This window comes from Flavobacterium sp. GW821-FHT11G01 (assembly GCF_058808175.1).
The window spans coordinates 57,672-115,342 of record NZ_JBXARK010000006.1 but is presented as its reverse complement, the minus strand read 5'-3'; the positions used below and the strand labels follow the sequence as shown (position 1 = coordinate 115,342).

At 33.1% G+C, this 57,671-nt stretch carries 53 protein-coding genes and 1 tRNA gene (2 of these 54 cut by a window edge); 12 read left to right on the top strand and 42 right to left on the bottom strand.

From position 1 onward, the window contains the following. Together AC1RRN_RS12550 and AC1RRN_RS12545 are read left to right on the top strand one after the other, a co-directional pair. Positions 1 to 54 carry the 3' portion of an MlaE family ABC transporter permease gene (locus tag AC1RRN_RS12550; RefSeq protein ID WP_072974880.1) on the top strand. The gene continues 693 nt to the left of window position 1, outside the view, so only the last 54 of its 747 coding nucleotides appear in the window; the start codon falls outside the window, past its left edge; it ends in the stop codon at positions 52 to 54. Then, a complete protein-coding gene (locus AC1RRN_RS12545) occupies positions 54 to 815 on the top strand; it encodes an ABC transporter ATP-binding protein (protein ID WP_492967632.1) in 762 nt (253 codons plus the stop codon). The genes AC1RRN_RS12550 and AC1RRN_RS12545 overlap by 1 nt, the downstream gene beginning before the upstream one ends. Before the next feature lie 87 nt (positions 816 to 902). Here AC1RRN_RS12545 and AC1RRN_RS12540 read toward each other — a convergent pair whose 3' ends face one another. From AC1RRN_RS12540 to AC1RRN_RS12480, 13 genes are all read right to left on the bottom strand, one after another. Next, positions 903 to 1,628, bottom strand: a complete 726-nt coding sequence (locus tag AC1RRN_RS12540; protein WP_492967631.1) for a peptidase associated/transthyretin-like domain-containing protein — start codon at positions 1,626 to 1,628, stop codon at positions 903 to 905. Positions 1,629 to 1,771: 143 nt separating this feature from the next. Next, the gene (locus tag AC1RRN_RS12535) at positions 1,772 to 2,374 is read right to left on the bottom strand and encodes a SprT-like domain-containing protein (protein ID WP_492967630.1); all 603 of its coding nucleotides are present in this window, start codon (positions 2,372 to 2,374) and stop codon (positions 1,772 to 1,774) included. A 12-nt stretch (positions 2,375 to 2,386) separates the two neighbouring features. Next, positions 2,387 to 3,064, bottom strand: coding sequence for an SDR family NAD(P)-dependent oxidoreductase (locus AC1RRN_RS12530; RefSeq protein WP_492967629.1), 678 nt, complete (start codon positions 3,062 to 3,064; stop codon positions 2,387 to 2,389). Positions 3,065 to 3,186: 122 nt separating this feature from the next. Then, positions 3,187 to 4,164, bottom strand: coding sequence for a M20/M25/M40 family metallo-hydrolase (locus AC1RRN_RS12525; RefSeq protein WP_492967628.1), 978 nt, complete (start codon positions 4,162 to 4,164; stop codon positions 3,187 to 3,189). A gap of 26 nt (positions 4,165 to 4,190) precedes the next feature. Continuing rightward, positions 4,191 to 4,850: a hypothetical protein gene (locus AC1RRN_RS12520; RefSeq protein ID WP_492967627.1), complete on the bottom strand. Its 660-nt coding sequence runs from the start codon at positions 4,848 to 4,850 to the stop codon at positions 4,191 to 4,193. A gap of 1 nt (position 4,851) precedes the next feature. After that, on the bottom strand, positions 4,852 to 5,886 hold the full coding sequence (locus AC1RRN_RS12515; RefSeq protein ID WP_492967626.1) for a D-alanine--D-alanine ligase: 1,035 nt from the start codon (positions 5,884 to 5,886) through the stop codon (positions 4,852 to 4,854). A gap of 11 nt (positions 5,887 to 5,897) precedes the next feature. Continuing rightward, entirely contained in the window at positions 5,898 to 6,608 is a 711-nt protein-coding gene (locus AC1RRN_RS12510; RefSeq protein ID WP_492967625.1) for an NRDE family protein, read from the bottom strand. Then, on the bottom strand, positions 6,596 to 7,084 hold the full coding sequence (locus AC1RRN_RS12505; protein ID WP_492967624.1) for a DinB family protein: 489 nt from the start codon (positions 7,082 to 7,084) through the stop codon (positions 6,596 to 6,598). Before AC1RRN_RS12505 ends, AC1RRN_RS12510 begins: the two co-directional genes overlap by 13 nt. A 2-nt stretch (positions 7,085 to 7,086) precedes the next feature. Beyond that, entirely contained in the window at positions 7,087 to 7,473 is a 387-nt protein-coding gene (locus tag AC1RRN_RS12500; protein WP_492967623.1) for a DoxX family protein, read from the bottom strand. Positions 7,474 to 7,479: 6 nt separating this feature from the next. Continuing rightward, positions 7,480 to 7,938 (bottom strand): YHS domain-containing (seleno)protein, encoded by a 459-nt coding sequence (locus AC1RRN_RS12495; protein WP_492967622.1) that lies wholly within the window; start codon positions 7,936 to 7,938, stop codon positions 7,480 to 7,482. 6 nt (positions 7,939 to 7,944) lie between these two features. Further along, entirely contained in the window at positions 7,945 to 8,541 is a 597-nt protein-coding gene (locus AC1RRN_RS12490; RefSeq protein ID WP_492967621.1) for a peroxiredoxin-like family protein, read from the bottom strand. A gap of 90 nt (positions 8,542 to 8,631) precedes the next feature. Continuing rightward, positions 8,632 to 9,309, bottom strand: coding sequence for a Crp/Fnr family transcriptional regulator (locus AC1RRN_RS12485; RefSeq protein ID WP_492967620.1), 678 nt, complete (start codon positions 9,307 to 9,309; stop codon positions 8,632 to 8,634). Between the two features lie 109 nt (positions 9,310 to 9,418). Next, positions 9,419 to 10,561 (bottom strand): acyl-CoA dehydrogenase, encoded by a 1,143-nt coding sequence (locus AC1RRN_RS12480; protein ID WP_492967619.1) that lies wholly within the window; start codon positions 10,559 to 10,561, stop codon positions 9,419 to 9,421. A gap of 486 nt (positions 10,562 to 11,047) precedes the next feature. Here AC1RRN_RS12480 and AC1RRN_RS12475 point away from each other — a divergent pair, with 486 nt between their 5' ends. The 3 genes from AC1RRN_RS12475 to AC1RRN_RS12465 all read left to right on the top strand — a co-directional run bounded on the left by AC1RRN_RS12475 (position 11,048) and on the right by AC1RRN_RS12465 (position 14,207). Next, positions 11,048 to 11,623 (top strand): chalcone isomerase family protein, encoded by a 576-nt coding sequence (locus AC1RRN_RS12475; protein WP_492967618.1) that lies wholly within the window; start codon positions 11,048 to 11,050, stop codon positions 11,621 to 11,623. Positions 11,624 to 11,765: 142 nt separating this feature from the next. Beyond that, positions 11,766 to 12,992 (top strand): Glu/Leu/Phe/Val dehydrogenase dimerization domain-containing protein, encoded by a 1,227-nt coding sequence (locus AC1RRN_RS12470; protein WP_072974896.1) that lies wholly within the window; start codon positions 11,766 to 11,768, stop codon positions 12,990 to 12,992. Between the two features lie 312 nt (positions 12,993 to 13,304). Then, the gene (locus tag AC1RRN_RS12465) at positions 13,305 to 14,207 is read left to right on the top strand and encodes an energy transducer TonB family protein (protein ID WP_492967617.1); all 903 of its coding nucleotides are present in this window, start codon (positions 13,305 to 13,307) and stop codon (positions 14,205 to 14,207) included. A 423-nt stretch (positions 14,208 to 14,630) separates the two neighbouring features. Here AC1RRN_RS12465 and AC1RRN_RS12460 read toward each other — a convergent pair whose 3' ends face one another. Then, positions 14,631 to 15,026: an ExbD/TolR family protein gene (locus AC1RRN_RS12460; RefSeq protein ID WP_056246122.1), complete on the bottom strand. Its 396-nt coding sequence runs from the start codon at positions 15,024 to 15,026 to the stop codon at positions 14,631 to 14,633. A gap of 3 nt (positions 15,027 to 15,029) precedes the next feature. Beyond that, positions 15,030 to 15,725 (bottom strand): MotA/TolQ/ExbB proton channel family protein, encoded by a 696-nt coding sequence (locus tag AC1RRN_RS12455; protein WP_026983009.1) that lies wholly within the window; start codon positions 15,723 to 15,725, stop codon positions 15,030 to 15,032. A gap of 132 nt (positions 15,726 to 15,857) precedes the next feature. Between AC1RRN_RS12455 and AC1RRN_RS12450 the strand changes: the two genes are divergently transcribed. Both AC1RRN_RS12450 and AC1RRN_RS12445 read left to right on the top strand, forming a co-directional pair. Further along, a complete protein-coding gene (locus AC1RRN_RS12450; protein ID WP_492967616.1) occupies positions 15,858 to 17,084 on the top strand; it encodes a bifunctional folylpolyglutamate synthase/dihydrofolate synthase in 1,227 nt (408 codons plus the stop codon). 179 nt (positions 17,085 to 17,263) lie between these two features. Then, a tRNA-Val gene (locus tag AC1RRN_RS12445) sits at positions 17,264 to 17,341 on the top strand. 168 nt (positions 17,342 to 17,509) lie between these two features. On the opposite strand, the gene AC1RRN_RS12440 is transcribed toward AC1RRN_RS12445, so the two are convergent. From AC1RRN_RS12440 to AC1RRN_RS12410, 7 genes are all read right to left on the bottom strand, one after another. Continuing rightward, entirely contained in the window at positions 17,510 to 17,815 is a 306-nt protein-coding gene (locus AC1RRN_RS12440; protein WP_492967615.1) for a hypothetical protein, read from the bottom strand. 98 nt (positions 17,816 to 17,913) lie between these two features. Next, entirely contained in the window at positions 17,914 to 18,285 is a 372-nt protein-coding gene (locus AC1RRN_RS12435) for a hypothetical protein (RefSeq protein WP_492967614.1), read from the bottom strand. An 85-nt stretch (positions 18,286 to 18,370) separates the two neighbouring features. After that, positions 18,371 to 19,300, bottom strand: a complete 930-nt coding sequence (locus tag AC1RRN_RS12430) for a DUF2268 domain-containing putative Zn-dependent protease (protein WP_492967613.1) — start codon at positions 19,298 to 19,300, stop codon at positions 18,371 to 18,373. A gap of 13 nt (positions 19,301 to 19,313) precedes the next feature. Continuing rightward, complete coding sequence (locus tag AC1RRN_RS12425; protein WP_492967612.1) at positions 19,314 to 19,970, bottom strand: hypothetical protein; 657 nt, start codon at positions 19,968 to 19,970, stop codon at positions 19,314 to 19,316. An 86-nt stretch (positions 19,971 to 20,056) separates the two neighbouring features. Further along, positions 20,057 to 20,680 (bottom strand): hypothetical protein, encoded by a 624-nt coding sequence (locus AC1RRN_RS12420; protein ID WP_492967611.1) that lies wholly within the window; start codon positions 20,678 to 20,680, stop codon positions 20,057 to 20,059. A 356-nt stretch (positions 20,681 to 21,036) separates the two neighbouring features. Then, positions 21,037 to 22,122, bottom strand: coding sequence for a serine hydrolase domain-containing protein (locus AC1RRN_RS12415; RefSeq protein ID WP_492967610.1), 1,086 nt, complete (start codon positions 22,120 to 22,122; stop codon positions 21,037 to 21,039). A 154-nt stretch (positions 22,123 to 22,276) separates the two neighbouring features. Next, complete coding sequence (locus AC1RRN_RS12410; protein WP_492967609.1) at positions 22,277 to 23,413, bottom strand: helix-turn-helix domain-containing protein; 1,137 nt, start codon at positions 23,411 to 23,413, stop codon at positions 22,277 to 22,279. Positions 23,414 to 23,665: 252 nt separating this feature from the next. Between AC1RRN_RS12410 and AC1RRN_RS12405 the strand changes: the two genes are divergently transcribed. Beyond that, entirely contained in the window at positions 23,666 to 24,208 is a 543-nt protein-coding gene (locus tag AC1RRN_RS12405) for a DUF3575 domain-containing protein (RefSeq protein WP_492967608.1), read from the top strand. 70 nt (positions 24,209 to 24,278) lie between these two features. Here AC1RRN_RS12405 and AC1RRN_RS12400 read toward each other — a convergent pair whose 3' ends face one another. The 7 genes from AC1RRN_RS12400 to AC1RRN_RS12370 form a co-directional block, all read right to left on the bottom strand. Next, entirely contained in the window at positions 24,279 to 25,643 is a 1,365-nt protein-coding gene (locus AC1RRN_RS12400; RefSeq protein ID WP_492967607.1) for a glycine-rich domain-containing protein, read from the bottom strand. 52 nt (positions 25,644 to 25,695) lie between these two features. After that, positions 25,696 to 26,115 (bottom strand): VOC family protein, encoded by a 420-nt coding sequence (locus tag AC1RRN_RS12395; protein ID WP_492967606.1) that lies wholly within the window; start codon positions 26,113 to 26,115, stop codon positions 25,696 to 25,698. A gap of 105 nt (positions 26,116 to 26,220) precedes the next feature. After that, positions 26,221 to 26,721 carry an endonuclease V gene (locus AC1RRN_RS12390; RefSeq protein WP_492967605.1) on the bottom strand — a complete coding sequence of 167 codons (501 nt, stop codon included), beginning with the start codon at positions 26,719 to 26,721 and terminating at the stop codon, positions 26,221 to 26,223. A 12-nt stretch (positions 26,722 to 26,733) separates the two neighbouring features. After that, complete coding sequence (locus AC1RRN_RS12385) at positions 26,734 to 27,261, bottom strand: hypothetical protein (protein ID WP_492967604.1); 528 nt, start codon at positions 27,259 to 27,261, stop codon at positions 26,734 to 26,736. 41 nt (positions 27,262 to 27,302) lie between these two features. Next, a complete protein-coding gene (locus AC1RRN_RS12380) occupies positions 27,303 to 28,100 on the bottom strand; it encodes a DUF5684 domain-containing protein (protein WP_492967603.1) in 798 nt (265 codons plus the stop codon). A 75-nt stretch (positions 28,101 to 28,175) separates the two neighbouring features. Beyond that, on the bottom strand, positions 28,176 to 29,510 hold the full coding sequence (locus AC1RRN_RS12375; RefSeq protein WP_492967602.1) for a sensor histidine kinase: 1,335 nt from the start codon (positions 29,508 to 29,510) through the stop codon (positions 28,176 to 28,178). 1 nt (position 29,511) lies between these two features. Next, positions 29,512 to 30,861, bottom strand: a complete 1,350-nt coding sequence (locus tag AC1RRN_RS12370; protein ID WP_492967601.1) for a sigma-54-dependent transcriptional regulator — start codon at positions 30,859 to 30,861, stop codon at positions 29,512 to 29,514. A 479-nt stretch (positions 30,862 to 31,340) separates the two neighbouring features. Between AC1RRN_RS12370 and AC1RRN_RS12365 the strand changes: the two genes are divergently transcribed. The 3 genes from AC1RRN_RS12365 to AC1RRN_RS12355 are packed head-to-tail and all read left to right on the top strand — an operon-like array spanning position 31,341 to position 36,888. Continuing rightward, positions 31,341 to 32,054, top strand: a complete 714-nt coding sequence (locus tag AC1RRN_RS12365) for an ABC transporter ATP-binding protein (protein ID WP_492967599.1) — start codon at positions 31,341 to 31,343, stop codon at positions 32,052 to 32,054. A gap of 3 nt (positions 32,055 to 32,057) precedes the next feature. Further along, on the top strand, positions 32,058 to 34,469 hold the full coding sequence (locus AC1RRN_RS12360; protein WP_492967598.1) for an ABC transporter permease: 2,412 nt from the start codon (positions 32,058 to 32,060) through the stop codon (positions 34,467 to 34,469). Between the two features lies 1 nt (position 34,470). After that, a complete protein-coding gene (locus AC1RRN_RS12355; RefSeq protein ID WP_492967597.1) occupies positions 34,471 to 36,888 on the top strand; it encodes an ABC transporter permease in 2,418 nt (805 codons plus the stop codon). A 76-nt stretch (positions 36,889 to 36,964) separates the two neighbouring features. Here AC1RRN_RS12355 and AC1RRN_RS12350 read toward each other — a convergent pair whose 3' ends face one another. The 5 genes from AC1RRN_RS12350 to AC1RRN_RS12330 form a co-directional block, all read right to left on the bottom strand. Beyond that, on the bottom strand, positions 36,965 to 37,288 hold the full coding sequence (locus AC1RRN_RS12350) for a MazG-like protein (RefSeq protein ID WP_492967596.1): 324 nt from the start codon (positions 37,286 to 37,288) through the stop codon (positions 36,965 to 36,967). 3 nt (positions 37,289 to 37,291) lie between these two features. Then, positions 37,292 to 38,206 carry a helix-turn-helix domain-containing protein gene (locus AC1RRN_RS12345; RefSeq protein WP_492967595.1) on the bottom strand — a complete coding sequence of 305 codons (915 nt, stop codon included), beginning with the start codon at positions 38,204 to 38,206 and terminating at the stop codon, positions 37,292 to 37,294. Further along, positions 38,190 to 38,531: a hypothetical protein gene (locus AC1RRN_RS12340; RefSeq protein WP_492967594.1), complete on the bottom strand. Its 342-nt coding sequence runs from the start codon at positions 38,529 to 38,531 to the stop codon at positions 38,190 to 38,192. The genes AC1RRN_RS12345 and AC1RRN_RS12340 overlap by 17 nt, the downstream gene beginning before the upstream one ends. A gap of 11 nt (positions 38,532 to 38,542) precedes the next feature. Beyond that, positions 38,543 to 39,349 carry an SDR family oxidoreductase gene (locus AC1RRN_RS12335; protein WP_492967593.1) on the bottom strand — a complete coding sequence of 269 codons (807 nt, stop codon included), beginning with the start codon at positions 39,347 to 39,349 and terminating at the stop codon, positions 38,543 to 38,545. Positions 39,350 to 39,548: 199 nt separating this feature from the next. Then, positions 39,549 to 39,911 carry a DUF2200 domain-containing protein gene (locus AC1RRN_RS12330; RefSeq protein ID WP_492967592.1) on the bottom strand — a complete coding sequence of 121 codons (363 nt, stop codon included), beginning with the start codon at positions 39,909 to 39,911 and terminating at the stop codon, positions 39,549 to 39,551. A 158-nt stretch (positions 39,912 to 40,069) separates the two neighbouring features. On the opposite strand from AC1RRN_RS12330, the gene AC1RRN_RS12325 reads away from it, so the two are divergent. After that, positions 40,070 to 41,332 carry an MFS transporter gene (locus AC1RRN_RS12325; protein ID WP_492967591.1) on the top strand — a complete coding sequence of 421 codons (1,263 nt, stop codon included), beginning with the start codon at positions 40,070 to 40,072 and terminating at the stop codon, positions 41,330 to 41,332. Between the two features lie 430 nt (positions 41,333 to 41,762). Here AC1RRN_RS12325 and AC1RRN_RS12320 read toward each other — a convergent pair whose 3' ends face one another. The 8 genes from AC1RRN_RS12320 to AC1RRN_RS12285 form a co-directional block, all read right to left on the bottom strand. Next, positions 41,763 to 42,281 carry a hypothetical protein gene (locus AC1RRN_RS12320; protein ID WP_492967590.1) on the bottom strand — a complete coding sequence of 173 codons (519 nt, stop codon included), beginning with the start codon at positions 42,279 to 42,281 and terminating at the stop codon, positions 41,763 to 41,765. A 138-nt stretch (positions 42,282 to 42,419) separates the two neighbouring features. Then, positions 42,420 to 44,849: a glycoside hydrolase family 2 TIM barrel-domain containing protein gene (locus AC1RRN_RS12315; protein ID WP_492967589.1), complete on the bottom strand. Its 2,430-nt coding sequence runs from the start codon at positions 44,847 to 44,849 to the stop codon at positions 42,420 to 42,422. A 201-nt stretch (positions 44,850 to 45,050) separates the two neighbouring features. Continuing rightward, positions 45,051 to 48,584 carry a malectin domain-containing carbohydrate-binding protein gene (locus AC1RRN_RS12310; protein WP_492967588.1) on the bottom strand — a complete coding sequence of 1,178 codons (3,534 nt, stop codon included), beginning with the start codon at positions 48,582 to 48,584 and terminating at the stop codon, positions 45,051 to 45,053. Positions 48,585 to 48,863: 279 nt separating this feature from the next. Beyond that, the gene (locus AC1RRN_RS12305; RefSeq protein WP_492967587.1) at positions 48,864 to 51,596 is read right to left on the bottom strand and encodes an alpha-d-galacturonidase; all 2,733 of its coding nucleotides are present in this window, start codon (positions 51,594 to 51,596) and stop codon (positions 48,864 to 48,866) included. 291 nt (positions 51,597 to 51,887) lie between these two features. Next, the gene (locus tag AC1RRN_RS12300) at positions 51,888 to 52,784 is read right to left on the bottom strand and encodes a sugar phosphate isomerase/epimerase family protein (RefSeq protein ID WP_492967586.1); all 897 of its coding nucleotides are present in this window, start codon (positions 52,782 to 52,784) and stop codon (positions 51,888 to 51,890) included. A gap of 137 nt (positions 52,785 to 52,921) precedes the next feature. Further along, a complete protein-coding gene (locus AC1RRN_RS12295; RefSeq protein WP_492967585.1) occupies positions 52,922 to 54,070 on the bottom strand; it encodes a sialidase family protein in 1,149 nt (382 codons plus the stop codon). A gap of 135 nt (positions 54,071 to 54,205) precedes the next feature. Further along, positions 54,206 to 56,956: a glycoside hydrolase family 78 protein gene (locus tag AC1RRN_RS12290; RefSeq protein ID WP_492967584.1), complete on the bottom strand. Its 2,751-nt coding sequence runs from the start codon at positions 56,954 to 56,956 to the stop codon at positions 54,206 to 54,208. 164 nt (positions 56,957 to 57,120) lie between these two features. After that, on the bottom strand, positions 57,121 to 57,671 hold the end of the coding sequence (locus AC1RRN_RS12285; RefSeq protein ID WP_492967583.1) for an MGH1-like glycoside hydrolase domain-containing protein. The gene runs 1,012 nt beyond the window's last position; the window shows 551 of its 1,563 coding nt (coding positions 1,013–1,563); its start codon lies beyond the right edge, outside the window; it ends in the stop codon at positions 57,121 to 57,123.

Sequence of the window (57,671 nt, the reverse complement as noted above, 5' to 3'; positions counted from 1 at the left end):
TCTGTTTGTATTATTCTTTTTAATTATATATTAACTCAATTATTATTAGGATAATGATAGAAGTAAAAAACATAGAAAAATCATTTGGTGACAGTAGAGTTTTAAAAGGCGTTTCGACCGTTTTTGAAACTGGAAAAACCAACTTGATTATTGGACAAAGTGGATCCGGAAAAACAGTTTTATTAAAAACTTTGTTAGGAATTCACACACCGGATTCCGGTACAATTGAGTTTGACGGACGCGTTTATTCTGATTTAAATCCGGATGAAAAAAGAGAATTAAGAACGGAGATTGGAATGGTTTTTCAAGGAAGTGCATTATTTGATTCAATGACTGTTGAAGAAAATGTCGCTTTCCCGTTAAGAATGTTTACAAAAGACAATAAAGCCAAAATTAAAGAACGTGTTGACTTTGTTTTAGAAAGAGTAAACTTAGTTGATGCACATAAAAAATTGCCTTCAGAAATCTCTGGAGGAATGCAAAAACGTGTGGCGATTGCACGTGCGATTGTAAATAATCCTAAGTATTTGTTTTGTGATGAACCGAACTCTGGTTTAGACCCAAATACTTCTACTTTGATTGATAATCTGATTAAGGAAATTACTGAAGAATATAATATTACAACAGTAATCAATACCCACGATATGAACTCCGTTATGGAAATTGGAGAAAACATCGTTTTCCTTAAAAAAGGTTTAAAAGCCTGGCAGGGAACTAAAGAAGAAATTTTTAGAACGGACAATAAAGACATTGTCAAATTTGTTTATTCTTCTAATCTGTTTAAAAAAGTAAGAGAAGCTTATTTGAAAGGTTAAAATCGTTTTAAATTTCAATAAAAAAAAATCCAAAATCCAATCTTAAATCAAATTGGAATTTGGATTTTTTTATTGGAATTATTGCTTTTATTGCTTTACATCTTTAAAATCAGCTTCTTGAATTATTATAGTATGATACGTTGCGATCTCAACATTACTAGCCGGAAGTTCATATTTAGCAGTCTGAAAAATTCCATTCTTACGTCTCCCCACAGTAATTGTTTCTTTACTATATTGCTGTATATAAAAAGTCCTATCAAAAGTTCCATTAGCTGTCAAATTATATAAATCAGAATAGTTTGTGAATTCGCTGACAGGTGCCAAAGGAAACGTTTCGACATTATCTATCTTAAAAGTGATATGACATGGATATAGTGAAATCAGATTAATCGAATTAAATTCAAATTGTTTGCCAAGATATTTCATGTCATTTGAACTCTCAGTAATATCAATAATAAGAGGATGCCATGAAACTTGTGGTTCATTTACTTTTGCCTCTTCTCCAATGTATAATGTATAAAAATTACCTTTGCCACTTGTTTTAAAAGTAAAATCATAATTGCCGTTCGTATTCGTATAAGTCGAATCAACCCAGTCTATAAATTCACGATCTTCGTGAGAGACCAAATAACTACCACTATATGTTACCTTATATTCGGCTATTTTAATTTTTAAATTAGAAATCGGTTTATCACGATAATCTGTGAGTTTGCCAAAAACACGGGTTTCAATTCCGGATGAAATTAATACTGCATCTTTTTTACAGCCCATTAGCGCAAACATCAATACAAACAGTAATAGTTTATTTCTCATAAAAATAGTTTTTCTAAAAATACAATAATTTTATAAACATAAGACAATCCGCACATTAAGATTACGTAAATCCAAATTTTAATAAAAAATCCCAAAGTCCAATTTTTCAAGCTTGGAATTTGGGATTTCTTTTTTGGAATTTCTTATTGAATATTGATTAATTCTACCTCAGCATTTGGATTAAAAAGATAGGTTTTACCAGAACTGATTTCGATACATTCAAAACGTTTGGTTCGCACTGCTAGTTTCTTAAATATTTTACCATTTTTGATTCGGAAAACACTTCCGTATGGAATCTCAAAAACGTAATTTTTATCATTCTGCGCATCATATTGTTTTAAAGCCAAAGATAAAGTAGTATCGGTATCACTACTTGCAGAAGGATTCTTAAAATGCCTCGCTAACAACGGAAGTAACTGCCCTGGGAAAATCTCAGGCCGAATAAACGGAACCATCAAACGTTGAAATGTAAATTTCCATTCGTCTCCATGCGGTTTTATGTTTCGTCCAAACTTTTCAAAAGCAACCAAATGCGCAATCTCATGAATTAACGTGATCAAAAACCGATATTTATTTAAACTTGCATTTACTGTTATTTCATGCTTACCAGTATGCCCGCGTCTGTAATCGCCATGACGCGTCTGGCGCTCATTCACGATTTTCAGATGAACCTGATTGGCAACAATCAATTCAAAAACAGGCTTTACGGCATGCTCGGGTATGTATCTTGCAAGTGTTTCGTTCAAAATAATTATTAATTAAGGATTAGTAGACGAAACTTCCAACACCTTTCCATTAAAGTATTTATTTCCGTTAAGAGTAAAATCATAAATATAAGTTGCCATTCCTTCTGCTGAAATTGGTGCCTGATATCCCGGAAAAGCTTCGTTTAACATTTCTGTCTGAACAGAGCCTAAAGCCAGAACATTGAATGAGATTCCTTTTTCTTTATATTCTTCTGCTAATAATTCGGTTAACGTAATAACAGCACCTTTGCTTGAACTATAAGCAGCTAAACCTGCAAATTTCAAACTTCCTCTCACACCACCAATTGAACTAATCGTTACTACATGGCTTCCTTTTTGAAGATAAGGCAAACAGATTCGGGTAAGATTGGCAACAGCAAAAACATTCACTTTATAAATACTTTCAAAATCAGCTTGTGTTGTTTCTGCGAAAGGCTTCAATAATAAGGCACCTGCATTATGCACAACTGCATCTATTCTTTTCCATGATGAAGAAAGAAAATGATCAACTTCATTTAAAGCACTTTCATCAGACAAATCAACTGAAAGACAAGTAATATTTTGATGCGCTAAAAGCGTCTGGGGTATTTTTCTGGAAATCGCCAAAACCTGATGTCCGGCATTCGCAAACTGCAATGCCAATTCGTATCCAATTCCTCTGCTTGTTCCGGTAACGATAATATTTTTCATATGGAGATACTATTTCTTTTTTAATGGAATATAGAATCGCCATTCTTTGTCCAGTTTTTTAATTTGGAATCATGGCGATTTAATGAAGCAAAAATAAGCAAATCCAATAAAAAGGAAGATTATTATTTCATTGTAATTTCTTCTGTTGGCGTTGACGCAATTTTGGTCACAGCGGGCAATAATTCCTGTATAAAAGAAGTCATATGCGGAATATTCATTACTTTGAATTCATCTGAAACATGGTGATAAAAATCGAAGTTCTCAAAATCAAAAGTGCTTATCGACTGGCAAGGTTTTTTGAATGCCTCGTAAAACGAATAATTATCAGATCTGTAAAACAACTTATATTCAGCTTCTTTTGGCAAAAAACCAATTGTCTTTTTACCCGTATATTCATTTATTTTATCTGCCATATTCGATTTATCAAAACCCGTAATATAAGCCAAATAATCGCGTTTCATTGGCACACCAACCATTTCAATATTCAATTGGGTATATAAATTAAAATTATCTTTTTGAAGTTTTGGAACCAAACTTTTAGAACCTAAAAGCCCTTTTTCTTCTCCGGCAAAAAACACAAAAAGAATACTGCGTTTGTTCGATTTTGTCTCTGCAAAATATTTCGCCATTTCTGCAACAACCGTTACACCCGAAGCGTCATCATTTGCTCCGTTATTAATTACATCATCCTGCTTTTTTTTCTCCAGTCCAATATGATCGTAATGCGCACTTAACACAACAAATTCCTTTTTTAAAATCGGATCTGTTCCTTCTAAAACTCCGACGATATTGTATGCCGGCGATTTAAAATTGGTCAATGTATCACGATACGTTTTAAAATAAGGTTTTATATTATTCTTCTTAAAAAAATCTTCTAAAAAAACAGCTGCTTTTTCAATTCCTTTTGTTCCGGTTTCACGACCTTCTAATTCATCTGAAGAAAGATATTTTAAGAAATCTGAAACTTCAGTTTCCTGCACTTTATAAGAAATCTCTAAAGGTTTTGAATCTGATTGAGATGATTTTTCGGGTGTTGCAGAAGGATTTGATTTACAACTTAATAAAACCAACGGAAAAAGTAGAAAGTAAAGTTTTTTCATAACTGAAGTATTTAGACTTCAGAAAACTACATTTCTAAAGCCGCAGCAGGTTTAAAATATTTTTTATACACTTTAAATACCTGAATACTTCCTAAAACAATAAAAAATAGCGGAATAAAAACAGGCATCACGTACTTTGAAAACTGATTTGTTTTTTGAAAAATAGCCTGTAATACTAAAATCAGACTCAACATTCCTAAAAAAATCCCAATCAAAGTTCCTGCAATATAATAATATTTTAACTTTCTTTCGATGGTAATATACTTTCCGTTAAGCAAATATAAATTCCAACTTGTCCAAAAAGGCAATTGTAAAAAATTAAATCCATTTAAAACGACGCCGATTATAAAAGGAGAATACAATAAATAATCTCGTAAATTAGAATTTGATTTTGCCGTATGATTAAAATTTGAATAAAAAACAAAAGCCAAAACAAACATAAATCCAACCGAAAACAAATCTATTATCTTCATTAATTTATTGTTTTTTACAAGTTGTTTTGCAAAAAGTAAAGTGAAATAAATAACAAACGTCTCTACAAAAATGATTCCGAATAAAAAGAAAATCAGATTATGAAGACCGGATTTTGAGTAAATTTCTAAACCGGCCAGATTCAAATATCCCAGTGGAATTGATCCCAAAAAACTCACCACAAATCCGACTGATATGTTTTTTAACCTTTTCATTTTAAAAATTCATTATCTTATTATTTTGTGCCAAATGCAATCTGTATTCCCGCATTCCCACTTTATAATCTAAATAGGGCACTCCCATTTTATGATTTTCAACGCTTATTTCATACATATAAGTAATATGTCTCGCCAGTTCCTTCCAGGCAAACCAAACTGAATGTTTGGGATCGTAAATATGTGTGGGCTCGCTCGCCGCACCATTGAGTTCGACGATTTGAAAATTCTCTCCACGTTCTAATTCTTCAAAAGTGTTGTACATAATATCAAAACGTCCAAAATAGAATTCCGGAATTTGAATGGCGATTTCATTCATCATTGCGGTTAATTTAGTCGTAATCATATCACTTCCGTCAAGAAATTTTGCACCACGAGAATGATTCCCAAACGGAACCAAATTTATCGTTTCTCCTTTATGTAAAATGTGATACAACTGATCTCCATATTCTTCTTTTAAAACATCAAACTGTAATTCAAATCTGGGAGTTTGTTTGATTAAAGTTTCAATTGTCGATTTACCGTCACCTTTAACAATTAAAAATTCTTTCGAAACTATTCCGGTAATTTTTCCCTTTTTTTGAAGTGGATGGCGTACGTAAAAAATACCAACTTCATTTTGAAACGGAATCAAATCCTGTATAAGAAAATCGAAATTTGCTTTTTCAGCATATTCTTTTAGTTCTAAAACTGTTTTGATTTTTTTCACGCCTGATCCTCTCAAACCAATATCCGGTTTTGCGATTAAAGGAAAATAGATTTCTTTTTCTACAACCAAATCCACGATTTTCTTTAAATCAGTATTTTCCCGAATTAAAATAGTTTTTGGATAATATTTTTTGGGAAGCAAATCATAAATCTGCTTCTTACTTTCCATCATAAATCCGCCATTTTTTATTTTTGGATTTGATGCGTTAAAGAAGAAAATGGATCTTGCTTTGATGGCATAATAAGCCCAAAGAAAATAAATAGGAAAATACAAAACCTGAAATGGCCAATATTCCCAATTGCTGATTTTATGGATAAATAATTTCATTGGTACAATTTTTAAATACTAATAAAAGAGGACAAAAATTCTTGTGTTTTAATCAAGTCATAATACCGTAAAACACATTTATTTTTATCAATTACTGCTTGCGTTATACTTAATGTTTTCAATACATTTTCCCTATTGATCACTAAACCATTTTCTGAATCGCCGCGTTCAGTATTCCGATGAAAATCGAGCATTTCTGAAGCTGAAATTTCTTTTTTATATTTCATAAAATCAAAAAACCAATTTGATCTTTTCTGTCTGATTTCCTTCGGATATAAGGTAACAGATGACCAAATATGATTTTCATTTGCATCTAATAGCGTTTTCTCTTTAGCAAAACCATCCCAGATTAGTTCATATAATTCATCCTGCTGATACAAAACCAAAGTAAATGATTCGATATCTTCGAGATTAATCTGATTCCAAAAATCCTTTGGCGATTCACTTGAAATAATATCCAAAGCAATTAATCCTCTGCTTTTTCTGTAAAAAAGTTCTGGTACGTGTTTAATTTTTCCACCATTCAAAAGCACTAAAACAGTTCTGTTTTCATCAATTACAAACCAGGTTCCTCCTGCTTTTGCATCTTTTGGATACATAATGTTTTTACCATTTTGGCAATAATTTTTAGGCGCAACAGCACTCGGACGAATCACTTTTTCATCGCGATTTGAGGTAATAATTATACCTTCATGACTATTTACAAAACTTACTGTACACATTGTTTTCTATATTCAATAGTGGAACGCGCTACGCCAAAATTTTCATCAACCAAAATATTCTCGAATTGTAGCACAGCCACTTTTATCAGAGCCTGATGATGAATACAATGTTCCAGATTATAAAGCAATTCTCTATAATAATTACTTTGAATTCTAATATTGAGTCCGTCAATGACTTGTTCGAGATAAATTATTTTGTTCTCGCTATTCAAACCCATTTTTATGGCAACAATACATTGTTTGGCAAATTCGGTTTCGGTTTGAATCTGGTTGTTTCGTTCGCGATTGTCGTAATTTAAAATTCCTAAATCATAACTATTTTCAAGACATTGAAACATCTCCAAAATATGGCGGGTGTGTTCCCCAATTGTGGCATTACTTAATGCCTGACAGGATTTTGAATAATCCTGGTCAGACAATTGATCTAATAGATAAATTAGTTCATCTAAACTGTGGCGTATTGATTTTAACAACATAACTATTTTAAATTTAGAATATTAAACAATTTATTTTTATCGAAATAAAGCAGTACTAAACAACTTAATAAAGTAATGACGGCCAGGCCAAAAAGCAATCCTCCATCATTTTTAACTTCGATTCCTAAGACAAATAAATGTGATGCAATAGCACCAGTCATTATCCCGACGGCGCCAATAGCGCCGATCCAGGTTGTTCTCGGAATTAAAATTAAAATCGCGACAATCAATTCCGCTATTCCGGAACCAATTCTGCCGTAAGGCTCTATTCCTAAAGTTGAAAATATATAGATACTTTCTTCTGCCCCGCTGAATTTAAAAAACAGCGTTTGCAGTAAAATTCCAGAAGCCACTATTCTGAAAATCCATTTTATAATTTCCTTTTTCATGACTCTTTATTTATACATTTTTTTCCAGTTATTATCTGCCTTAACTTTTAAATTAGCTTCGTCAGGATTCCAGCTTTTTAATGTATTATTAAAATAAGCGTTGTAAAACAAATAGAGTTTTCCATCGATAATTTTAAATGTCTCCGGATTTATTTCTACTTTTTTATTGGCACTTCCCATCGCATAAGCACACCATCCACCATATTGAGGTTCATATTTTGAAGGATTTTTCAAGAACGTTTCTTTATTTCCATTTGAAGAAAATTGATATGTTACACCCTGGTAAGATGTCGAAATCTCTTTCTTCCCTTTAATGGCTTTTCCCTGAGTAAAATATCCAACCGGATCATAACCCAAAATGGCAACTTTATTTTCTAAATTATACTGACTAATTCTTTTTGCATCATTTTGGGCAAATGAAATTCCTGAAATCAAAACCAATACTAATACTACTAACTTTTTCATCTTTATTTATTTTAAATTTTTTAATACTGAAACCAACAATTCTGCTGAAATACGCTGTTTGAAATCTGGTGAAATATATTCGAACAGAATCTCATTCTCCGTGTTTACTACAAAAACAGAAGGTACCGGTAAGAAGTTAGTATTGACTCCATTAGAATTTACGTTAATTACTGATTTATAGTTTTCCGGAGCTTCATAAGCAATTCCGATTGCCTTAATTAATTCTCCTTTTGAATCAGAAAGCAAGGTGTATTTTACTTTATCCTTTTCTTCTGTAATTTTCAAATTTGCAGGAGAATCAGGACTTATGGCAATAATTTGAAATCCCTGATCCAGAATTTGTTTTTCGGCTTCAGCCAAAGCCTGTAAATGCAAATTGCAATACGGACACCATCCACCGCGATAAAAAACTAAAACGCTTTTTTTCTTTTTCAGTAAATCAGAAAGTTGAACATCTGCATTTTCAGATGATTTTAAAATAATGTTTGAAATTTTCTCTCCTATTAATAAAGGAGCAATATCCGTCGCAGATTTGGGAACTGCGTTTTGCGCATTAGCAACCGTAGTAATGGTTACTAAAAAAATAAAAAGTAATTTTTTCATAATTTAAGGTTTTACATCTTTTTGATGATGTAAAACTACTTCACTATGAAAAAACAAAATGTCGGCTAATTTACACTTCGCCTAAAATAATTATAATTTGGTAATATCCTGAATAACAATTTCTTTTCTGTTGTAACTTAAAAGATGGTTCGCTTCCATTTCATTCAGCAATTGCGTGGCGGTTTGCCTTGAAGTACAAATAATCTGGGCAATATCATTTTGGGTTAAATAATTTTCGATTGTCACCGCGTTTCCATTTACAGTTCCTTCTTTCTCAGCCCAGTCTTTTAGAAACTGATACAATCGCGTTTTGGCATCTTTAGAAATCAAATTAGAATAACTGTTTTTAATGCGTTTCATTTTTAAACCCACAAACTTGGTATACGAAAGCGCCAAACTTGGATTTCTCAATAATAAATCTTCAAAATCAGACATTAAAAAACTGCAGATTGCAACATCCTCAGAAAGGACTTTTGCATATTCTTCATTCTTATCATCGGTTTCTAAAGTCAATTCACCAAACAAATCTCCTTTTTGAATAATGTCTTTAATGGTTTCATTGCCATTGTCATCGACAGCAACAATTTTGATATTTCCCTTTTTAAGTAAAAATATACGAGGCACATCTGAAGATGAAAAATAAATAATTTCGCCTTTTGAAGCTTTTTTAAAACCTGTAATAATGCATAATTGTTTAATTTGAGAAAAGCTCAAAGTCCTGAACAACTTATGATCACGCAAATACCAATACTTTAATTCTTCGTACATAAAAACAATTTTCTTTATGTAAAGGTAGCCAAATTAAGAAGCAAACAAAAACCCTTTCAGACAGAGAAGTCTAAAAGGGTTTTGTTCTTTTATTTTTTGTAGAAGAAAATTATCCTGCGATAACTGATCTTGAAATTACGATTTTTTGAATTTCAGAAGTTCCTTCGTAGATCTGAGTAATTTTAGCATCACGCATAAAACGTTCAACGTGATATTCTTTTACGTAACCGTTTCCACCGTGAATCTGAACTGCTTCAACAGCCGTATCCATTGCTACTTGCGAAGCAAATAATTTTGCCATCGCTCCACTTACATCATAGTTTTTATTTTGGTCTTTATCCCAAGCCGCTTTCATACACAAATGACGCGCTGCTTCAATATTAACCGCCATGTCTGCCAATTTGAAAGCAATAGCCTGGTGATTACAGATTTCTGTTCCAAAAGCTTTTCTTTCTTTAGAATATTTCAAAGCCAATTCATAAGCTCCGGAAGCAATTCCTAAAGCCTGAGATGCAATTCCGATTCTTCCTCCTGCTAACGTTTTCATAGCGAATTTAAATCCGAAACCGTCTTCACCAATTCTGTTTTCTTTTGGAACTTTTACATCACTAAACATTAAAGAGTGAGTATCAGAACCACGGATTCCCATTTTTTGTTCTTTTGGTCCAATTGAAAAACCTGGCATATCTTTCGTCATGATCAAAGCATTGATTCCTTTATGCTTTTTCTCAGGATGTGTTTGTGCAATTACCAAATAAACCGAAGCTGTGTTACCATTTGTAATCCAGTTTTTGGTTCCATTTACTAAATAATGGTCCCCCATGTCAATAGCAGTAGTTTTTTGAGAAGTAGCATCACTTCCCGCTTCTGGTTCACTTAAGCAAAATGCACCGTGAATTTCTCCCGAAGCCAAACCTGGTAAATATTTTTGTTTTTGTTCTTCCGTTCCATATTCTTGTAAACCCCAGCAAACTAATGAATTGTTAACCGACATTACTACAGAAGCTGAAGCATCAACTTTAGAAATTTCTTCCATTGCAATTACATATGATATAGCATCAAGTCCGCTTCCACCATATTTCGGATCAACCATCATTCCCATAAATCCTAACTGCCCCATTTTTTTTACTTGCTCGGTCGGAAAAATTTGTTTTTCGTCACGCTCAATAACACCTGGTAACAATTCGTTTTGGGCAAAATCTCTGGCGGCTTGTTGAATCATTAAATGCTCTTCGGTAAGATTGAAATCCATAGTCTTAATTTATTTTATTGTTTTTTAGAAACCAAAATCGAAAAAACTTCGTTAATAGAGATGATTTGGTTTTATGTTTTTTTATTTGTTCTTGCTTTTAATGGCTTCCAAAGATAATTTTTAAAAGTCAAATTAACAATGCGTGCATATAAAATTAATAGATCGGCAACAATTACGATAACGTTTTCGTAATAATTCGGAAATTTTGGTGCAGAAGCATTAATCTTGCAAGTTTTTCTCTAAAATTTAAGAATATAATTGCGCATTAAAACAGCATTACTAAAAAATTTTAGTAAAAAATTGTTCCGAAAAAGATTAAACAATTCTTAAAACGCGTATTTGTACGTAAAACAACTCTTACTAAATTGATTATTAAACTAATACGTTAAAAAAAATAAAAATTTAGAATAAAAAAACATACTAAGGAACAACTAAATATTAATAAATTAACATTATTTTTGCCTAAAAATTATTATATCGACACTTATGAAAAAGATTTTACTTGTACTTACCCTACTTTTAAGTTTACAATTTTCAACTGTTTCTGCGCAAACTCAGTTAGAAGTTAATGGCGTAACAGTTCCTAGAAAAATTGAAATTCAAAGTAAAACAATGCAACTTAACGGAGCTGGCGGAAGATCAAAAATGTGGTTGGAAGTTTATGTTCAGGCTCTGTATTTATCACAACTAAGTCAGGATCCTAAATTCATCATTGATAGTGATACTGAAATGGCAATTAGAATTGAAATTACCTCATCTATGGTTTCTTCAAACAAATTGACAAAAGCAATGAATACCGGTTTTGAAAAATCTGCAGGAAGTAATCTTGAAGAATTAAGACCAAGAATTGAGCAGTTTAAAACACTGTTAAGCGACCCAATTACTGAAAAAGATGTTTTCTTATTATGGTACAATCCATTTGACCAAACAGTAAACGTTATTAAAAATGACGTAGTAAAAGGGAAAATTCCAGGGTTTGATTTCAAAAAAGCATTATTCGGAATCTGGCTTTCTGATAAACCAGTTGACGAAACTTTGAAAAAGCATTTATTAGGAATATAATTTTCTAAACTTCATAAAAATTTAAAGCCGAAAACATAACGTTTTCGGCTTTCTTTTTTTCTTTAAATAAAATTGCTATAAAATACATTATTCGCATTATTCTATTTTATACTTTTACACAAAATAAACATATCACAACAAAATGAAAGATTTATTACAGCAATTTGAAAATAAAGAACCTGAAATTGTTTTTAACTGGAAAGATTCTGAAACAGAAGCAGAAGGTTGGACAGTAATTAATTCACTTCGTGGAGGAGCCGCAGGAGGTGGAACAAGAATGAGAAAAGGCTTGGATATGAACGAAGTTCTTTCTTTGGCTAAAACAATGGAAGTTAAATTTTCAGTTTCCGGTCCTGCAATTGGAGGCGCTAAATCTGGAATTAATTTTGATCCAAACGATCCTCGTAAAAAAGGAGTTTTACAACGTTGGTACAAAGCCGTTTCACCTTTATTAAAAAGTTATTACGGAACGGGTGGTGATTTGAATGTTGATGAAATCCATGAAGTTATCCCAATGACGGAAGAATGTGGTGTCTGGCATCCGCAGGAAGGTGTTTTCAACGGGCATTTTAAACCAACTGAAGCTGACAAAATCAATAGAATTGGTCAATTGCGTCAAGGAGTTATTAAGGTTATCGAAAACCCTAAATTTTCACCAGATGTAACCAGAAAATATACTGTTGCCGATATGATTACAGGTTATGGCGTTGCCGAAGCGGTTCGTCATTTCTACAATACGTATGGTGGTGACATTAAAGGTAAAAAAGCAATCGTTCAGGGATTTGGAAATGTTGGTTCTGCAGCCGCTTTTTATTTAGCTGAAATGGGAGCCAAAGTTATCGGAATTATTGACCGTGATGGTGGATTAATCAATGAAGAAGGTTTTTCTTTTGAAGAAATCAGAACGTTGTTTTTAAATAAAGACGGAAACAAATTAGTTGCTGAGAATATGATTCCGTTTGAAGAAATCAATTCTAAAATATGGACTATTGGTGCTGAAATTTTCACACCTTGCGCCGCTTCAAGATTGGTACAACAAACTCAAATCGACAGTTTAATCGCAAACGGACTAGAAGTAATTTCTTGCGGTGCGAATGTTCCTTTTGCTGACAAAGAAATTTTCTTCGGATCAATTATGGAAGAAGTAGATCATAAAGTAAGTTTGATTCCGGATTTCATTTCAAACTGCGGAATGGCGAGAGTTTTTGCTTATTTTATGGAGAAAAAAGTGCAAATGACAGATGAGGCGATCTTTAATGATACTTCAGAAATTATAAAAAATGCGATTGTAAAAGCCCACGCTTTGAATCCATCAAAAACAAATATTAGTGCAACAGCTTTTGAAATTGCATTGAAACAATTAGTATAATTTTTTTATACTTTCATTCGAAACGGGCTAAATTATTTAGCTCGTTTTTTTTGGCTTAACCGCAAGGTTCGCAAAGATCTACGCAAGGTTCGCAAAGATCTACGCAAGGTTCGCAAAACTTAGCTTTGCGGGCTTTGCTACGAAATTTTCGCCACAGATTTGCACGGATAAAAACGGATTAAAAAACTTTGCGAACTTCGCGTAGATCTTTGCGACCTTTGCGGTTAAATTCGGCACAGCCCTTTCATTCTAAACAATTTTTAGTACTTTTAAACGTTTTTAATAAGATACAATACAAAATTCAGAATCATAATGAGTTCCACTATTTCTTCAGATCAAAAGAAATCATTACTACTCACCACGGCGATATATGCAGTCATTATACTATTGCTGTTTTTTATACGCTTTTGGCCTCCATATAATCCGGAAAACAATGTAGCTCTTGCCGAAGGCGGTGGCGGTGGCGGCGTTACGGTAAATTTTGGCGACAGCGATTTAGGTTCCGGAGCGAATTATAAAAGTGAAGTTTTAAATGTAAAAAACGAAGCAAAAGCGACTCCTGCAAAATCAACTCCAGACGAAGCCATTATAACTCAAGAAAATACAGCAGACGATGTTAATGATGTTGTTATTCCCGTAAAAGAAAAACCAAAAAAACCAACTCCTGTTGAAAAACCGGTTACAAAACCAGTTCCTGAAAAACCAAAAGTTTCTAATTCTACTAATGATGCTTTATCGAGCATTATGAAAGGATCAAACAAGGGCGGAGACGGCGGTGATAAAGTAGCAGGAAACAAAGGAAAAGCAGGCGGAAGTTTAGGTTCTAACGGTTATTACGGTAGCGGAGGTTCTGGTGGCGGAACAGGCGGAGGAAACGGAACCGGAAATGGTATTGGTACCGGAAGCGGTTACGGAGCCGGAAGCGGCGGTGGTTCTGGCGGAGGATCGGGATATTCTCTTGGAAACCGAAAAGCATTATCGAAACCCGCACCAAAATACACTTGTAACGAAGAGGGAAAAGTTGTGGTTGAAGTGACTGTTGATCAAAATGGAAAAACAATAAGTGCGACACCTGGAATAAAAGGAACTACAAATACAGCAAGCTGTTTGTTAGACCAGGCAAGAATAGCAGCAATGAATACAAAATGGGCACCAGATGATAATGCCCCTGTAAAACAAACGGGTAAGATTATTTATAATTTTAGTTTGAATTAGAACGAATTCTCACGAATTTGATTATATAAAAAGGCTTTCTGAAACATTTCAGAAAGCCTTTTGTATTCGCATTTTTGTCATTTCGACGAAGGAGAAATCACATCCAGAGAGCGACGTACTGTGTGTCTATGCTTTATGTGATTTCTCCTTCGTCGAAATGACAAGATCGTGTCACATACTAAGTGAGATTGCTTCGTTCCTTGCAATAACATACTTTAATACTACTTTTCCCTTCCCCTATTCTCTTTCTTCTTGCCTCTTGCCTCTTTATTCTATGTTCTATGCTCTCTCTTTTTTCCGCGTGAGGGATAGAAGGAAGCTACCGCAGTAGCCCGTATAGCCCGACCGCAATAAAAAAATGGGCGAATCAACGTTATGCTGATTGGCCCATTTTTTTATTGTGGTCACGCCCTGATGATAAATCTATTTCGGACTTGTAGCAATTACAAACTTCAAATTGTTCTTCACTCCTATTTGCAATACATCTACCAGATCTTGTACCTGCAGATTAAACGGAATACGAACTACAACTGTCTGATCTTTGTCTGCTCCTATTTTAGACATTAAACTGGTTTCCAGATTTTCGAAATCGACCGGTTCTTTGTCGATGTAGAATTTTTTATCTTCAGTGACAGATAAACTGATTAACTGTTTGTTTGTTTTTTCATTTGATTTCGCTTTTGGCAAAGTCATTTTAATAACATTCGGATTTGCAAGCGTTGAAATAATAAGGAAAAACAACAGCAAGAAAAACATAATATCACTTAAGGATGACGTCGCCACTTCGGCATGAAATCTTCTTTTTCTCTTAATAGACATACCTTATGCTCTTTGAATTATATTGACAAATTCTAAAATCTGTTTCTGAATTTTTAAAGCAAAATCATCAATTTTTCCGTTTAATAAGTGGTACGCACTATAAGCAATAATACCTACAATTAATCCAGAACCTGAACTGATCATTTTTTCATATAAACCTCCTGAAATGTTTCCGATACTAATATTTTCTGTAACTGAAATGCTGTAGAAAATCTTGATAACTCCAGAAATCGTTCCGATGAAACCTAAAGTTGGTGCGATACCGGCAATAAGTCCAAGATGCCCTAAACGTCTTTCCATTTCACCAATTTCAATATCTGCGGCGCGGTCCATGTTGGATTCAATCTCTGCAATTGGTCTTCCGATTACAAGAACACCTTCTTTCAAAATATTTGCTGCAGCTGTATCACTTCTTTCTACAATTGTTCTGGCCAATTCAATATTTCCAGCATTTAGTTTATCACCAACATCCTGCATTAATCGACTGTCAATTTTAGACGCTTTGCTGATATATAAGTAGCGTTCAAAAATGATATAAATCGTGTAAAACAATAAAATAGCGATTGGAATCAGAAAAAAACCTCCTTTTAAGATAAATCCTAAAACTGAGATTTCGGTATTTGGTGCAATTTTTTCGATAACTACGTTAGATGCTGCGTTTGCAATGGTATCTGTTTGTTGTTGAATAAAACTAAACATATATTAATTCTGGTTTTTAATAATTAATTGTAAAAAATATTTGAAATTTGCAATAAAGATAATTTTCGCTGTAAATATAAAACTAAAAAAAACGGAAATTATTTCAATCTACAACTATTTTATCCAAAATAAATGAACTATCAAGAGACCACAAACTGGATGTTTAATCAACTTCCGATGTATCAACTTCAAGGCGCTTCGGCATACAAAGAAGATTTAACCAATATTAAAATACTGGCGGCACATCTTGATAATCCACAAAATCAATTAAAATGTATTCACGTTGCCGGAACCAATGGCAAAGGATCGACTTCGCATATGCTGGCTTCTGTTTTGCAGGAAGCGGGATATAAGGTTGGATTGTATACTTCGCCGCATTTAAAAGATTTTAGAGAACGAATTAAAATTAATGGGGAAGATATTTCTGAAGATTTTGTTATTGAATTTATCGAAAAACACAAAAGCTTTTTTGAAGCCAACGATATGAGTTTCTTCGAAATGTCTGTTGGTTTGGCTTTTGATTATTTTGCTTCTGAAAAAACAGATATTGCGATTATTGAAGTTGGTTTGGGAGGAAGACTAGACGCGACGAATATTATCACACCCTTGGTTTCAGTAATCACTAACATCGATTTAGATCACATGCAGTTTTTAGGAAATACGCTAACAGCAATTGCAGGTGAAAAAGCGGGAATTATAAAACCAAATGTTCCTGTCGTAATTGGAGAATATACGGAGGAAACGGAAGCTGTATTTTTAGCTAAAGCAAAAGAAAACAATGCACCTATTTATTTTGCTGCTGATTTAATTTCCGGCGTTTTTCCGTCTGATTTGTTGGGCGATTACCAGTTTCATAATAAAAAAACGGTTCAACAGGTCGTTGTTGTTTTAAACTCACAAACCGATTTTAAAGTTTCTATTGATAACCTAAAAAAGGGCTTATTAAACACCGTAAAAAATACGGGATTACAAGGAAGATGGCAGCAGCTTGGCGAAAATCCGAAAATTATTTGCGATACGGCACACAATAAACACGGATTGGCAGTTGTGATGAACCAAATCCAAAAAGAGACTTTTGAAAATTTACATATTGTTTTAGGCGTTGTCAATGATAAAGACCTGGATTCTATTTTACCACTCTTTCCTAAAAAAGCGCAATATTATTTTTGCAGACCCAATTCTTCGCGAGGTTTAGCTACTGAAATCTTAAAAGAAACTGCTCAAAAATATGATTTAAGTGGAGAAAAATACGATTCGGTTGAAATTGCTTTTGCTGCTGCGAGGAAAAATGCATCAGAAAATGATTTTATTTATGTTGGAGGAAGCACTTTTGTCGTAGCAGAATTACCATTGCAATAACGAAAAGCATATTTATATTAAAAAGTTCAAAAAATCTACTTTTATAATAAATTCAATGCCAGTGAGATATAAGTTTTATTAAAAAAAGTTCAAATATTTCACGGATTTTCTTTGCAGAACTCGAAAACTAGCGTATATTTGCACTCGCAATCACGAAATGACAGCAACCTAGTAAAATAGGGCGATTAGCTCAGCTGGTTCAGAGCACCTCGTTTACACCGAGGGGGTCGGGGGTTCGAACCCCTCATCGCCCACCAAAAACTCCTTAAGAAATTAAGGAGTTTTTTTATGCTTATTTTTTCTCTGGAATTATGCTGCATCACAATTGTTACGAGTGCGAATTACAAATCCACGCAAGCAGTTCAAATTCGTTGTAGTATACGTTAGTACTTGGTCTCTTTAATCTCCAATCAAATACATTTACTTCAATTTGGTCTAACTATTGTAAATAAATTTACGTAATGCCAACCTGTGTATCCATATTTAAAGTTAGCCGCCAATAAACCTAAAGACAGGTTAACGATAATATATACAATTGAACGCTTAAGATTAAACGATTTATTTTTCATTAAAATCCATATTGCAGTAAAAGTAAAAAGCAATACACAAATATTTATATAGTGCGCTATTTGTGGACCTGTAATAATTGAAAAAAAGAAATTGAAAAATATAACAATAGATGATAAAATGGTCAGCAAAATTATATTTTGAGAATCCTGTTGATTTTTCATTTTTTTATATTTTTTTAGCAATATTATTATTCTTCATTTTATGTCACTTGCCATTAAACTTACTTCTTTAGACAAAGAATGGCATTGTAACTTTTTATCTATTTACAACCTCCATTTGATTCAAAAATAATTCTTTGTTTACTAGTACTATCAAGAACAAACTCTGCAAGTGCGCCATAATTAGTATCCTTCTTTTTAAGTTTAGGATTCACAATCCAAATATAAAAAGCAATATTTTTTTTCTTTAATACATCTTTAATTGGCTTACCTGTAGTTTTGTAATTTTTATTGATTGCTAGTAAATCTATTTTGTTGTTTATAATTGTTCCTCTTTTATTGATTTCAATATAATTTGAGTCAATTAATTCAATATAATTTTCTTTCTGAATATATTCAACAATCTTTATATTATCTATATAATAATCTTCAGATACAACTTTAATAGTTTTATTGATATTATCAAATTCCATATCATGTTTTTTGGGGCAAAAACAACTTTGAAAAATAAAGATAAAAATTAAAAAAAGTATTTTTCTCACAGCGCTTTTCCTTTTGTTATTTAAAAAACTCATCAAAACTTTCTTTTTTTGATTTTTGATACTTATTAATATAGGCATCTAAAAAACCACTTTGCTTTAAAAACTGCATTGGGTCTTTTATATTTAATATTTCGTCAATTGCTTTTTGTTTGTCTTTTTGTTTATTGAAATACGATTCTGTTATTTTATAACCCATCCAATATCCTAAATCATTTGGTCTGTCGTCTTTCTTGGAGGTTCCATATAACCAATCCTGATAATCAGGATTTTTCAATCTCGTTACAAATTCCTGACCTAATTTATCCAGGTTTTGATTTCCATATTTGTATTCAAACTTATTTATTGATTCTCCTGAAATAAGTTCACCCATAAAGTCGGCGCCTCCTTCCAGCAAACACCATTTCAGCAACATATCTTTGCCTTCAATTTTTTGTTGATAATGGATAAGTTCGTGCGCGATTAAACCTGAAACGCCATCCAGATTTTGAAGTTTTTCAGTTCCAATGATAATTCCGTCAGGAGAAGAAGTTCCGCCTGAATTAAATCTTCCATAAACAAAATATATTGGCGGAAATTTTGCCTTTGGATACCAATATTTTAAGGCACTATAAATGGCTCTTACTCTCTTTTCCTTCGAAGAAATACCATCCAAAACATTTCTTGAAAGTTCATAATCTGCTTTTCTTTTTTTCACAACTGCAAAAAGTGAGTCGGCATTGATTATTCTGTTTTCAGTAAATCCCTTAACACCCGGAGAACCTTTTTGCATGTATTCAATAAACGGATTTTGTTTTGATTTATCCATTTTGTCAAATGCTTCCCAAAAATTTTTTGCATCTTTTATTTCGAAAACGGCATCTAAAGGATTGTCAGAGAAATTACTTTGTGCAAAAAGGAAATTAGAAAAAATTAGAAGAAATGTTGTGATAATAAGGTTTGGCTTCATAACAGCTTTATGTTTATTTCTTTAACGTTAAATTTTTCAAATTAATACTTCCACAAAGAATTTCCTTATCCCTAATTTTATAAAAAAGATTTTGTCCTTGTAAACGAAGTTCTGTTCGCAAAGCACCATATTGTGTTCCTCCAATTAAGCGAAGTGTTACTACATAAAAACCGCTTGATTCTTTTGGATTAATCGTTCTTTTCAACGAAGACGATTTATGGATATTTTTATCTAAAAAAGGCTCTAAATCTGTCAAGCCATAATTAAACAAGGGTATTTTCTCCATTGTAAGCGTGTCGGATGGAATCACTATTTTATAATACTTACCTGGTAAAGCCGGAATCTCGTAGGAATCCACAGGAAAGTCAATTTTCAATTCAAGAGGATTAGCTGTTTCATTCATTATTCGCGTCCAAAATATAGCATAAATATATTCCTCGCCCTTAGCGTCAGTATATCTTATTCCGCCTTTTGGCAAGCTGTTTTCTATTATTATACTTGCACCTTTAGCATCAGTATACTTGTATTTACTGTAAATGCTTTTATCATAATTATTTTTACTTTGGACATTCTTTACCTTATCAACAGTATTTGGCGTTGCTTTACTATCTTGCTTACAGGAAAAAAATCCGGTTGTTGCTAAAATCAATACTATAATAGTTTTTTTCATTTTTTTAAAGTTTGTGAAGACTCGGTAGAATATTGTAAATAAAAAACACTCGGTAGAAAAATACCTATAACCAGATCATACTTTAGTTAGTTGAAATAGACAAAATCCGTGAATCTGTTTATATTGTATTTTGTTTTAAATCTTTGCAATTCTGTATAATCTAATTGTGATATAATGATACTCTCATTTTTAATCTTTTTGGATTCATATAATTTTGGCAGAATTATTTTTTCAAAATAATCCCATAAAAAATTGAATTCTTTGTGTGTTTCAACATAAAAATGATATTTATAAATTATATCCTGAAAAGTGAATTCTATATAATTTTCAATTCCATCATAAACCTTATCATCACTGTCTTTCCATTGATTTTTAAAGGCAATTAAGTATATTTCTATACTTTCTAATTCATTCCAATCATAAGAAACATATTCCCCATTTTTCCAAATTTTTACTTCATTTTCACTAAAGCAAATAAATTTATTTTTTTGAATTGTTTTTAATGTTGTGAATTTATAATCTGTAAAATAATTATATGTCGCTATTGCAAAAAAGCCAAATGGTAAACTTAAACAATATATGACCTGACTGGTAAAAAGCCCATAAGTAAAGGAGCCCAAAATAAAAGCAAATAAAAACAAACCTATAAACTGCTCTACTGTTGTTGATTTTGGATGAATTACAAGGGGAAAAGTTAATTTATCATTCATTAAAAAGTATTGTTTTTATTTGTTCATTTTTAAAAGTGTTAGAAACTCCAATTCATAATTCCAAGAACTTACAACTTCTAAAAAACATACCAATTTGAAACACAATAGCTTTTAACTGATTAATTATTATTTTTTTCATTTCCACAAAACAATAAAGTGTTACATTAAATCTTTTAACGAATATAATATATAATTACAAGTATGATCATTTTAAATTTTCATTTTAAGTATTCCTTTACTAAAATCTTCTGGAGAATATAAATAAAGACTCCAATAGCCAACAAAAAAACTCCTTAATTGCTTAAGGAGTTTTTAAATGCATCATATAAAAATTTATTTATTGTTTTTAAAAGAGATTACAAATTCGCTTTATCTGATTGTATATTTTTCAAAACCGTATCATAAATTTTGTCTAACAGGTTTTGTCGCATTTTTGAATTTCTTTGATCCAGAAGAATTATAATTCCCCAGTTTTTAGTTCTATCATAACATATAATTGAAGATTGTCCCATAGAATCTCCTGATTTCATATAGATTGTATTTTTATCATCTGTCATAATATTTACACCCAATCCTAATTCCCTTTCCCCTACTTTATAGAAGGTTTTTTCTGTAATTATTGCCGCTTTGCCCACTGTAGTTTCTTTATTTAAAACTGCTTTTAAATATATAACCATATCAGCAGCATTCGATTTTATCAATCCCGCGGGTGCCGTAATATTCCATTTAAAGAATTCCTGAATACCACCTTCAGGATTGTGAGCCGTTGTAATGTTTTTTACATTAAAATCTTTCGTTAATGTATTTTTCATTTTTAAGGGTATGATTATTTTTTCTCTAATAATGGCATCATAACTTTTGCCATATGCTTTTTCTAGTATTTGTCCGAGTAAAGTATATCCAATTGTAGAATAACGATATTTACCGTAATCTTTTAGTTCATTGCAATTATTGATTAAATCTGTTAAGGTTTGCTGCGTTATATTACTTACAGGCTGTTGCGGATTTAGTTCTATTAACTTTCCAAAATCGATATCAGGCAAACCAGATTGATGAGACGCTAAATCTGAAATTTTTATTTTGTTTTGAAGGTTTTTTTGTAAAACATACTCTTTTGGAAGATAGTTATCTATATAATCATCTACTTTTATTTTATTCTCAACAACTGCTTGTGCAATTAGATTGGAGGTTAAAATTTTAGTAATTGATGCAATTTCAAATAGGGAGTTTTTATTAATTTCTGTTTGACTTTCGGCATTCAATTTACCATATGAAGTATAAAATTCTTCATTGTTTTTAATAAAACCAACACTAATACCAACGTTGGAATTTTTTTGATAATTATCCTTTATTATAGAATCAATTTTTTTAGAAATATCTTGTCCAAAAGAAAAGTTGCTTATTACTAATAGTACTGCTAAAAATTTTACTGAAGTTTTCATGGTATCGAATTTTAAGGTTAAAAATTTATTTCGATACAAATATGCGAGAGAACAAAAAGCTATGCGACCGAATAAAAATACTCGAACGCATTTGTTTTAAAAAATAAGTACTAATACTTTCAAAAATAAGTACGAGTAATTACAAAGCACTATATTACAGGTTTTTGCGGTAGATAGTTGGCGTATTTCCGGTATGTTTTTTAAAAGCCGTATTAAAAGAAGATTTAGAATTAAAACCAACATCATATAAGATTTCTAAAATTGTAATCTTACTTTTTGTATTATCTTTTAAAATTTCCATGGCATTTTCTATGCGATAAGAATTAACAAAATCATAAAAATGCTGATCTAATTTATGATTTATTAAAAGTGATAAATCCCGAACAGGAATTTTAATTGCTGCAGAAACATCCTGAATTGTGAGCGAAGGATTAAGAAATGGTTTTTCATCCATCATATATTGTCGCAATTTCACTAGTTCTTCGTTGTATTCATTTTCATTTGTAATTAACTGTCCGCTATTTTTCTCTTCAGAAATTATATCCTGTATCAATTTTAATTTTGAATCAATAGTTCTAAATAACCCCGGATGATTTAGTGCTTTATATAAATACCAAAAAATAACGAATAGTTCAAATATTAAAAGTCCAACTTTTAACCCTTTGGAAATATTAGGATATTCAGTAAACTTAAAAATGTTCTTTATTAGAGCAATAACAAAAAAAGCAGATAATGCTACAGTAAATTGAAATAACCAATTAAGCGATTCAATACTCGCTCCGGCATAATTTTCAAGGTATATTTTTTTTGCTTTTCTTAAAATCACAAAAGCTGCAATGATGTAAAATATAATTTGAATATGTACAAAAATATGATTGAATTGTATTTCAAACCTACTGCTGATGTTTGAAAGAAAACTTATTTTAGAAGCCAGACTGACAGCGTAGAAACGAGGTATTAAAATTAGGTTTGCTATTAAAAAAGGAATAGCATGAATTAAATGACTCGTTTTCAGCTTAAAATCAGAATAACAGACAGATAAGACATATAAATAAAAAGTGGGAAGCTGCAAGAAAAAGAACAAGCTTATAAATATTCTGACATTTAATGACATCGCTAATAAATCGCCAAGATTTGCGCTAATATCTATTACAGTCAAAAGTAGAAAAAAAGTAAAAAGACGATTACTTAATTTATGTTCTGTTTTGACTGTAAGTAAAAACAATGCTAAAAATAATGAGATGAAAATTATTATTATAGAGATTGTAACCAATAAATTAATCTTATCCATTAATCTTTTTTTGTTTTTAGGAAAGTTTAGCTTCTTACTTTGGATTTTCTTTCGAGCGAATATAAGAAATAATTTTACTACACTTTATTACCTTTTTTTGAAATAGAAAATAATTACTAATCATTTTTTAATTGAGATTCGTAAAATTTTCACCAATTAACTTTACACATTATTTAACAAGTCTATTAACACAGTTTAACATCTTCAGAAACAAATTATTATATGTTTACTACTCATTAAAAAATCTAATTTATGAGAAAAACTTTATTGGTAGCTGTTATCCTGTTTTCATTTTTTTCTGCGAAAGCTCAAAATGAAACCAATGTCGATCCTTATGCGAAAAACAATGAATTTAAATTTAATGTACTTGGTCCTTTAGCCGGAACAATTCAGGCCACTTACGAAAGACATTTAAACAGTAAATCATCCCTTGGAATTACGGGTTTCTATGTTTTTAACGATGACATAAACGACGACATGAATTACTCTCTTTCTCCTTATTACAGAAGGTATTTCGGCAAGAAATATGCTGCAGGTTTTTTTGTCGAAGGATTTGGAATGTTAACTTCCATTGATGGCAAAAAAATATACAATTCTCAAGATCATTCCACATTTACTGAAAATCCTGATGTCATTGACTTTGCACTTGGCGCAGGTTTAGGCTGGAAATATATTGCCAAAAGCGGATTTCTTATTGAAGCAAATCTTGGTTATGGTGCTTTATTGTTCAATGCCAGTAAAACAGATCATACTATTGTAAACAAAATTGGAGTTAATGTCGGCTACCGATTTTAATTGAATCAATAATAAAGGCCTTTAAAGTCATTTGATTCTGAGGCCTTTGAGTAATTCTTCTTTTTAAAAATCAATCTCCACCACAACCTCCGCAGGAACTCCCACAAGAACTTCCGCAGGAACTTCCGCAGGAACTTCCGCAACTAGATCCTCCACCAGAATCTGTATTTCTGTTTAAATATCCTGTGAGCGGAATAAAAGAACTTACCAATATTACTTCTCCATAAAGAAAATATTTCCATTGCCAGTCTTTTTCAACTTCCGAATTCAATTTTTCATTTGTAAAAATCAATGGTATTATATTGCTAAACAGGTAATTTACTATTTTGTCAAAATAAATTTTACTTACTATTAAAAGAGCAAAAACAGCAAATAGTAAAAATGTAATAGGTTTATCTCTCGAAATTCCTGAAATAATTCTGCTAAAACCAATGCTTAGCAAAAGGCCAAAAATTAGCATTACAATTTTTATAATCTGCATAAATGGTTTTGAGTCTATAATAGTTTTCCTAATTCTGCCAACCGATTTTGCAATTTGTTCAAATACTGGATTTCGCGCTACTATTTTAAACAATTGCGGATAAGGCATTGGCTCGTATTCCTTCATGATTTCAATAACACAATTTTCAAATTTGTCATCGGTTAAACTTTCATCAATCAGGTTTAATCTATTATTGGCCAAAACAACAATTTTCTTATTGCTGATTAAATTATTTACGACACCGTGAATAACAAATTCTAATTTATTATGCTGAAGAAAAACCAGTTCAAAAGCACTTAGGTTTACTAAGATAAAATTTGATTTTATGCTCTCATAAAATGAGTTGAAAGCTTTTTTTGCAAACAGCATTAACAAAGCTATCATTCCTGCAAAAAAGAAAATGTAGAGAATCAAAAAATCAGGATTTCCGATTTGTATCAGAATAGGTTTTATCAGATAATAAATCGGAAAAATAAGGATCGCAAATAATCCTAAAAAAACTCTTTTTAGAATATCAATTTCAATCCAGCTTTTTTCTAAATGGAGAGAATCCAGTTCGTTAACAAACTCCCAGATTACTTCTGGTTGTTTTCCGAAATTTTGTTCATACAATTCTTTTGTTCTTCCTTTGGCTTTATGAAATTTTTCTGCTTCAGATCGATTATGAGTTGACGGAATATGCTCAATTCTTTTAGAAAAAAGAGTACAAAAATCAGTATATGATGAAGTAAAAATCAAATGCTGATGCCAGACAATATCAACAATTTCTGAAGGTGAAACCATTTCATTTGAAATAGCGGCGAGATACATGAATTTTTTATATTCGAGAATAGCGGTTTCGGCAAAATGAAGTGTCCATTTATTTTCGAAAGCCAATCTGGTCAAAAATCCATACCGATCAGTTGGATTATCTAATTCAAATTTTAAAACTGTATTCCAAAGAATTGTATCCATTAAAAAGTAATAATTATCATAATTGTCTTTTATTTATATGAAATCTTCTTTATTACATCGGTTCCCAAAGTTCTATTTTATTACCATCGGCATCCATAATATGAACAAATTTGCCATAATCATAAGTAGCGACTTCATCTAAAATGGTTACTCCGTTTTTTTTGAGATTTTCCAGAAGTCCTTCAAGATTCTGAACTCTGTAATTAATCATAAATTCTTTTTTGGACGGTGCAAAATAGTCATCTCCTTTTTTAAAAGTACTCCATTGAAGTGCTTCAATCTCATCTGGATTATTGATATTTCTGGATTCAAAAGTCGATCCCCAATCGTTGACATCAAGTCCTAAATTTTTCGCATACCAATCTTTTGTATCTTTCGGATTATCTGAAAAAAAGAAAATCCCTCCAATTCCTGTCACTTTTGGTGTTTTATCAGAACCTGAATTGTCTGATTGTATTTTTGAGTCTTCCATAATGTTTGCTTTTTTGGGTTGTAGCCTTACAAATTTAAAAAACTATTTCGATCAATATATTCATTTACAATACAATATCATTTTATAGAATTTCTTCTAAAAGAATTATTCTTTCGTCAGCCGATCCATTTCTTTCAGCAAGGTTGGAATTCTAAATTCACCTGCCATACTTTTTACTTTCTCAAAAGCATCGTCTAATTCAATTCCAATTGCCGTAACATATAACGGTTTCTGGCTATCACCTCTAAATAAACTTCGTTTGGTTTTTTCGATAGAGGCAAAATTGGTTTTGGCAACACCAATTATTGGAATTTCATGATTCAGTTTTTCATATAAATAACCTCCTAAACCGTATTTCTTTTCATCATCTAAATAAACAAATCCGTCAACAATAATGACTTCTACCTTTTTTAAATCAATTTGATGCAATAAACTCAAAATGCAAGGCAATTCTCTTTTGTAAAATTCTCCGGGAATATATTCTTCGACATTATCGATTATTTCTGTATGAATTTTGAAATCTGTACTTTGATTCCATTCTTGAAATTCCAGACAAATTGTTTTTGCTTTTCCGTCGTAGTAATACGTATCAAATGCTAATATCATATATCAAAAAAATTAATCTTCATCAGGATAAAACATTTTACCAATTAGATATTGAAATCCATAACCCACAATAAAACAAATTCCGAGTGGTAATAAAAGTTCAATGTATCTGAACTCACTTCTTGTTCCAAACAAATAATTAAATGTTACCGGAAATAAACCTGCTATAACTATAGAACGAATCATTCCTGCCAAAGGCTTTTCATTGTATCCTAAATAGCCTGCAATTGCGCAAACAATCACGACAAACAAATACCACGCAGGATTCGTAACCCCAAATACAGATCCTGAAACAGAAGCAAACAATACAACACAATCTGCAATATGTTTTTCTTTTTCGTTTTCTTTCTTTTCTTCAGCGTCCTTAAAAAGTTCTTCTCTGTATTCTTTAATAACTTTATTTACAAGATATTCTGCAGTATATTCATCAAATCCGGCAACAATTAGTTTTATCACCTGATTTTCGATTGCTACTTTATCTTCTTTTAAATGAGCTTCTTTTATGGCTTCAATTTGTTGTGGCGAAAGCTTTTTTTCCATTCGTAAACTTAGTATTTGGGGATTACTTTATGGTAACAATTCTAATTTTGTAACGGAATTGTGTTTTCAGCAAAACTTACTTTTCCGTAAAACACAGATGGAAGAAATGTCATTCCGAGTGCTAATTTAGAATCAAATCCATTTTCTTGTGCTATTTTTTTATTAACGGAATACAAAAAAAAGTATCTGACAAAAGGAATAAAAATCAATATAATCCAGAGAACAGGTTTCTCTGCAATTTTTAATAAAGTCAATTTATTTAGTATTGGAATTACACTATACCATTTGTTTCTGCCGTACTTTTTGAAAAGAAAAAACAGATTGAATAAATAAAGTACAATCAACAAAACAAATAATTTATTGTGCATTACATTATAAACTCCAAAGAAATCACCTGACATTAATGAATTAAAGAGATTTTGAACAGGGAAAAGAATCGACCCATAAAAAAAGTTAAACTGAGGTTCCTGCAACATAAATGGCCGTTCAAAAAGATCAAGTAGTCCTTCTCGATGCGGAATATGAATACTCTCATAAAATATTTTAAAAAAGCTAAAATTAATTAGATAACTTAAAAGATCCGTCAAAAACAAAACAAAAAAAGAAATCACTGAGATATCCTTATAATTATTTCCGCTTTTTAGATATTCTAAAAAGGCTTTTACAACTAAAAAAGCGAAAACAATCTGATAGAAATAATTTAGGAAACTAAAGGGTGTTACTGTCGGAAAATAATTTTCATCTAATGATAAATGATCATTTATTTTTAATAGCAATAAAAACACAGCAAAAAATAAAGAATATTTTAAGGCAATTTTGAGATCAAGTTTTAAATCCATTTATTAGGAAGTTTTGGTTTTTTGGTTGGTTTCTGAATGCTAATATAATTTTATTTTTCTTTAAATTCTTAAAAATCAATTCTCCACCAAACAAATCTCAAAAACCGTATTTCCAACTTCACTTTTATACGAAATATAGCCACCGTGCGCTTCAATAATATTTTTAGATAAAGTCAGGCCAATTCCTGCGCCTTCGTTTCTGGTCGTGAAAAACGGCAGGAAAATTTTGTCTTCAATTTCTTTTTCTATTCCATTTCCGTTATCTGTTATTCTAATGAAAGTTCGGTTTTCTTTGGCTTCCGCCGAAATAAAAATCTTCTTTTGAGAAACATTTTTTAAAGCATGAATGCAATTGGTTAAAAGATTTATCAAAACTTGTTCAATTTGTTGCGAATCAACTTCGATCCAACGTTTAAAAGAGATTCCATTTACAACTTCGATTCCGTTTTCTTTGAATAACGGATTCATAACCTGTATACCATTCTCTATCAAATGCTGCAATTCTATTTTTTCTTTTTTGGGAGAAGGCAGCATGGCCAATTTTCGATACCCTTCAACAAATTTTTGTAAATGATCGCTTCGTCTCAACATCGTTTCGACACTGTTTTTTACATCTTCTAAATCTTCAGCCGACAAGGAATCCTGTTCGACCAAATCCTGCAAATTTTGGCAAATTGACCGAATTGGCGTTATAGAATTTAAAAGTTCATGCGAAATCACTTTCATCAGATTTACCCAGGCATCTTTCTCTTTTTTCTCGACTACATTCTGAATTGAATCCAGTAAAACTATAAAATAATCCTTTTCAAAAATCTCTGTTCTTGAAGCCTGTAAAACAAATGTTTGTTTGTTTTGCTCATTGATACTTATTTCTACTGAAGTTTTTATTTCCTGAAAATCATCTTCTTCAATAATTTCGCATAAAGATGGCAATTGATTTTTCAGGTATTTCCATTTTGAAACTTTCGGAACATTAAATTGCTTCGAAAAATATTCATTCATTAAAAAGATATCCCAATCTGAATCCTGTTTTTGCAAAATGATAATTCCGGTTTCCATATTATTCAAAATCGAACGGTAAATAATGTCTTTAGAAACCTGTTCGTTTTGCTTGTTTTTTAATGTATCATACAATTGAAATAAATCATTGTAGCTTTTATTGAACTTATGATTCGAAAAATCTGAAGTAAAATCATTTTGCAAGATGGAAGCAATTGTTTTATCGTAAAGCAAAACAAAATTCCGAACATAAAAATACATTTCGCGTACTAACAAAAAGACAATAAAAAGTCCAAATACACCTGTAAAAAGTAATCCTGTTTTAAAAAAATAAATAGCGATTTCGATCATCGCAACAATCAGAATCAATCTTAAAAACAGTAATTTGTATGTCTGAAACGTTTTAAACATATTAATTGAGATTGATGTTGTATTTCTCTAAACGACGGTATAAAGCACCTCTTGACAAACCCAATTCTTCAGCCGTTTTACTGATATTGTTGTTATTTTTGACCAAAGCTTTTTCAACCGCAGCTTTTTCTACAGAAGAAAGCTGAATATCATCGGGATTTTCTTCATAAGTTGTTATGGTTTCTAAATCTAAATCGGAAACCGTGATTTTATTGTTCTCACAAAGAATGACGGCGCGTTCAATTTTATTCTCCATTTCGCGGATGTTTCCATTCCAGGCGTGTTTTTCAATTTGTTCCAATACTTTTTTGTCGAAAGTAATTTCGTCTCTTCCGTATTTGACAATCATTTTTTCAAGAAGATATTCGGCCAGTGGAATTTTATCTTCGTTTCGTTCGCGCAACGGCGGCAAAACAATTTCCATTGTATTTATGCGGTAATACAAATCTTCGCGGAAATTTTTATCAGCAACTTCTAATTTCAAGTTCAAATTGGTTGCCGTAATAATCCTGACATTTAAAGGTCTTGGTTTGGTTTCACCCAATCTTGTTACCGTTTTAGTTTGAATAACCTGCAGCAATTTAGATTGTAAATGCAAAGGAACGTTTCCTATTTCATCTAAAAAAATAGTTCCGTTTTGTGCCATTTCGAAGCGTCCGGGCGTATCTAATTTTGCATCGGTAAAAGCGCCTTTGGCATAACCGAATAATTCGCTTTCAAAAATATTCGAATTCAACGAACCTAAATCAACCGCTATAAAAGGATTGTTTTTCCTTTCCGAATGACTGTAAATATGATGTGCCAAAACAAATTTTCCGGTTCCGTTTTCTCCCAAAATCAAAACATTCGCGTCGGTTTTTGCTACTTTATCTGCCAGAGAATAGGCCTTTTTTATAATATCAGAAGTTCCAATAAAAAAGTCGTTTTCAACTTCAATCGTCTTTTGTTTTTTCTGTTCTTTTCGCGCTTTATCAACGGCTTGTTTTACAGATTCCAGTAATTTTTTATTTTCCCAAGGTTTTAAAATATAATCAAAAGCGCCATTTTTCAAACCTTCAACGGCTGTTTCAACTTTTCCAAACGCCGTCATTAAAATCACAATTGTTTTTGGCGAAAGCGTTTTTATTTCTTTCAACAAATACAATCCTTCCCTTCCATCTTCAAATCCAATTCTATAATTCATGTCCAATAAAACGACATCAATTGTTTTTTTTGACAATAATTCGACAATATTTTTCGGATTATTAAGCGTATAAATGTCTTCAAAATACTTTTTCAGGAACACTTTCGACGCAAAAAGGATGTCTTCCTGATCGTCGATGATTAATATCGAGGCATTTGTTTTTTTCATTTTTGTTCAGTTTTGGACGAAAGCTGTCCAAAAATGGACAGTTTAAATTTCTCTTAAAAAATAAAAATTTAAAAATAAGGCAGTTACAAACTTTAAATTTTTGGCATGAAAATCACATTAAGACTAACAAATCATCAAATATGTGAAGTATTATTGTTGGTAAAAGTAACAAAAATAGAGCGCTAACAACTATATTGTGAATTATCTTAATTTCGAATTTGTTTCTGTTACTTCAGCAATAAAAATTATTTAAAACTGAAACCGTTGAGTGTAATTCGTAAAATAATATTTAACACATAGAAACATAGCTTTTTTTGTTTTCTAAAAAGAAGATTGAAAGAAACTTGTTTCTAACACATAGAGGTCTATGTGAATTTAAAAAAGTGAAACGCCTATTTTGAGTTTTCAAAATCTATGTTTCTATGTGTTAAAATAAATTATACTCAACAAATTAAAATCATCAATCTAAAACAACAATTATGATCAACATTACAAAACTTTCAAAAATTTTTAGAACCGAAGAAGTAGAAACAAATGCATTAAGTGAAATTTCTTTAACCGTAAACGAAGGCGATTTTGTTTCGATTATGGGACCATCCGGAAGCGGAAAATCAACTTTATTAAATATAATTGGTTTATTAGACAGCGCATCTGGCGGAAGTTATCAGTTGTTAGGTCAGGAAATGATTGGCACTAAAGAAAAAGCAAAATCAAAAGCCAGAAAAGAAAACATTGGTTTCATCTTTCAGAATTTTAATTTAATTGATGAATTATCTGTTTTTGATAATATCGAATTACCACTTATTTACAATGACGTTCCATCGGCTGAAAGAAAGAAAAAAGTAAACGAGATCGCCAATAAATTAGGGATTTCACATCGATTGAAACATTATCCGCAACAACTTTCCGGAGGTCAGCAACAACGTGTGGCCGTAGCAAGAGCTTTAATCAATGATCCGAAAATTATTTTGGCCGATGAACCTACCGGAAATCTGGACAGTAAAAACGGAAATGAGGTTATGGAGTTACTAACGGATTTACATGCCAACGGAGCCACAATTTTGATGGTAACGCACTCCGATTACGATGCTTCTTTCTCTCAAAAAACAATTTTGATGAAGGACGGAATTATACTTTCTGAAAAAGTGAATAATAGAAATGTCGATGTTTTTGCAGCTACTCTAAACAACTAGATCATGCTAAAAAACTGGACTAACATATTTATATACCACATCAAAAATAACAAGCTTTTTACGTCTTTGAATGTTTTGGGTTTGGGTATTGGAATTGCGGGATTGATTTTCGCAACTTTATATTGGAATGAGGAACATTCGTATGATGAATGGAATCCCGAAAAAGATAAAATTTACGCCGTTTTAAATGATCTCGGCGGTGGAAATGTTTGGGCTGTAAACTCTCCTATCCCAGCTCCAATCTTAAAATCAACTACTTCAGCTTTGCAGGATTATTGTTATTTCAATACTTTTTACACTAAAGAAACCGTACAATATAACGGCAAAATAGAATTGATCGATAAGATTTTCTCCGCACAAGGTAATTTCTTTTCTTTTTTCCCTTTTGAATTTATTCAGGGCAGCGGAAAAAGTGCCATTCATGATCGTAATAGTATTGCCTTATCTGAAGAAACGGCTTCTCGTTTGTTTAAGAATGAAAATCCGATGGGAAAACAGGTTAAATATGCTGAGAAATTTTTTGTTGTTCGCGGCGTCTATCGATTATCTGAAAAATCTTCTGTAATGCCTGCTGCTGTTACAACCATAGTTGAGGAAGATCTCGAAAAAAATAAAGAAAATTGGGGTTTTAGCTACGGCTTAATGCTAAAATTAAAAAAACAAAGCGACACAACTTCAATTCTCAAAAATCTAAATGAAATCTATGTAGAGAATAACTACAAAAAACAGGCTAAGGAAGAAGGTATTTCATATGACATGTATTTAAAAAAGTATGGAGAAGTTACCGAAGCGAAATTACTTCCGTTTGCTGGTTCAAGACTTTTTCAGGGAAATTATCCTTTTCCGGAAGGAACTGGAAATCTCCAATTTTTAAAAATTTTATTGGGATTATCCGTCCTTATTTTATTATTGTCGATTGTCAATTATATTAATCTCGCTACGGCAAATGCTATAAAACGTGCCAAAGAAGTTGGAGTACGAAAAATTGTGGGCGCTACAAAATCACAAATTATTATCCAATTTGTATTTGAAACTACTTTAATTACGCTTTTTTCACTTTTATTAGCCTTGGTAATTGTCGAACTTTCATTGCCTTTTTATAATTCACTTTTAAGCAAAAATTTAATTCTCGAAGGTTCTCAGTTTTATTTACAACTGATATTCATTTTTATAATTGTCATTTTAGTTTCGGGCGTTTTACCGGCAATCTATATTTCGAATTTTGAGCCATTGAAGGTTTTAAAAGGAAACTTTTCCCGCAGTAAAAACGGAATCTGGCTTAGAAACGGAATGCTGGTTTTGCAATTTGCTATTGCGACTTTTTTTATCATTGGTTCTTTTATCGTTTATCAACAGGTAAACTTCATGACCCAGAAAGATTTAGGTTTTAAAGGCGCGCAAGTGATGGATATTTCGTTTAAACCTAAAAAAGGGATAAAACAATTTGACAGGTATAAAACCATCAAACAAGAACTTTTAAAAATAAAAGGTGTTCAGGCTGTTTCTGCAGGAGTATTTTCTATTGGAACCAACGCTAATTCATGGTCGGGTTTGCATTATAAAACCAATAAAGAAGTTATAACGCAACAAATGGCTATTGATTTTGGAATGCTGGATGTTTTAGGAATTCCGGTAATAAAAGGAAGAGACTTATCAGGCAAATTTGCTTCAGACAGTATTAGCAGTGTTTTATTGAATGAAACTGCGGCTAAAACATTGATGGAGAAAGATCCTGTAAATAAGGAAATTGTTTGGGAAGGTAAAAAGTTTAAAGTGGTTGGTATTGTAAAAGACTTCCATTATTTTGGGCTTGAAAACCGAATTTCACCCATGCTTTTTTTACATATCACCGCTATCGACTGGGTGCAAAAAGATTTACGTAATGTTTCCGTAAAAATTGCACCACAGCAAATACCAGAAACGATTGCTGCCCTTGATAAATTCTGGACAACAAAAGTAGATACAGAATACCCTTTCGAATTCAATTTTGTCGATAGAAACTTTGCCAGAACGTATAAAAGATATCAGAATCAAAGTGAGTTATTTTCAATCTTAAACGGAATTGTAATTTTGATTGCCGTTTTCGGATTGTTTGCCTTAGCTTCCTTTTCTATGGAAAGAAGATTGAGAGAAATTGCGATCAGAAAAACTTTAGGAGCTGAAACCAATATTTTACTGAAGGAATTATCAAAACAATACGTGGTTTTCTGTTTGATTGGCTTTTTCATCGGAATAATTCCTGCTTATCTTTTGTTGCGAAAATGGCTTGAAGATTTTGCTTTCAGAATTGATATTCCAATCCTGCCCTTTTTTGTGGCTCTTGTTTCTTTAATGTTTTTGACCTTGGCTATTGTTTTGGCAAAAGCATATCAGGTAACCAAAATTGATATTCTGAAATACCTAAAATACGAGTAAAATGCTAAAAAACTATATCAACATATTTATTTACCGCTTAAAGCACAACAAGCTTTTCTCTTTCCTTAATATTTTAGGATTGTCAATAGGAATTGCCGGGCTGATTTTTGCACTGCTTTACTGGAACGACGAACAGAGTTACAATGCCTGGAACCCTGAAAAAGACAATGTTTATCAGGTTTTGGTTCAACTAAGCGATATGCCCGCCCTAGCAGATTGTGCCTTATTCCTGAAACCGACTTTAGACCAAGATCCAAATGTCAAATCTATACTATATGCTGATTCCTGGTATCAAAAGGATAAAATTATTTACAAAGGAAAAAAGGAATTTGTAGATAAAATTATCAATGTCGAACAAAATTTCTTTTCTTTTTTTCCTTTCGAAATTATTCAGGGCGATGCAATTTCAGCTATAAAAGATGATTCGAGCATTGCTATTTCAGATATTACGGCTAAAAGGATTTTTGGAAATGAAAATCCCATTGGAAAACAAATAAAATGTTTTGACCAGCTGTTTTCTGTAAGGGCCGTGTACCATATTCCAGGAAATTCTTCGATTGCACCAAATGCGATCATCAATAAAATGAAACAATATACAACTTCCGGATTAACTGGTCCGTTTCTTTTAAAGTTATTGTTAAAAGTAAAAGACCCGTCAAAAGTTGATCTTACAAGACAGAAACTCGAAAGAATTTATAACCACGATTTTATTGCGAAAATTGCCAAAGAAGCCGGTTTTACAGTCGAAGTTATGACTAAAAAAGTGGGGCATTTTACAGTTATTCTTGAACCTTTATCAGAAGCCAGATTACATTCGATAGCAGATGGTTATCCTGAAACGCGAGGAAATTATCAGTTTTTAATGATCATGATGGGTTTGTCTTTTTTGATTCTCATTTTGTCGATCGTTAATTACATCAATCTCGCAACTGCTAATGCCGTAAAGCGGGCGAAAGAAGTTGGCGTACGTAAAATTTCGGGTGCATCAAAAGGCGATATTGTTAGTCAGTTTCTTTTTGAAACAGTTTTAACCACTAGTTTTTCTATTTTATTGGCCTTGGTAATTGTCGAGCTTGCTTTGCCCTATTACAATAACTTTTTAAACAAAAACATTGTACTTCTCGCCGGTCAGTTTTATGTGCAATTGTTACTGATTTTTATCATTACCGTTTTTACTGCGGGATTATTACCGGCAATTTATATTGCCAATTTTAAAACTTTTAAAGTTTTGAAAGGAAATTTCGAAAGAAGCAAAAACGGAATTTGGCTGCGCAACGGAATGCTTATTTTTCAGTTTGCCATTGCTGCGTTTTTCATTATAGGCTCTAATATCGTATATCAGCAAATTAATTTTTTACAAAATAAAGATCTGGGTTTTAAGGGGGATCAGGTAATTTCGGTCTCGTTAAACTTTCCATCAGTTGATTACCAGGGAGAAAATGCAGCCCAAAATATTTACAACAAATACAACATCATAAAACAGCAGCTCAGCAAAATTAAAGGCGTCGAACAAATCTCCACTGGTCTCATTGCGTTTGATGGTTCAGACAATTCTATATCGGGAGTCTTATACCATGATGAACTTTTTAAACAACGCGTTATCCCTTTAGATTTTGGCATGTTTGAAATGCTGAACATCAAAATAATTAAGGGAAGAAATTTTGATAGAAAACTGGCTTCAGACACTATAAATTCAGTGATCATAAACGAAAGCGCATTAAAATTAATGAATCTTAAAGATCCTCTTGGAAAGGAACTTGTAATTCGGGAACAGAAATTAAAAATAATTGGTATTGTTCAGGATTTCAACTTATTAAGTCCTGAATTAAAAGTACCACCAATTGCTTTTTACAATATCAAAATGTTTGGTATGACACATAACATTAATAAAGTTTATATAAAACTAAAACGGGATGATCTCGAAAATACGATTGGAAATATTGAAAAATTATGGTCGAAAGTCGATACCGAATATCCGTTTCAATATGATTTTGTAGACAAGCAATATGCAAGAACATATGAAACCTATACGAAGCAAAAAAACCTTTTTTCACTGTTAAACATTATTGTAATTGCAATAGCCTTATTTGGTTTGTTCGCGCTGGCCTCTTATTCAATACAACGCCGAATGAAAGAAATTGCAATCAGAAAAACACTCGGAGCAGAAACAAATGTTCTATTGAAAGAATTATCGAAACAATATGTTTTTTACTGCATCATTGGTTTTATATTCGCCTTGTTTCCGGTTTATTTTTTATTGAATAAATGGCTCGAAAATTTTGCTTTTAGAATTGATATCAGTATCATTCCGTTCGTTTTAGGATTCATTATTTTATTAGTTTTGACTTTGATAATTGTTCTTTCAAGAGCTTATATCGCAACAAAAACGGATATTTTAAAATATCTGAAATATGAATAATAAAAAAGATTTATAACTAAAAAGCCTCCAAAGTCATTTTGATTTTGGAGGCTTTTTTTGATTGCAAATATTTAAATTAGTTTCCTAACAGATCTTCCGTTTTAGTTAGAAACTCCTTAGTAACTTCTTCAATATTAATATTCATTCTTTCGGCCAAAACGGTAAGCCACCAAATAGATTCTCCTATTTTGTGTTTTAGTTCTTCTTCCGTATTTGACTTTGGCCATCTTCCTTGCTGTGACATGACATGGCGACCAACCAAACCTGCATCGGTTAAAAAGGCTAATGCATCTTCTTCAACAGACCATTCGCTGCCGTGATGTGCTAATTCTAATTCGTGATAACGTTTTCTTATTTCTAAAGAACGTTCTTTTAGCTGCTCAAAATTTAGTGATGCCATAATTTAATTTTTATTGAATAATTCCTGAAACGCAATTGGACTTACATTTGTTTTTTTCTTAAACAATTTATTGAACGATTGCGGATGCTCAAAACCTAATTTATATGCGATTTCTGACATTGATAAAGTTCCTTTTGTGATATATTCTTTTGCTTTTTCAATCAATTTATCATGAATAAATTGTTGTGTATTTTGCCCTGAAACATTACGCAGCAAATCGCTTAAATACCTTGGTGATAATTGCAATTCATCTGCTACAAACTGTACAGTCGGCAAACCATTTTTCAACGGTTTATCAGTATTAAAATAAGCTGAAAGCAAATTCTCCAGTTTAGAAAGTACATCACTATTAATTACTTTTCTGGTTATAAATTGTCGATTGTAAAAGCGATTACTGTAATTAAGCAAAAGTTCTAATTGCGAAATAATAACATCTTGACTAAAATGATCAATTCGCTGATTTAGTTCATCCTGTATATTAGCAAAAACTGCTAAAATCGTTTCCTTTTCTTTCTCAGACAAATACAAGGCTTCGGCAGCAGAATACGAGAAAAAGCCATATTTTTTAATGTTTTCATTTAAAGAATAAGGGCGAATAAAATCAGGATGAATATTAAGTGACATTCCGCTATAATCTGCTTCTTCTTCCTGCATTTTCAAAATTTGTCCGGGCGCAACAAACGACATTCCTCCTTCTTCAAAATCATAAAAACCATGTCCGTAACGCAGTTTCCCCGAGAAATGAGTTTTAAAAGATATCTTATAAAAATCTAAAATGATTCCGTGTTCAAAATCCTTCGGGTCAAAAATTGCTTCACCATAATTCAAAACACTGATAAGCGGATGCATTGGTTTTGGCTGTCCCATCGCCTTATGCAATTCTGATATGGATTGAAATATTTTAGGCTGATTTTTCATTTTTGGAAATACTCTTGTTGTACAAATCTACAAAATGTTCTATTGGCGCAATATTCCAGCTTACCGTACTTTGATCAATCATATCGTGTACGACTGAATCGCTAAGTTCTGACATTAATTTGTGCATGGCGTTTGTTCCGTCTTCGGTAGTATCCCAAACGAGCATATCATAAACTACTCCCTTTTTTAACTCGAAAATAGTTCTGGAGCAAAAACCTTTTTGACGTTTTAAAAAAGCATCAATTTCAGTATTGGCTTCTATAAATTGTTTTGTCGTAAAGCCATTTAGTTTAAAAGTAGTCAATTCTATCGCTTTATTTTTCATTTGTTTCAAAATTAAAATGTAAACATAGTTTTGATGTTTTGTACCTGAGTTTCGGCACCTAAACTCAATCGTTCATTATATAAGGCATTAGCATCATTTCCGGCAATATATCGAAGTTGATTTTTATTATCCGTTGCAGCTTCGTAGATAATTTGAGCAACATCTTCAGCTTTTGTATAACTCTCTAATTTTTCTGCGCTATAACCTTTACTCACTTCAAAAGTCAATTTTTCATATGCCTCATGTTGACCGACTTCCATAGATCGAACCGCAAAATCAGTTTGCATTCCGCCGGGCGCCACTACTTTGACCTGGATTCCAAATTGAATTAATTCTGATGCTAAACTTTCAGAAAAACCGTCGACAGCAAATTTGGTAGCACTATAAATAGAACAGGTTGGAAAACCCATTAATCCAAAAGTAGAAGTAACGTTAATAAAAGTGCCGCTTTTCTTTTCACGAAAGTGAGATACAAAAGCTTTTGAAACTTTTATTACACCAAATAAGTTGGTTACAATCTGGCGTTCGATTTGTTCATTTTCTAAAGATTCTAAAGCTCCTATTAAACCATATCCGGCATTGTTTAAAACAACATCAACCGAATATTTATCAGTAATACTTTTAATCGTAGCATCAATTTGTTCCTGATTCGTAACATCTAACGTAAGTACAATTACATTTTCTAATTGATTTAATTCGGTTTCTTTTTCGGGATTACGCATTGTGGCAATTACCTGCCAGCCTTTACTTTGAAATAATTTTGCTGTTGATTTTCCTAAACCTGATGAAGCTCCTGTAATAAAAATTGTCTTTTGCATTTTTAATTGTTTTAAAATTATAATGCAAAGATCAGCCGAACTATAAAGTTGGAATTAGCCGTTTTGGAGGATGTATTAGCCAAAATGACACAAATAAAAAACTCCATTAGCAATAATGGAGTTTTTTTTATTACTGTTATGAGAAGAGATTATTTGAATGAAACAACAATTCAATATCTTTAGTTTTATGATAAACCAGTTAAACCCGTAAAATCTTTTCCATTTTTTTGCCTTTTGCCAGTTCATCTACCAATTTATCTAAGTAACGTACCTGACGCATCAACTGATTCTCGATTTCCTCAATACGGCACCCGCAAATTACGCCCGTAATGAGCGAAACATTAGGATTAAGATTGGCTTTTTCAAAAAAGTCTTTAAAGGTTATTTTTTCATCAATCAGTTCTTGTAATTTCTTTTCATTATATCCCGTCAGCCATTCGATTACCTGATGCAATTCAGCTATGGTTCTGCCTTTTTTCTCCACTTTAGTTACATAATGTGGATAAACCGAAGCAAATGTCATTTGGGCTACACGCTCATTTTGTTTGTCGTTAGGTGTCATGATGCTCTTTGAATTTCAATTAATCTGATTACAATACGAATATACTAGTTTACACGTAAATATTTATTCTAATCAATTACAAAAAAAATCAGATGGAAATACAATTATCTCCGTTGCGTTTGAATTCGTATATTCGGCCATTATTTTGAAAAAAGAAAATGATTGCAAAATTGAATGAAAAAAAATCCTATCCATGGATTGTTGTTGGCTTATTGTGGTTTGTAGCTTTATTAAATTATTTAGACAGACAAATGCTTTCTACTATGAAATCAGCGATGATGGATGACATTCCTGAATTGGCTAAAGCTGAAAATTTCGGTCTTTTAATGGCTATTTTTCTTTGGATATATGCGCTTATGAGTCCTGTTTCCGGAATTATAGCGGATCGGTTTAACCGAAAAAGAATAATCATAGGAAGTCTTTTTATTTGGTCCGGGGTTACTATGGCGATGGGTTATGCCTCAACTTTCAATCAGATTTATATTTTGCGTGGCATTATGGGCTTTAGTGAAGCTTTTTATATTCCGGCCGCATTATCTTTAATTGCAGATTATCATCAGGAAAAAACACGCTCTTTTGCTATTGCAATTCATACCACCGGAATTTATCTAGGTCAGGCGCTGGGTGGTTTTGGAGCCACTATTTCTAAGCATTTTTCCTGGCATTTCAGCTTTCACTCCGTAGGTTTACTCGGTGTACTTTATAGTTTAGTACTGCTATTTTTTCTACAGGAAAAGAAAACTTACTTTTTCGATCCTACAAAAAAGTCATCTGTAAGCTATGAGTTCAGGCAAATGTTCAAAGGATTGGGAATATTATTCGGTAATATCTCTTTTTGGGTTTTACTCTTTTATTTCTCTGCACCAAGTTTGCCGGGTTGGGCGGCCAAAAACTGGTTACCTACCTTATTTACTGAAACTTTACATTTAGACATGTCTCTGGCGGGACCAATTGCAACGGTAACCATTTCGATGTCTTCCTTTTTTGGCGTTTTAATTGGTGGTGCCATTTCAGATAAATGGGTAATGAAACATCTTAAAGGAAGAATTTACACCAGCGCTATTGGATTGTTTCTTACCATTCCTGCATTGTTTTTATTTGGCTATTGCTGCGACATAGAAGCTATTATTTTTGGCGCTATCCTTTTTGGGCTTGGATTTGGAATATACGACACCAATAATATGCCTATTCTTTGTCAGTTTGTTGCGCCTCGTTACAGGGCTACCGGATATGGAATTATGAATTTTGTAGGTATTTCGGCCGGAGCTATTATCACCGAATTTTTAGGAAAAGCCGCTGATAATGGAGGAATGAGGCACGTTTTTGTACTTCTGTTATTTGTAGTTGTTACTGCCATCGTTTTACAACTGGTTAGCCTGCATCCAAAAACTATAGATATGACCGAGGGAAATGATGTATGAGTGTAAACACATAAAAATTTTGAAAAATTAATGGCTTTTGATTATTGGAGTTTTTTATAGAGTCCCCTTTTTGTTTTATATTTTACTGTGAGGAAACTATCACAGAACGACCTTTAAGAATTTTTCTGATTTAGGAACTATTTCACTATTAATTCCCTACTTTTTTCTAAAATTACACCGTTGTTATCTAATTCAACCTCGATTGTAATCAAATTATAATTTTTTAAAACAGTATAAAACCCTTCAGGAAGCCAAAAGGAGAAATTGGTAAATTACTCAATTTTTCAGAATAGATAATTGCAACGTCGACCTTCTCAAGGCTGAATGAGCTCTCTTTTTGAATTTCAGTTTTGTTTGTACACGAAAGAACAATACCGCATAATACAATTAAGAAAATATTTTTTGTCATTTTTTATTATTTAAAATAAAATTACTGTGTTACTTTCATTCGGTCTACATAATTCATAATTGTTGTGAATTTTCTAATAACAGCTAAAATATCTTCTTTTGGCTGATCGATTTCACTTAATTGTATTTTGTTTGTCTTTGAACTTTCTTTTCTATGAATTTTCAAGAAGAAAGATCTTCCTCTTTTTTCTTTTACCGAGTCGTATTCAACATGCTTAATATCATTCCATTTTATCAATTCAAGAGCAGAAAATGGAAGAATTGTTTTTCTAACCCAAAAACCATCTTTCTTAATTATAAATTTTGGCTGAGTATCCAAAAGCCATAACCATGACAAAATACATAATATCGAAATTGCTAAAAAAGCAATTGTAAAAACTCCATTAGGATTAAACTTTTCCCAATTAAAAAGTTCTTTTGGTAATTTATAAATCATTAAAACTGTTATTGCAGTAAAAATTACAACTAAAAAAGATTTTACCGACATATCTTTTTTAACTTCTATTTCTTCTAAAATTGCGGTATTTTTAAAGGTTTTCAAATTTGGGTTTCGATTTAATTTTGATTTTTATAGTCGCTAATATAATATTAATTTTAGTACACAAATCAAATAATAACACAACAAAAAAACTCCATTATTGCTAATGGAGTTTTGAATATATTTATTTTTCTAAAGTGCTTATTCTACTTTTACAATTACTGTGCTTGACATTCCGTGTACGGCTGAAGCTGTTAACTGAACATCTTCTTTCTTTCCATTCGACTGAATAATCGCAATACATTTACCATTAAACAATTTACAAGAATTAGCCTTAAAGGAATCCAAATTAGCCTGATAACCATTATCAACGCCCACTAATTTTCCGCCTCCGGAAACTTCAAAATTAATTAGATCATTTGCGTTTGGCAGAAGATTTCCGTCTTTATCAACAATACAAACGGTCACGTAAACCAAATCATAAGTATCATTTTTAAGAGTCGCTTTGTCTGCTTTTAAATCTATTTTGGAAGCTGCTCCCGCGGTATGAATTTCTTTTTCTAAAACTACTTTTCCGTCTTTTCTGGAAATCGCTTTTAGTGTTCCCGGTTCAAATTTTACGCGCCACGAAATATGCAAATCATCATTTTGTTTTGCTTTTTTTCCGAGAGATTTTCCATTTAAAAATAATTCTACTTCATCTGCATTGTTGTAATAGGCCCAAACATCAACTTCCTGATCTTTTTGCCAGTTCCAATGTGGAAAAATATGCAAAACCGGTTTGGTTGTCCATTCACTTTGGTACATATAATAGACATCTTTGGGGAAACCGGCTAAATCAACAATTCCAAAATAAGAGCTTCTTGCCGGATATGGATACGGATCTGGTTCACCTATGTAATCGAAACCGGTCCAGATAAAAGTTCCCGCCATAAAATCCTGTTTCTTTATCGTTTTCCAGTTTTCTTCGTGCGTTGCGCCCCAATACGATTTTACCTGATCAAAAGCCGAAACGGTCCAATCTGCATTTCCGTCAAACGGAGCACCATATTTTGATGGCCACGCCTTAACTCCATCCGAAGGAAAATCATAATGACCACGCGTTTCTAAAGCCGAAACACTTTCTGAAGCAATTATTTTTTGCCCTTTAAAACGAGTTGGAAAATCTTTGTAATCTTCGTGTTTGTAATTGAATCCCAAAAGATCCAAAGCACCCGATTGGTAAATGAAATTTTTCTCTATAACATTCTCCGTCAAAGCAGAAGTTACAGGACGGGTTGTATCTAACGATTTTACAATTTGCGCTAATTCTCTCGTAATCGCAATTCCCGTACTATCAAATTGTTCCCTGATTTCGTTACCAATACTCCACATCAATACCGATGGATGATTGCGGTCTCTTTTGATGAAATCTTCCAAATCTTTTTTATGCCACGCATCCCAGTCTTTATGATAATCGTTGGTTACTTTTTTCTTTTTCCAAACATCAAAAGCTTCATCCTGAACGATAAAACCCATTTCATCACACAATTGCATCATTTCTAAAGAATGCGGATTATGCGACATTCTGATCGCATTGGTTCCCATTTCTTTTAAAATGGTCAATTTTCTTTTTAATGCATGAATATTTTCAACCGCACCCAAAGCACCGTTATCGTGATGCAGACAAACACCTAAAATTTTCATCGGTTTTCCATTTAATGAAAACCCTTTTTCGGCATCAAAATTAAAATAGCGAACTCCAAGCGGCGTTTCGTAACTGTCGACTAAAGTTGATTTCTCATAAATTTTAGTGACTATTTTATACAAATACGGATTTTCTGTATCCCAAAGAATCGGATTGTTTAAGGTGAAATTTTGAATGTTTTTTGAAGAAGAACTGGCTGCAATTTTTTGTACCGATTCTGTTTGAGCAACTTCAACATTGTTTTTATTTAAAATAGAAGAAACCATTCTGAATTCCTTCTCGATTTCCGAAGCATTTTTAACATCAACTTCCAAATGAATTTTTGCTTTCTCTTTTGAAATTTCAGGTGTCGTTACAAAAGTTCCCCATTCGTCAACATGCAATTTAGCGCTGGCAACCAATCGTACATTTCTGTAAATTCCGGAACCGGTGTACCATCTTGAATTAGGCTGAGCTGAATTATCGACTTTTACTGCGATCACATTCTGACCTCCGAATTTCAAATATTTTGACAATTCATAAGAAAACGAAATATATCCATTTGGACGAATTCCTAAAGAATGTCCGTTAATAAATACTTCACTATTTTTAAAAACCCCATCAAATTCTACCGAAACTGTTTTGTTTTCCCAATCTTGTGGAATCGTAAATGTTTTGCGATACCAACCCATTCCGGCCGGCAAAAATCCCTGAGCTTGTTTTGTTTTACTGTCTTTATCAAAAGCGCCTTCAATACTCCAATCGTGTGGCAATTGAAGTGTTCTCCAGTCTGAAACATTAAAATCAGATTGAATAGCAGTTGGAAAATCGCCTATTTTGAAATTCCAGTCTTTATTGAAATCTTCGGTTATTCTGGCATTTTTACTTTTTGAAGCACAGGCTGCAAGAAGTAATAATACTAGTATGATTGTTATTTTTTGTAGAATGTTTTTATGCTTATTCATTACAATTATTATTTTTCTAATTCAATTACCTATCGTTTGTCATCCTGAGGAACGAAGGATCACACAAGAAACTCCGTACAGAATATCGCCAATCTTTGTCGAATCCCGCGTGTGATCCTTCGTTCCTCAGGATGACAAACTAACCGTTTTAATCAAAAAACTTTAAACTTCGCGGCTTCGTGCCTTCGTGGCAAAACCCGCCTATTGAAACTCAAAAGAATCCAACATCAATCCTTTCAAATCGTCACCTTCTAAAGTAATTTTATACGTTCCTGCATTAATATATCCTCCCGAAGTCGTATTCAAAACTTTCCATTTTTCTGCGGATGGAAAAAATTCTATAGTATCATTTCGCATCAAAATTCCGTAGGCATCTTCCATTTTAAATTTCACTTTTAATGGCGTTTCGTTTCTGTTCATGAACTTGAAACGCATTAAATAAATTCCGGCGACACCTGGTTTCACTTCAAACTCAATGCTGTTATTTGTTTTTTTGGTGAACTCAATATAATCCGCTTTTTTGAAATTTCCTTTTACGATATCCGTTCCGGTTGTTTTGGCATTTTCAGCTTCTAAAACCAAAGTCTGACGCGAATCATCTTTTTCGCCCATATCGTAAGTTGGAACGACGATAAAAGTATTCACGTTTTCTGAATTATCAAATGTAATTTTCTCTCCTTTTTTTACTTTTTTAGTATAAATGGCAAACTCAATATTGTTACTGTTTTTTGCCATTTCTTCTGATTTTTTATAATCTGAAAGCCATGCAAATTGTGTTTTTATTTTGTCATCAATTAACACATAAACAGCTGCATCTTCTTTGACTGTAAACGAACCTGAAGTTTTTGATTGGGAAGAAAACTGCAAATAATCTGCTCCAAAAACTTCAGAAGGCAATTTCGTAAAAACAACTTCTGAATCTGAATATTGTTTTGAATTAAAATCCAGCCATGATGCAACTGCATTTTTTGTTTTATCATAAGCCTTTAAAACCAGATTCTGAATATTTTTAGGAGATTCAGCTGCAGGTCTGGCGTGAATATCTTTGGTCGCAATCGCAATCGCCGAAATTATAGCTTCACCGGCTTTAACATTTGGAAAAGAAATTCTAATTTTTCCTCCTTTGCTTTTTACCACAAATGTTTTTTTCAAAGCTTTATCGTGTCCAACTTCTGACCAAATATCAAAATCTTTCAAAACAATATTATCATTAATTGCAACGTCAAACAGTCGCCAGCCTTTACAATCTAAGCCACCGCCGTTTCCGTACCACGGTTCTGTAAAATACAATTCGACTAAATATTCGCCATCAGCAGCAGGAAATTCATAACTCAATTGCTCTGCTCCATATCTGAAACTTTGAAATAAGGCCTGATTTTTTGTACCCGAAATTGGGTCGAAAGTACTTCTTTGGCTGGCATAAAAATCAGGAAGTTTTTCAAATTTGTCTGTCCAGGATAAAGAACCCCAGGTGTTTTGTCCATTTTTGTGTGTATCGGTCAGCCAGGTATTTCCTTCAGCGTCTGTAAATTCAGAACCACCACAATTCACTCTGTAAATATAATTGTATCCTTTTTTTGATTTGGTAATATCAGCCTGATCTGTATATAATGCGTTTAGATTTGGTGCTTTCGGAAGTGTATTCAAAATAACATAATCTTTTGCAACGGCTTTTCCGTTTACATAACCCACAGCGTACAAAACATTATATTGAATATTGACATTATTAAACTGAAAGTGCTGTCCCAATCCCGGATTTTTCAATTTACCCAAAGAATTTTTATTGACGTCATTGAACAATTCAACTTCATCACAATTGGAATAAATATCAATACCATTTTTTATTCCTGCCGAATCCCAACGGTTTGGCCACGAATGCGAAACAATATAAACCATTGGGTTTGTTTTATTTGAAACATAATTAGCGCGGTACATATAATAAGCGTCAAGCGGTTCGCCCCAAACTGTAAAAAGTCCTTTATAATTTATGGGACCAACTTTGTCTATATCTCTAAAACCTTCTCCATTTTGAGAACGTCCCGGATTTTCATGCGAAGCAAAAAGCCAGTTGAATTGTCCCGCAATTTTATCTTTAACCGATTCGGCTTCACGGACTTTTATTTCCATTAATTGCGAAAATCTGTTTTCACTCAAAATTCCTTTTTGATCAAATTCACCTTCGGTATGTAAATCTGCTGTTCGCCATGCGCCGTATTCTCCGTTTAGGAGCTGCGTGCTCATTTCGAGATGGTATTTTAAAGGATCACCGCCATAAGTTCCAGACCAGTTTTGCACTACATTCCAATCTGTTCCTTCACCGCCGTTGCAAGTTGTTACGATTCTTTGAGAAGCCGATAACGGATCCATTTCGCGGATAATTTTAGTGCATTCTTCGGCAAATTCCTTTGGGATCGTGCTTTCGTTTTGCAAACCCCACATGACAACCGACGGGCTGTTTCTTCGTTCCTTAATCCATTCTCGCAATAAGGTTTTGAAATTCTCTTTGAATTCTGGTGTGTCGTACCAGATATGTGCCGAAAACTGACTCCAAAACAGGATTCCGTTTTCATCTAATTCTTTTTGGTATAATAAATTATGAGGCTGATGCGCTTCTCTAAAAGCATTGAATCCGGCCGCTTTTATTTGTTCGATTCTCGCATGAATTTCTTCATCTGAAAAGGAATGACTTTTACCGATCAAATGTTCGTATTCGCAAGTTCCGTTTACAAACAAAGGTTCATCATTAATATAAAAACGATTGTCTTTTCCGTCACGGCTCACCGGCCAACTCACCCAGCGAATTCCGTATGGCGTTTTTAATTGATCAATCATTTTTCCGTTTTCATAAACAGAAGTCACTAATTGATACAAATAGGGATTTGACGGCGACCATAACTTTGGATTTAAAATTTCCGGAAGTGTCTGTGTTATTTCTTTTGTTTCTCCTGAAACGTTTTTGATATCGCTTTTACTTATAGCAACTTTCTTTCCCGCAGCATCAAAAAGTATATTTTCAATCGTTAAATCACGGTTTGATTTTCCGTAATTTTTGATTTCAGTTGTAGTATGCAGAATCGCTTTTTCTTTAGAAATCGATTTGTCATTCCAGATATGAACACCAAAAGGTTCAATACGAACCTCATTCGTAATGACTAAAGAAACAGGTCTGAAAATACCCATTGGCTGAGAACCTTCAGAAAACCCCCATTCGCCTGAACAGCCACCGCAAACCCAGGGAAGATCAGCAATAAAAGAAGGATGTTCTGCTTTGACCATTATATTGTTTTTGGTATCAAAGGAAATTGCATTTGTAATATCGATGGTAAAAGTTGTTCGACCACCTTTGTGTGCTCCCACTTTCTTTCCGTTTACCCAAACTGTCGCGTAAGAACCAACTCCTTCAAAAAACAAAAAAAGGCGTTTGCCTTTATCTTTTTTATCGACGTTAAATGTTTTATGATACCAGGCCGTTCCATGCAAATTGCCGTGTTTCATTCTGCGGTATCCGTAATATTGGTCCCAGTTATGCGGAACGTCTGTTTTTTGCCAATTTGCATCAATTTTAGGATTGTTTACAAAAGCTTCTTCCTGTTTTAAAGGATCACTTAAAACAATAGTTTCCCAAGATGAATTCAGCGAAATTTCTCTACGCAATTTCGCTGAGTCACTGTTATCCTGGCTCTTAGCAGAGCTAAAAACTAAAAAAATGCAAATAAAAAAAACTATTTTCTTCATACTTTTTTAAACCATATAAGTGATATAAGTTATTTTTTTGTCATTTCGACGGAGCAGAAATCTCATCCAGAGAGCGACGTACTGTGTGGCTACTTTATGTGATTTCTCCTCCGTCGAAATGACAAGATTGGATCAAAAACCTTTCACGTCTAACCTAACAACGAGTTCGCGTGAGGGATGGCAGTGGAGCTCTTTTTTGAGGTGATTTTTCTTCACCTCAAAAAAAGCGGGAACGAACAGCCCGGTTCGCCGCGGCGAAACACGCCCAAATTATCCTTATTAATAGAACAACCAGTCAATCGCTCCTTTTTCTCCTGCATCGATATAGCCAACATCACGTGGCGTTATCGTTTGGTTGGCATCAATAAAACCTAAAATAAGCACTCTTCCTTTTCCTAAATTCAATTCATTTTCTCCTGGCTGAAAGGTATAAGTATGAATATTTACACGAGGCAATTCTTTAAGATTCATGGCGCTTGCCAAAATTACTTCGGCCTGACCGTAAGCATTTCCGGCTGCATCTGTTTCCAGACTTGGCGGAAATAAAAATCGCTTTTGATCTGAATTAAAATAACCTACAACCAATTTTACCGGTTTTGTATTTTTGAATTTCAACTGTGTTCCTTTTTCATTTTGAGCTGTTTCCTCAAAAGCAATTCCTTTTAAATTTTGCAATTCAGGCGCTATTTTAGTCAATTCTGAAATTGGTGTTCCGTACACTTTTATACCATTTTTCACCGCATAAGTTCCTTTATTTTCACTTAGTAAAGTTACTTCTGCAGTTTGCCATGGTTTTCCTTCTTTGGTTGCAATTTTTCCGTCTTTTGATGATTTTAATAAATCCAGATTTCGCTTAAAATTAACCAATTCTCTTTCGTAATGTGGTAATAATTCTGCCCAGGTTTTATTGTTTCCGTCATCGCCACCAATCGGAATTCGGCGTTGCGCGGTTTGCATACTGTTGGCATACCAATAATGATCTTTCGTTAAATTTACTAATAGTTCATAATATTCGATACTTTTCTCCAAATGTGGAAGCGCTTTATCCAAATCTGAAATATCGTTTGAGTAACTGTATCGTAAAACCAATAAAGCTGCTTTTACCTTTTCTGAAAAGAAATCGGCGAAAGCCTTGTAGCAATGCATATCGTTTTTAAGACGTAAAAATTCGTCTTTATCTTTTGTTACACTTGGCTCCGCTTTATCGATGGCGCTAACGGCCAATCTTCCGTGTTCTGTGATTTCGGCTATAATTTGCGTTGGAAGTTCACCAACATGCGGTTCGTGATTCCACTCTTTTTTAGAATATTCTAAAAGTAATTCGCCAACCGGACCACACGATTCATGGAATCCTGGATAAACACGCCATTTCGCCGGATTTACCAACTGGCTTTCGAACATTCCCAAAAGTAATGTCTGACGATTTCCTTCTGTGATTCCGAAACGTCTTAAAGTTTTTGGAGCGATTTCTCCAGATTCGTCGTATGCTTTTTGAATATTATTTGCCGCTTCTGTATTTGTACCGAATTTAGCCGCTAAATCTTTATCCCAAAATTTAATCTCTTCGTTTCTGTCTCTTTTACTGTCCCACGCATATCTCGCCCAGGCTTTGTACCAGATCCAGTCGCGATCCATTTCAAGTAATCGTTCGCCTGTTTTTGTTTTATCTGCCGAATATGGCCAATCCCAATAGGATGCCTGCGGATATAAATGCAATGCATTCGCTCCGTGCGCTGTGTGCATCGCTTTAACTGTTTTCTGAATAAAGTCAGGTGAACCGTATCTGAAAGGTTCCAGATTTGCCAGAATGTGCACATTTTCAATATGAATCGATTTTAAAGCACTTAGTTGTTTGTGCGTTTCTCCCCAAGGTCCGCCTGGTGTATAAGTCGTTAACGATTCTCCGGTATATTTACTTTCTGTGTATAAGTTCTTGTACAACGGAAGCGATTTTTCCATTACCAAAGGTCCGTCAGTATCATGCGAACGCAAAATAATTGGTGGTTCATCTGTTCTTCCTAATGCTTTTAAACCATCCTGAACTCCCGGAATAATCGTTTTGGTAAACCATTCTACATCATCATCAACTGTATTTATGGCTTCTCCCAAACAAACCATCAATCCTACATTTGGATATTTTTCGATAAAAGCAGCAATAGATTTTCGGGTATAATCTGAAAGTAAAGGCGTAATTGGACGCGAACGATCTTGGGTTTTAATATTATAATGCTCCGCAAAAGGTTTAGAAACGATAATATTATAGAACATCTGAATTACCCAGATTCCTCTTTTGTTGGCTTCTACAGTTAAAAATTTATAAACTTCTTCGTTCTTTTTGAAATCTTCGTCGCTAACCTCAACGGCAAATGGATACTCTTTCAGTTTCACCAATGAAGCAAATGGATGTCCATTCCATAAATACAAGGAATTCATTCGGTTTTCAACCAACATATCCAAATACTTTATCCAAAGTTTTTTATCGTAAAACCATGGAAAAGTTTCAGGTGTATACGGATATTCATAGACATCACGCCCAGGAAGATAAACAGGTTTCTGCATTCCGATACAAGCACCTCTCAACACCATTTCCGGACTATCATCAATATTAATTTCTGTCGGAATTGCGCCTGAACTTTTAATACGGTCTGCTAATTCCATTGCGCCGTATAAAGTACCACTTGCATCTGTTCCTTCAATATAAATGATATTTTTTTGCGTGCGGATTTGGAAGCCTTCTTTCTTGCTCAATTGGCTATCGTCGATTTTGGCATTTTTTGAATTTTGTTTCCAAAAATCAGTTCCTTTTTCGCCAATAACAATGACTTTATCTTTTGAGTTTTTAGTTATTTTATCAGAAGAAATTATTTTGAATCCTTTAGTTGATGCTATTTCAGATAGTTTTTCAACTCCAAACTGAGCTCTAGACGATTTTGGATCACTAACAATAGTGATATTTTGCGCTGTTGCGAAAGTGGCGTAAAAACATAAAAAAAGTAGACTGAAATATCTCATGGTATTGTAATTTTTATTCTTGGCGAATTATTCTTTTATATAGTTTGTCATTTCGACGAAGGAGAAATCTCCGCAAGTAACTCTGCACAGAAATATCGCCAATCTTTGTAGAGCTTCTTGCGGGGATCCCTCGTTCCTCGGGATGACAAAAAATGAGATAAAATCTGCATAATCCGCTAAATCTGCGAGAGTTAATTTTTCACGCAGATTTAGCAGATCTAGCAGATTTTTTTTAAAGTGTGAACTTGCACTGTTTAACTTTTACATATTCAGCACTTTTATTTAAACTTATTAATTCTGAAAAATCTTTTTTAAATACGCCACATTTGCGCCGTAATTAACTTTTACATTATGCACTTGTGTCACATCTCTTGAACGCTCCACAATTAACCAGCCGCTCCATTTCATTTCATCCAGCGTTTTTTTAATTTCCGGCATATTAATCATCGTATCATTTTCCAACCAAACTTTATCTGTATTGGATGCATGAATTTGGGCTAAATGTTTTTTGCCTAATATTTTTAGTTCCGATGCAATATCTCTTCCGTTATCTGCAGCATTGGCAAAATTGAATGAACTTTTGATGTGTTTAGAACCAATTTCTTCCAACAATTTCTTCTCTTCTGTAGCGCTCAACGAAGTTTCAATCGCGATAACTCCGCCAATTTTACCTACCTGTTTTCCTGCCCATTTTAGTCTTTCAATAACAACCGGACGCAATTCTGGATTTTTAACCAGATCACTTTCTGTTCCCAACGGAAGATAAGCTACTTTGACTTTCATGTCTTTCATTGCTTTTACACAATCATTAATCATGGGTTCGATAGTTTCTCTCTTTGCAAACGACTGTGCATAGAATCCGGACATGGCGATAGAACTGATTCCCACTCCCAATTCTTTAGATTTATCCAAGAACTTTTGTCTTTCAATCGGATCTCCCAATTTGCTGTCAAAAGTTGGTCTTTTTCCTAAACCTCCCATGTCCAGTTCTATTCCGTCGGCTTTGATTTCACTTGCCAAACCAAAAGCACCTAATTTTTGACGTTTCAAAATCATCCAGTCACAAACCGCAACTTTATATTGTTGTTTATTTTTTGATGACTGAGCGGTCGCGCAGCTATTGAACGAGCAGGATAAAACTGCTAAGATTGCGACAATACTGTTTTTCTTGAAATGAGTTAAATTCATAAATATTTAGTTTTTACCATTAAGATATTAAGAAAATTAAGTTTGCTGCTTAATGAAACTTAATATCTTAATGGTTAATTTTTTCTCAACCGTATTGCTTAATAAACTTAATATCTTAATGGTTAAATTTTTAAATCTTATTCCTCTTCAGCCTTAACTGCAGTAACGGTTTTATTTTCGTCTCCAGGCCAGATTCCGTTTTTGATAGGGAATGCTTTTAATTTACTTGGATCGATTTTTACATATTTGATTTTTTCTCTTCTCCAGGTATAAACGATATGCACCATTCCGTCAGAACTCTGAATCATCGAAGGATATGAATATTGACTGATTTTTGAATCTTCTAAAACCAAAGCCGCTTTCCAGTTAATTCCGTCATCAGAAATTGAGACGTTCAAAGGCGTTCTTGGCCCTTTTGCTTCTGTTCCCGGAGGCAATACGTGATTGTAAACCAACAAATGTTTGCCGTTTTTCAGCGTTACAGCATCGGTTCCTGAATTGTTGTTTGGCAATCCGATCAACTCGATATCTGACCAGGTTTTTCCGTTATCTTTTGAAAAAGTACTAAAGATAGCTCTGTTTCTTGTTCTTCCAATTGCCTGAATACTTCCGTCTTTATGGAAAAGAATACTTGGCTGAATCGCATTGATTTTGTTTTTTCCTCTTGATAAGGTATCACCTAAAACCCATGTTTTTCCGAAATCAGGAGAAGATTCCATACGCAATCTCCAACCGTCACCTTCAATACTTGACGGGCATAATAAAATTCCGTTGCTTAATAAAACCGGTTTATTTTTGATTGGTCCTAAAAAATCTTTGCTTGGCATATTTTTAGCTTCAGACCATGTTTTTCCGTTATCAGATGAAGTTCTGATTACACCCCACCATTCTGATGGTTTTGGTCCTATTTTATAAAAAAGCATTAAATCGCCACCCGGAATTTGATACAAAACCGGATTCCATGTTGGTAATCTTGGTCCCTCTTTCATCACGCCATCAGCAACATTTATACCTTCAGTCCATTTGTCGCTTCCTTTTGGTTTTCTGCTTACATAAATACAAACATCAGGATGTCTTTCTTTTGTTCCTCCAAACCATGATGCTACCAAATCTCCGTTTGTTGCCTCAACAATTGTCGCAGCATGACAAGAAGGATAAGGTGCTTTATCATAGATAAACTCATCAACTAAAATTCCTTCTTTCCAGGTCTTTTTTTCTAAAGCAGATTTACAGCTTCCTAAAAGCAATAAACCGAATAAGACAAAAGTTATCTTTATGATCTTCATTCTTAATTTTATTTTTGGATTATTTTTTGAATTTTTATGCACTACTAATAATTTTTCGCACAAAAATATTTATTAAGTGTAAAAATGACACTAAAAAATTAAAGATGTATCCTGTACTGTCCCGAATTAGTAAAATTAACGCTTTACGTTAACATTATAAGCACCTGAAGGTATTGTTAAAACCAATTTATCACCTTCGATTTTATAAGTTTCAGCAGTTAACTTTTTACCATTTAAAATGACATTTGAAACATTTGTTGTTGGCAAATAAACCAAAGCCGATGTATTTGCCGGGATAGTGATATTCCATTGCAAATTGTTTTTGCTTTTCTTCCAGTTGCTTTTTATCAATCCGTGAATGGATTCGTATGAAGCGTTTACAAAAGTTAATCCTGCCTCAAAATCAGGTTTCATAATGATTTGTTTGAAACCCGGCGTTTCAGGATTACTTTTGATTCCGGCCATATTTTCATAATACCAAATCAATAAATCGCCTAAAAGCATCACATGATTTTGAGAATTCATACTAGGATCTGCAGTGTTTCCGTTCCATAATTCCCAAATAGTTGTCGCGCCATTTTCTACCATAAATCCCCAACTTGGGTATGTTTTGTTAGAAGCCAATTTGTACGCCAAATCTCCTCTTCCAAAATTGGTCAGGGTTCGCATCAAAAATTGAGTTCCGATTACGCCCGTACTAATATGACCGTTTTTAGTTACCTCAACTTCATGAACCATATTTTGGAAAACCTTTTCTTTTAGATTTTCAGGAACCAATCCGAAAGCCAAAGGCAACACATTTGCGGTTACGGTATTATTGGCATAAGTGTTCGTTGCTACATTTAAATATTTTGCATTAAAAGCTTTGCTGATTCTTTCTGATAAATCAGTATAATGTTCAACATCAGTATCTGTATTCGCGATTTTGGCAAATTTTTTCATGATTCCCAATAACTGATAATAAAACGCACTTGATATTAATCCGCCATCCGTTAAACGAGCCGGATCTTTTGAACGAATTAATTCTAAAGATTCAGGCGGCACGCACCAGTCGCCATATTTATCCTTATCCATCAAATCGTTTACCAGATAATTTTCTTCCATATACACCATCCACTTTTTCATGTATGGATATTGTTTTTTAATGACTTCCTGATCGGCAAATTGTTGGTACAACATATCGGCAACCGTAATATAAGTTCCCGGCCAGGTTACGTTATCACCATAATAACGCCAAAACGCCGGTGCTACATCTGGCAAACCTCCATCCTGAGTTTGTGCATTTTTGATATCATCGAGCCATTTAGCGTATAAAGTTTGATTATCAAATAGAAAACTTTCGCCATAAGCACCCGTTGTTCTGTCTCCCAACCAAGGCTGACGTTCGTTACGTTGTGGACAATCGATTGGCATTCCTTTATAATTTCCTCTTATTCCCCAATAGGCATTCTTGAAAATTTGATTCATTATTGCATCCGAAGATTCGAAAGTTCCGGTTGTTTTGATGTCATCATAAACCACTTTTCCAACAAAATTATCTACAGTTGGTTTTGTTGGAAATCCCGAAACCTCAACAAAACGGAATCCGTGAAATATAAATCGGGGTTCCCAAATTTCTTCCCCTTCTCCTTTTAAAGTATAAAGATCCGTAGTTTTTGCATCACGCAAATTGGCAATATATAAAGAACCATCAGCTTGTAAAGATTCAGCAAATTTCATTGTAATTTGATCGCCACTTTTCCCTTTAACTCTCAATTGCAGCCAACCTACCATATTCTGACCCATATCTAAAATATAAGTTCCTTTTGCTGTAGCTTTTATAGAAACAGGTTTTACCTCGCCCATTATTTTCATGTTCGGTGTCATTTGCCCTTCATAAAAACCTCCTGGCTCTTGCACATATCTTGCATTTACCCAATTTTTATCATCAAAACTGGTTGTGTTCCAGCCTTTCATTTCCTTGCGGGCATCATATTCCTCGCCGTCATATTCATTGTTAGACAAAATTGGTCCGTCAGTCGTTACTTTCCAGGTATCATCCGTCCTGATGATCTCCTGAGTTCCATCGGTATATTCAACAAACAATTGCAAGACCATTTTTGGCAAGCCAAATGATTTTATTTTATACGGTTTATAATCTTGTCGCATGGCAAAAAAACGTCCGTTTCCTAAAATGGTTCCCAACATATTTTTACCTTCTTTCAATTGCGAAGTCACATCAAAAACATTGTATTTTACATTTTTGGTGTAATCTGTAGGAACAGGTGCCAAAACCTGATCACCAATTTTATTTCCGTTAATGTACAGCTCGTACAAGCCCATTCCCATGATATAGACCTTGGCATTTTTAACCTGTTTTTTAAGATTTATTTCTTTCCTTAAATAGCGGGCAGATAATCTCGCATATTGAGAAACGCTATCATCTTTCGACAATTTTTCATATCCAATCCAACGTGTCGATTTCCAGTCGGCATAGGTTAAAATTCCGATGCTGAAATGTGCCTTTTCATTTGATTTTATTTCTCCTTTATTTGTCCAGATCGTTACTTTCCAAAAAACATCTTGTCTGTTTTCCAGTCGTTTTCCTTTATAAATAATATTGACAGCTTCATTACTTTCCACTTTTCCACTATCCCATAAATCGGCTTTATTCGCATTTAAATTTTCTAAAGTTGAAGCCACTAAAATTTGATAAGCGGTTTGTTTTACATCGTTTACATCGGCATTAATTTGCCAGCTCAATCTGGGTTGCAAAACATCAATTCCTTCGGGATTGTTGAGCATTTCGCATTGCAAATTGATAACGGAGATTTTATTTTGGGCTTTCGCCGAAAAGGAAATCAATGTTATAATGATGAATATTGTATGTAAAAAAAACTTTTTCATAATTTAAATTTTAATGCTTTGCTGTGATTTTTGTTTCACGCAGATTTAAAGAGATTTTGGCAGATGAACGCAGATTAATTCTTTTGCCATTTCGCTGAATTTAAAGATAAAAAATCAAATTAAATCTGCTCAAATCTGCAAAATCTGCGTGAAATAATTAAATTTTATTCCGAAACCAATTTTTCCAATTTCTCAGAAACGGCAATTTCCTTACCGTTTTTCAAAATTCTAAATCCTTTTCCTTTATGATATTTTTCTCCTGTTTTATCCCAAAGAATGGTTATGATATTGCCGTGATACAAAACATTATCCAGACAAAACCAATCCCATTTTTCTTGTGGGATCAACGGATTTACTTCTATTTTTTCATCCGCTCTCGGGCGTAAACCTACCAAACCTGTAATCACCAGATCGTTAAAAGTCGAATGATTATAATATCTACTGCGTTCTCTTTCACCCATTAACCAATATCCTGTAGTTTCATCCAGATATTCTCCCAAATAAGGTCTTCCGTGGAAATATTGTGACTCAACATATAAACTTAGTTGTTTGAAATAATCCGGTTTACCAACGAAATTCTGATCGTAATTATTCAACACATTGGCTAAAGCAGTTAACGTTTGTGAACTCGCAAAAGGCCAAATCGCTCCATCCCATTCACAAGTTCCAGTTCCGTGTGTTCTAAAACGCGGACTTCTTCTTTCAGCCGTTGTTA

Excerpts from the sequence above, each read along its gene's own strand:
- AC1RRN_RS12545 (WP_492967632.1), top strand. The coding sequence starts at position 54 with ATGATAGAAGTAAAAAACATAGAAAAATCATTTGGTGACAGTAGAGTT.
- AC1RRN_RS12540 (WP_492967631.1), bottom strand. The coding sequence starts at position 1,628 with ATGAGAAATAAACTATTACTGTTTGTATTGATGTTTGCGCTAATGGGC.
- AC1RRN_RS12530 (WP_492967629.1), bottom strand. The coding sequence starts at position 3,064 with ATGAAAAATATTATCGTTACCGGAACAAGCAGAGGAATTGGATACGAA.
- AC1RRN_RS12525 (WP_492967628.1), bottom strand. The coding sequence starts at position 4,164 with ATGAAAAAACTTTACTTTCTACTTTTTCCGTTGGTTTTATTAAGTTGT.
- AC1RRN_RS12520 (WP_492967627.1), bottom strand. The coding sequence starts at position 4,850 with ATGAAAAGGTTAAAAAACATATCAGTCGGATTTGTGGTGAGTTTTTTG.
- AC1RRN_RS12515 (WP_492967626.1), bottom strand. The coding sequence starts at position 5,886 with ATGAAATTATTTATCCATAAAATCAGCAATTGGGAATATTGGCCATTT.
- AC1RRN_RS12510 (WP_492967625.1), bottom strand. The coding sequence starts at position 6,608 with ATGTGTACAGTAAGTTTTGTAAATAGTCATGAAGGTATAATTATTACC.
- AC1RRN_RS12505 (WP_492967624.1), bottom strand. The coding sequence starts at position 7,084 with ATGTTGTTAAAATCAATACGCCACAGTTTAGATGAACTAATTTATCTA.
- AC1RRN_RS12500 (WP_492967623.1), bottom strand. The coding sequence starts at position 7,473 with ATGAAAAAGGAAATTATAAAATGGATTTTCAGAATAGTGGCTTCTGGA.
- AC1RRN_RS12495 (WP_492967622.1), bottom strand. The coding sequence starts at position 7,938 with ATGAAAAAGTTAGTAGTATTAGTATTGGTTTTGATTTCAGGAATTTCA.
- AC1RRN_RS12490 (WP_492967621.1), bottom strand. The coding sequence starts at position 8,541 with ATGAAAAAATTACTTTTTATTTTTTTAGTAACCATTACTACGGTTGCT.
- AC1RRN_RS12485 (WP_492967620.1), bottom strand. The coding sequence starts at position 9,309 with ATGTACGAAGAATTAAAGTATTGGTATTTGCGTGATCATAAGTTGTTC.
- AC1RRN_RS12480 (WP_492967619.1), bottom strand. The coding sequence starts at position 10,561 with ATGGATTTCAATCTTACCGAAGAGCATTTAATGATTCAACAAGCCGCC.
- AC1RRN_RS12475 (WP_492967618.1), top strand. The coding sequence starts at position 11,048 with ATGAAAAAGATTTTACTTGTACTTACCCTACTTTTAAGTTTACAATTT.
- AC1RRN_RS12470 (WP_072974896.1), top strand. The coding sequence starts at position 11,766 with ATGAAAGATTTATTACAGCAATTTGAAAATAAAGAACCTGAAATTGTT.
- AC1RRN_RS12465 (WP_492967617.1), top strand. The coding sequence starts at position 13,305 with ATGAGTTCCACTATTTCTTCAGATCAAAAGAAATCATTACTACTCACC.
- AC1RRN_RS12460 (WP_056246122.1), bottom strand. The coding sequence starts at position 15,026 with ATGTCTATTAAGAGAAAAAGAAGATTTCATGCCGAAGTGGCGACGTCA.
- AC1RRN_RS12455 (WP_026983009.1), bottom strand. The coding sequence starts at position 15,725 with ATGTTTAGTTTTATTCAACAACAAACAGATACCATTGCAAACGCAGCA.
- AC1RRN_RS12450 (WP_492967616.1), top strand. The coding sequence starts at position 15,858 with ATGAACTATCAAGAGACCACAAACTGGATGTTTAATCAACTTCCGATG.
- AC1RRN_RS12440 (WP_492967615.1), bottom strand. The coding sequence starts at position 17,815 with ATGAAAAATCAACAGGATTCTCAAAATATAATTTTGCTGACCATTTTA.
- AC1RRN_RS12435 (WP_492967614.1), bottom strand. The coding sequence starts at position 18,285 with ATGGAATTTGATAATATCAATAAAACTATTAAAGTTGTATCTGAAGAT.
- AC1RRN_RS12430 (WP_492967613.1), bottom strand. The coding sequence starts at position 19,300 with ATGAAGCCAAACCTTATTATCACAACATTTCTTCTAATTTTTTCTAAT.
- AC1RRN_RS12425 (WP_492967612.1), bottom strand. The coding sequence starts at position 19,970 with ATGAAAAAAACTATTATAGTATTGATTTTAGCAACAACCGGATTTTTT.
- AC1RRN_RS12420 (WP_492967611.1), bottom strand. The coding sequence starts at position 20,680 with ATGAATGATAAATTAACTTTTCCCCTTGTAATTCATCCAAAATCAACA.
- AC1RRN_RS12415 (WP_492967610.1), bottom strand. The coding sequence starts at position 22,122 with ATGAAAACTTCAGTAAAATTTTTAGCAGTACTATTAGTAATAAGCAAC.
- AC1RRN_RS12410 (WP_492967609.1), bottom strand. The coding sequence starts at position 23,413 with ATGGATAAGATTAATTTATTGGTTACAATCTCTATAATAATAATTTTC.
- AC1RRN_RS12405 (WP_492967608.1), top strand. The coding sequence starts at position 23,666 with ATGAGAAAAACTTTATTGGTAGCTGTTATCCTGTTTTCATTTTTTTCT.
- AC1RRN_RS12400 (WP_492967607.1), bottom strand. The coding sequence starts at position 25,643 with ATGGATACAATTCTTTGGAATACAGTTTTAAAATTTGAATTAGATAAT.
- AC1RRN_RS12395 (WP_492967606.1), bottom strand. The coding sequence starts at position 26,115 with ATGGAAGACTCAAAAATACAATCAGACAATTCAGGTTCTGATAAAACA.
- AC1RRN_RS12390 (WP_492967605.1), bottom strand. The coding sequence starts at position 26,721 with ATGATATTAGCATTTGATACGTATTACTACGACGGAAAAGCAAAAACA.
- AC1RRN_RS12385 (WP_492967604.1), bottom strand. The coding sequence starts at position 27,261 with ATGGAAAAAAAGCTTTCGCCACAACAAATTGAAGCCATAAAAGAAGCT.
- AC1RRN_RS12380 (WP_492967603.1), bottom strand. The coding sequence starts at position 28,100 with ATGGATTTAAAACTTGATCTCAAAATTGCCTTAAAATATTCTTTATTT.
- AC1RRN_RS12375 (WP_492967602.1), bottom strand. The coding sequence starts at position 29,510 with ATGTTTAAAACGTTTCAGACATACAAATTACTGTTTTTAAGATTGATT.
- AC1RRN_RS12370 (WP_492967601.1), bottom strand. The coding sequence starts at position 30,861 with ATGAAAAAAACAAATGCCTCGATATTAATCATCGACGATCAGGAAGAC.
- AC1RRN_RS12365 (WP_492967599.1), top strand. The coding sequence starts at position 31,341 with ATGATCAACATTACAAAACTTTCAAAAATTTTTAGAACCGAAGAAGTA.
- AC1RRN_RS12360 (WP_492967598.1), top strand. The coding sequence starts at position 32,058 with ATGCTAAAAAACTGGACTAACATATTTATATACCACATCAAAAATAAC.
- AC1RRN_RS12355 (WP_492967597.1), top strand. The coding sequence starts at position 34,471 with ATGCTAAAAAACTATATCAACATATTTATTTACCGCTTAAAGCACAAC.
- AC1RRN_RS12350 (WP_492967596.1), bottom strand. The coding sequence starts at position 37,288 with ATGGCATCACTAAATTTTGAGCAGCTAAAAGAACGTTCTTTAGAAATA.
- AC1RRN_RS12345 (WP_492967595.1), bottom strand. The coding sequence starts at position 38,206 with ATGAAAAATCAGCCTAAAATATTTCAATCCATATCAGAATTGCATAAG.
- AC1RRN_RS12340 (WP_492967594.1), bottom strand. The coding sequence starts at position 38,531 with ATGAAAAATAAAGCGATAGAATTGACTACTTTTAAACTAAATGGCTTT.
- AC1RRN_RS12335 (WP_492967593.1), bottom strand. The coding sequence starts at position 39,349 with ATGCAAAAGACAATTTTTATTACAGGAGCTTCATCAGGTTTAGGAAAA.
- AC1RRN_RS12330 (WP_492967592.1), bottom strand. The coding sequence starts at position 39,911 with ATGACACCTAACGACAAACAAAATGAGCGTGTAGCCCAAATGACATTT.
- AC1RRN_RS12325 (WP_492967591.1), top strand. The coding sequence starts at position 40,070 with ATGATTGCAAAATTGAATGAAAAAAAATCCTATCCATGGATTGTTGTT.
- AC1RRN_RS12315 (WP_492967589.1), bottom strand. The coding sequence starts at position 44,849 with ATGAATAAGCATAAAAACATTCTACAAAAAATAACAATCATACTAGTA.
- AC1RRN_RS12310 (WP_492967588.1), bottom strand. The coding sequence starts at position 48,584 with ATGAAGAAAATAGTTTTTTTTATTTGCATTTTTTTAGTTTTTAGCTCT.
- AC1RRN_RS12305 (WP_492967587.1), bottom strand. The coding sequence starts at position 51,596 with ATGAGATATTTCAGTCTACTTTTTTTATGTTTTTACGCCACTTTCGCA.
- AC1RRN_RS12300 (WP_492967586.1), bottom strand. The coding sequence starts at position 52,784 with ATGAATTTAACTCATTTCAAGAAAAACAGTATTGTCGCAATCTTAGCA.
- AC1RRN_RS12295 (WP_492967585.1), bottom strand. The coding sequence starts at position 54,070 with ATGAAGATCATAAAGATAACTTTTGTCTTATTCGGTTTATTGCTTTTA.
- AC1RRN_RS12290 (WP_492967584.1), bottom strand. The coding sequence starts at position 56,956 with ATGAAAAAGTTTTTTTTACATACAATATTCATCATTATAACATTGATT.